This is a genomic window from Streptomyces griseochromogenes (genome assembly GCF_001542625.1).
In the GTDB taxonomy this organism is placed as follows: Bacteria; Actinomycetota; Actinomycetes; order Streptomycetales; family Streptomycetaceae; genus Streptomyces; species Streptomyces griseochromogenes.
In genome coordinates, this window is sequence record NZ_CP016279.1 from 2,623,660 (window position 1) to 2,680,566 (window position 56,907).

The following is a 56,907-nucleotide window of genomic DNA, read 5'->3' on the forward strand; positions in this document are numbered from 1 at the left end:
CAGCGCCACATCCGCGAACTGCGCCGCTCGCTCAGGCACCTGGAGCGCGAGGGCTTCCGCAAGGTGCACGTCCTGCGCGGCGTCGAGGCGATCGACGGCGCCACCGTCGTCACCGAGAAGCGCTTCAACGACCTGACCCACCTCACCGGCCCCTTCGACATCATCGGCGACATCCACGGCTGCGCCTCGGAACTGGAGTCGCTGCTGGGCAAGCTGGGCTACGCCGACGGCGTGCACCCCGAGGGCCGTACCGCCGTCTTCGTCGGCGACCTGGTCGACCGCGGCCCGGACTCCCCGGGCGTCCTGCGCCGCGTGATGTCCATGGTCGCCTCCGGGAACGCGCTGTGCGTGCCCGGCAACCACGAGAACAAGTACGGCCGATACCTCAAGGGCCGCAACGTCCAGCACACCCACGGGCTCGCCGAGACCATCGAACAGATGGAGGGCGAGAGCGAGGAGTTCAAGGCGGAGGTGCGCCGCTTCCTGGAGGGGCTGGTCAGCCACTACGTCCTGGACGGCGGCAAGCTGGTGGTCTGCCACGCCGGTCTGCCCGAGAAGTACCACGGCCGCACCTCCGGCCGGGTGCGCTCGCACGCCCTGTACGGCGACACCACCGGCGAGACCGACGAGTTCGGGCTGCCCGTGCGCTACCCGTGGGCCGAGGACTACCGGGGCCGCGCGGCCGTCGTCTACGGCCACACCCCGGTCCCCGAGGCCAGCTGGCTCAACAACACCATCTGCCTGGACACCGGTGCCGTCTTCGGCGGCAAGCTGACCGCGCTGCGCTGGCCGGAGCGCGAACTGGTCGACGTACCGGCCGAGCGGGTCTGGTACGAGCCGGCCAGGCCGCTGCACACCGAGGCGCCCGGCGGGCTCGACGGGCGGCCGCTGGCCCTGGCGGACGTGCACGGCCGCAGGGGCGTGGAGACCCGGCACGCGGGCCGGGTCGCGGTCCGCGAGGAGAACGCGGCCGCGGCCCTGGAGGTCATGAGCCGCTTCGCGATCGACCCGCGCCTGCTGCCGTATCTGCCGCCGACCATGGCACCGACGGCGACCTCGCAGGTCGAGGGCTACCTGGAGCACCCGGTGGAGGCCTTCGCGCAGTACGCCAAGGACGGGGTCGCGCGGGTCGTGTGCGAGGAGAAGCACATGGGCTCGCGGGCGGTGGCCCTGGTGTGCCGGGACGCGGACGCGGCCCGCGAGCAGTTCGGCGTGGACGGACCCACAGGGGCGCTGTACACCCGTACCGGCCGGCCGTTCCTGGACGACGAGACGATGACCGAGGAGATCCTCGGCCGCCTGCGCTCGGCCGTCGGGGACGCGGGCCTGTGGGAGGAACTCGACACCGACTGGCTCCTGCTGGACGCCGAGCTGATGCCCTGGTCGCTGAAGGCCTCGGGCCTGCTGCGCAGCCAGTACGCGGCCGTGGGCGCCGCCTCCGGCGCGGTGTTCCCCGGCGCGCTCGCCGCGCTGGAGGCCGCCGCGGCCCGCGGCACCGACGTGGGCGGCCTGCTGGAGCGGCAGCGTGCCCGCGCCGCCGACGCGGCCGCGTTCACCGACGCCTACCGCCGCTACTGCTGGAGCACCGACGGCCTGGAAGGGATCCGTCTGGCCCCCTTCCAGATCCTGGCGGCCCGCGGCCGCAGCCTGGCCGCGCTGCCGCACGACGAGCAACTGGCCCTGATCGACCGGCTGGTGGAGCACGACGGCACCGGACTGCTGCAGACCACCCGGCGCCTGTACGTCGACACCGGCGACCCCGAGTCCGTCCGGGCCGGCGTGGACTGGTGGCTGGAGATGACCGGCCGGGGCGGCGAGGGCATGGTCGTCAAGCCGGTCGGCGCGCTGGTCCGCAGCCCGGAGGGCCGGCTGGTGCAGCCCGGCATCAAGTGCCGGGGCCGCGAGTACCTGCGGATCATCTACGGTCCCGAATACACCCGGCCGGACAACCTCGCCAAGCTGCGGCAGCGGTTCCTGAACCACAAGCGGTCGCTGGCGATCCGCGAGTACGCCCTGGGCCTGGAGGCCCTGGACCGGCTCGCGGACGGGGAGCCGCTGTGGCGGGTGCACGAGGCGGTGTTCGGGGTCCTCGCCCTGGAGTCGGAGCCGGTGGACCCGCGCCTGTAGGCCGTCACAGAACACCCTTGTGTCACACACACATCTGTCCATATGGTGGACGGCTGTGCGGCACAAGGGTGTTCGCGCGCACGGAGACAGGGGTGGACATGGAGATCAGGAAGATCGTGGTCCGCGAGGAGCAGACCACCAGCCGCCGGCCGGCGATCCTGGAGAAGCGGCCGACCCGCTGAGCATGCGCGTTCACCTGGTCACGATGCCCTGGCATCCGCTCGACCTCCCGTCCCTGCAACTGGGCCTGCTGAACCGGATCGTGCGGCAGGCCCGCCCCGACGACCGGGTGAGCGAGTTCCACGGCTCCCTGCGCTGGGCGGAGTTCCTGCTGGAGCGCTCCGGGGGCCGGCTGCGGCCGGGCGACTGCGTGGAGGTCGGCGGCGACGGGATCTTCCACGGCCTCGGCGACTGGGTCTTCTCCGGCGTCCTGTACGACGATCCGGACTGGGGCCTGGCCCGGCTGCGGGACTACGCGGCCGACCGGGACGTCTTCGTCGACACCGCCGTCGCCATGCGCCCCTACGCCGCCGGCTTCATCGCGGCCTGCGCCACCGAGGTGCTCGCGGCCGAACCCGACGTGGTCGGGTTCACCACCACGTTCATGCAGAACGTGCCCTCCCTCGCGCTCGCCCGTGAACTCACGCGCCGAAAGCCCGGGTTGGCCGTGGTCTTCGGCGGCGGAAACTGCGAGGGCCCCATGGGTCACGCCCTGCACCGCAACCACCCCTTCGTGGACCATGTGGTGCGCGGCGAGGCCGAGTACGCCTTCCCAGCCCTGTTACGGCACCTGGACGAGGGCACCGCGCCGGTGGATGTGCCGGGCCTGTGCTGGTGGGACGGCCATATATCGCGGGCCAACACCGAGACCCGGCGGACCGTGGCGCCCGCCGACATCCCCTCGCCCGACTACGACCAGTGGCAGGCCGCCCTGGACGCCTCCCCGGTGCAGGAGTACGTCCACCCCAAGCTGGTGGTCGAGGGCGCCCGGGGCTGCTGGTGGGGCGAGAAGCACCACTGCACCTTCTGCGGGCTCAACGGCTCCGCGATGGCCTTCAGGGCCAAGCCGGGGGAGCGGCTGTGGGCGGAGATCGACCGGCTGGTCCGCCGCCATCGCCTCCTGGACGTGGTCACCGTCGACAACATCATCGACATAGCCTACTTCCGCGACTTCCTGCCCCGGGTCGTCGAGAGCGGCTGGGACCTGCGGCTGCACTACGAGGTCAAGTCCAACCTCACCCGCGGCCAGCTCCGGCTCCTCGGCGCGTCCGGCACCGTGCACATCCAGCCCGGCATCGAGAGCCTGGGCAGCCGGGTCCTCGACCTGATGGACAAGGGCGTCAGCGGCGCCCGCAACGTGCGCACCCTGCGGGAGTGCGAGAACCACGCCCTGACCTGCTCGTGGAACCTGCTGTACGGCTTCCCGGGCGAGACGGCGGACGACTACACGCCCGTCATCGACCAGTTCCCCGCCCTGGTCCACCTCCAGCCGCCGAGCGGCGCCCACCGCATCCAGCTGGAGCGCTTCAGCCCCCACTTCACCGACTCCTCCCTCGGGTTCGGCAAGCGCCGCCCGGCCGAGATGTACCAGCACGTCTACGACCTGCCCGAGGACGAACTCACCGACCTCGTCTACCTGTTCGACACCGAGGAGGCGGGCATCGCGGGCACCGTCGAGCGGCGGCTCAAGGAGGCCGTGGCCGCGTGGCGGGCCGGACACGCGGACTCCCGGCTGCTGTTCGAGGAGTCCGGCGAGGAACTTCTCGTGGTCGACCGGCGGCACGGCCACCCACCCGCCACGCACCGCTTCACCGGCTGGCAGGCGGCCGCCCTGCGCCTCCTGGAGGACGGCCGCAGCGCCCCCGCCCTGCACCGGCTGCTGGCACAGGCCGGCCACGAGGTGCCCACCGAGGCTCTCGACGCCTGGATCCGGCACGCCTTCTGCCTGGGCCTGCTGTTCCGCGACGGACTCACCTATGTCTCCCTCCCCACCTGGGGCGAGCCGGTCCGCCTGCCCGAGGGCGCGGGGGCGGCCGGATGAGCGGGCTGCCGACGGCCGTACCGCACCGGCTCACCGGTCGCCGGGTCGACGTGCCCGGGCCGCTGGACCTCGGCGGGCAGGGGCGCCGGACGGCGGAGGCGGTGCGGTTCCTGCGCGAGTGCGCGGGCCTCGGCCTGCGGGTGAGCTGGCGGGCGCAGGGGCGGCCTTCGTACGACCTGCGCGCGCTCCGGCATCTGCCGCCGCCGACCGAACTGCCGGGCTGCCATGAGGACTTGGCGTCCTGGCGGTCCGGTCACGGCTACGGCACGCTCTACCACCGGCGCGGCCCCGGCTTCGTGACGGTCATGGACCGCCGGGAACCGGGTGCGGCGGCCCGGCTCACCCTCGACCACCCGGACCTCCTGGCCGCCTTCGACCGGCTCCTGGACCCCACGCCCCTGGCCGCGCTGGACCCCACCGGACGGGAGGCCGCCGGCCTGCTGGCGGCCGAACGGCTGGCCCTGGTCAGCGGCGGCTGGGCGGTGGCCCTGCCCCCGCGCATCCGGCGCTGGCCGGTGCCCTGCACCGCGATCTGATCCCTCGCTCAGGCCAGCCGGAGCCGCTGTCCGCACACCCCGACCCGGACGCTCTGTCCCCAGGTGAGCTGGAGCGCGTCGCTCTCCATGCCGTCGCCGAAGGCGATCAGCCGGTCGGACTCCACGGTGAGCGTCAAGGAAGCCGAGGCCGCCAGTTCGCCGGCCACCAGGGTCGTACCCGTGGCCGGTGACGGCCAGGCCTCCCGGACGAACCACATCAGCCGGTCCTCGGTGGGGGAGGGCAGCGGGGGCCGGTCGCCCCGCTCCCGCCATACCGAGCGCAGCCAGCCGGTCGCGCCGGTGCTGGTCCCCACCAGCACCCCGGAGGAGGCCTGGGCCTCGACGGCACCCCCGTCGTCGTCGAGGCCCAGGCGGTAGCGGGCGGTCTGGTGGCCCGGTGCGCCGAGGTAGATCTCGTTGAGCGCCACCAGCCGCTGGGTGTCGTCGGCGACGGCCTCCACCATGGTGAGTTCGTCCGCGCTGCCGCCCGCCGCCGCGAGCAGCTTCGCCGCGTCCTGCGGGCGGTGCCGTACCAGCACACCCGGGTTGCGGCCCGGGTCGGTGTCGATGCCGATCACCGGCTGGCCCGTCAGGTACTTGGCGACGTTGGCCACCAGCCCGTCCTGGCCGACCACCACGACCACGTCCTCCGGCGCGAACAGGAAACGGTCCAGATCGGACCGCTCCGCCCGAGCCTGACGCCAGGTCGGCGGCAGGGCGGAGGTCACCTCCGCCAGGGCCCGGTGGGCGCGGCGGTGGCGTTCGGCGACCTCCTCGATGTCCCGGCCCCGGGAGGCGAGGAAGAAGGCGGCCTGGCCGTGGGTGCCGTGCCGGGCCACCAGCTCCTCGTACTCCGTGGTGCGATGGACCAGGACGGCACGTGGCGCGAGGCTCACCGGGCCGCCTCGGACGGTTCGCCGCCCAGCTTCGCGAGCAGCCCGGTCAGCACGTCCGGCGAGACGGTCACGCTGTCGATCCGCGGCAGGTTCTCCGCGAGCCGTGTGGCGGTGAGCGCCCGCAGGGTCACCGTCCCGTCGACCCCGGCCTCCGCGTGCACCCGCAGCCAGGCGGCCTGCGCCTGCGCCCGCGCCTCACCGACCTCGCGCGCGCCCTCGGCCTCCGCGCGGGCGGCCCGCACCGTCCGTGCCGCCTCGGCCTCGGCGAGCTTCGCCGTCCGCGCCGCCTCGGCCTCCGCGAGCTTGACCGACCGGGCGGCCTCCGCCTCCGCCAGCGTCACCGACCGCGCCGCCTCCGCCCGGGCGCGCACCGCGTCCGCGGCCGCCTGCTCCTCGGCCTCGCGGCGGGTGTTGGTACCCCGCTGCTCGACCAACTCCTCCTCGCGGCGGGCCAGTTCGATCCGGCTGGCCAGCTCGTTCTCGGCGATGGCCCGCTCCCGCTCGACCGCCACGGCCCGCCGTTCGTAGGTCGCCCGGTCGGCCTCCTGCTGGATCTGCTCGCGGGCCGGAGTGCGCAGCGCCCGCTCCACCTCCGGCTCGGGGCGCAGCGCCATCACGCGGACGGCCACCACCTCGATGCCGGTGGCCGGCAGCCGGGGTTCGGCGCCGAGGCCGGCCTCGACCCGCTCGCGCACCGCCGTCACCCCGTCCACCAGCGCCGCCGACATCGGCGTACGGGCCAGGACGTCCAGCGCGTGCTGCTGGGCCGTCTCGGTGAGCAGGGTGCCCAGCTGCTCCAGCGGGGTGCCCCGCCAGGCGCCGGTGTCCGGGTCGATCGAGAAGTCCAGGCGGGCGGCGGCGACGGCCGGGTCGGCGATCCGGTAGGTGACCGTCGCCTGCACCGACACGTCCTGGAAGTCGGAGGTGCGGGCGTGGAAGGTCATCGCCAGCTCCCGGTCGTCGGCCGGCACCTCGGACAGCGCGGCGGTCAGCGGGCGGAACCAGAAGCTGAGCCCGGGACCGTCGTGCAGCAGCCTGCCGGAGCGGTGGTGCCGGATGTGCGCCGTGGGCGCGCCGCGCAGATGGCGCCAGCCCAGGCGCCGGGTGATGTCGGCCATGAAACCCCTCGCTTTTCGTCATTACGACGATAAGCGCACGGCCCATTTCTCGTCAACGGGACGAAAACAGGAGGCGCCAGAAATGGCCGAGAAGCGCGTGAAGACGGGCAGGGATGGCCAGGATGGAGGCATGGCATACCACGTCGACTCCGAGGTCGGACGGCTGCGCCGGGTGATCCTGCACCGGCCCGACCTGGAGCTCAAAAGGCTCACCCCCAGCAACAAGGACGCCCTCCTCTTCGACGACGTGCTGTGGGTGCGCCGGGCGCGCGCCGAGCACGACGGGTTCGCCGACGTGCTGCGCGACCGCGGGGTCGCCGTCCACCTCTTCGGCGACCTGCTCACCGAGACCCTGGCGATTCCCGAGGCCCGCACCCTGGTCCTCGACCGGGTCTTCGACGAGAAGGAGTACGGCCCGCTCGCCACCGACCATCTGCGCGCCGCCTTCGATGGAATGGCCCCGGGGGAGCTGGCCGAGGCCCTGGTCGGCGGCATGACCAAGCGGGAGTACCTGGACGCCCACGCGGAGCCGGCCTCCGTCCGCTTCCATGTCATGGACCTGGACGACTTCCTGCTGCGTCCGCTGCCCAATCACCTCTTCACCCGTGACACCTCGGCGTGGATCTACGACGGCGTCTCCATCAATGCCATGCGCTGGCCCGCCCGGCAGCGCGAGACCGTGCACTTCGAGGCGATCTACCGGCATCACCCGCTGTTCCGTGACGAAACGTTCCGCATCTGGTCCCGCGGGCAGGCCGACTACCCCTCCACCATCGAGGGCGGCGACGTGCTGGTGATCGGCAACGGCGCCGTGCTCATCGGCATGAGCGAGCGCACTACCCCGCAGGCCGTGGAGATGCTGGCGTACAAGCTGTTCGCGGCCGGGTCGGCGCGCACCATCGTGGCGCTCGACATGCCCAAGAGCAGGGCGTTCATGCATCTCGACACCGTGATGACCATGGTCGACGGCGACACCTTCACCCAGTACGCCGGACTCGGCATGCTGCGCTCGTACACCATCGAGCCGGGTGTCGGCGAGCGCGAGCTGAAGGTCACCGATCATCCGCCGGAGCACATGCACCGCGCGATCGCCGCCGCCCTCGGGCTCGGCGAGATCCGGGTGCTGACCGCCACCCAGGACGTGCACGCCGCCGAGCGCGAGCAGTGGGACGACGGCTGCAACGTGCTCGCCGTCGAACCCGGTGTCGTCGTCGCCTACGAGCGCAACTCCACCACCAACACCCATCTGCGCAAGCAGGGCATCGAGGTGATCGAGATCCCGGGCAGCGAGCTCGGGCGGGGCAGGGGCGGCCCCCGCTGTATGAGCTGTCCCGTCGAGCGGGAAGCGGTGTGACCGAGGCGACCGCGGGCGCCTGTATAGAAATGCTAACCGTCGTATAGAATTCCAAGGTCCCTTCACCCGTACACCTGGAGCGCCCCCATGGCGACTGTCCCGACCGCCCTCGCCGGCCGCCACTTCCTCAAGGAGCTGGACTTCACCGAGGAGGAGTTCCGCGGCCTGGTCGAGCTGGCCGCCGAGCTGAAGGCCGCCAAGAAGGCCGGGACCGAGACCCAGCACCTGCGCGGCAGGAACATCGCGCTGATCTTCGAGAAGACCTCGACGCGCACCCGCTGCGCGTTCGAGGTCGCCGCCGCCGACCAGGGGGCCCACACCACCTACCTCGACCCGTCCGGCTCACAGATCGGGCACAAGGAGTCCGTGAAGGACACCGCCCGCGTCCTCGGCCGGATGTTCGACGGCATCGAGTACCGCGGGCACGGCCAGGGTGTCATCGAGGAGCTGGCCACCTACGCCGGGGTCCCCGTGTACAACGGCCTGACCGACGAGTGGCACCCCACCCAGATGCTCGCCGACGTGCTCACCATGACCGAGCACACCGACAAGCCCCTGGCCCGGGTCGCCTTCGCCTACCTCGGCGACGCCCGCTACAACATGGGCAACTCCTACCTGGTCACCGGCGCCCTGCTCGGCATGGACGTCCGGATCGTCGCGCCCCGGCTGCTGTGGCCGGACGAGACGATCATCCAGCTGGCCCGGCAGCTCGCCACCGCCTCCGGCGCCCGGGTCACGCTCACCGACGACGTGACGGAGGGCGTGCGCGGCGTCGACTTCATCGCCACCGACGTCTGGGTGTCCATGGGTGAGCCCAAGGAGGTCTGGGACGAGCGCATCGCCCTGCTCGGCCCGTACGCCGTGACCATGGACGTGCTCCGCGCCACCGGCAACGACCAGGTGAAGTTCCTGCACTGCCTGCCGGCCTTCCACGACCTCGGCACCGCCGTCGGCCGCGAGATCCACGAGCGGCACGGACTGACCGAGCTGGAGGTCACCGACGAGGTGTTCGAGTCCGAGCACTCCGTCGTCTTCGACGAGGCGGAGAACCGGATGCACACGATCAAGGCGGTCCTTGTGGCCACCCTCGCCGGAGCTGCGTCACACAGCCTTGGCTGACCGGCCTCACCAGGCCTTATCCTGTCCGGCGGCCCGGCACCACCCCGGCCGAGGCCACCGCCGCGACCCACCGATGGTCGCCCGCACCACCAGAAACGAGCACCACCCGCATGCCCGCTCCCCGCATCAAGTCCCCTGGCGCCCTGATAGCCGAATCCGGCGCGGACCGTGAGGGCCACGGTCTGAAGCGCACGATGGGACTCTTCCAGCTCATCTGCTTCGGCATCGGCGCCATCGTCGGCACCGGCATCTTCGTCGGACTCTCCGACTCCGTCGCCCAGGCCGGCCCGGCCGTCGTCGTCTCCTTCGTCCTCGCGGCGATCACCTGCGTCTTCACCGCCCTCTCCTTCGCCGAGCTGGGCGGCGCGATCCCGGTCTCCGGCTCCTCGTACTCCTTCGCCTACGCGGGCCTCGGCGAGTCCACCGCCTTCCTGGTCGGCTGGTGCCTGCTGCTGGAGTACGGCATCTCCATCTCCGCGGTCGCGGTCGGCTGGAGCCAGTACGTCAACGAACTCCTGCACAGCCTCACCGGCTGGCAGCTCCCAGCCGCGCTCTCCGCCGGTCCGGGCGACGGCGGGGTCGTCAACCTCCCCGCAGTGATCGTCATCGCGATGGCCTCCGTGCTGCTGGTGCGCGGGGTGCGCGAGAGCGCCCGGGCCACCGCCGTCATGGCGGCGGTGAAGCTCGTCATCCTCCTGGCCTTCTGCGCCATCGGCTACAGCGCCTTCAAGGACGGCAACCTCACCCCGTTCTCCCCGGCCGGCCTCGGCGGCATCGGCGCGGGCACCACCGCCGCGTTCTTCTCCTACATCGGCTTCGACGCGATCACCACGGCCGGCGAGGAGGCGAAGAACCCGCGCCGCGACATCCCGATCGCGATCCTCGTCTGCATGGGCCTGGTCACCCTGCTGTACTGCGCGGTCGCGCTCGCCGCGATCGGCGCCATCGGCGGCAAGCAGGTCGCCGGCCGCCCCGCCGCGCTCTCCTACGTCGTCAACGAGGTCACCGGCTCCACCGTCGGCGGCGGCGTCATCGCCTTCGGCGCGGTCGTCGCCATCGCCTCCGTCGTCCTCGCGGTGATGTACGGCCAGACCCGCATCCTGATGTCGATGTCCCGCGACGGCCTCATCCCGCGCGTCTTCGAAAAGGTCTCGCCGCGCACCTCCACGCCGGTGGCCGGAACCCTCATCGTCGCGGTCGTCTTCGCGGTCCCGGCGGCCTTCGCCTCCCTCGACGCCGTGATGAACCTGTGCACCATCGGCACGCTCGCCATCATGGCCGTCGTCAACATCACCGTGATCGCCCTGCGCCGCCGCGAACCGGGCCTCGCCCGCAGCTTCCGGGTGCCGCTCTACCCCGTCGGTCCGCTGCTCGGCGTCGGCTTCTGCCTGTACCTGATGTACGAGACCGGCTGGCAGACCTGGATCCAGTTCGCCGTGTTCCTCGCGGTGGGACTGCTGATCTACGTCGCCTACGGGCGCCGGCACTCCACGCTGGCCACGGAGGCCCCCGAGGTCACGACGGACGCCGCTGACCCGGAATTGCAGGCAGTCTGAACCACACCGCCTTGCCCGACGAGGTCGGGCGGTGACCACAGGACGAACTGAGGGCGCGGATCAGCAGCAGACCGCGCCCTCCCTCCTGCCAGGGGTCGGGCTGCTCGATCACCGGGCGCGTCAGATGGCCGGGCGGCGCCGGGTCCGGGTCGTGCACCTCGACCTGACAGCCGGTCGGCAGCAGCTCCACCACCAGCTCTATCGGGCCGAGCCCGGCGGTGTGCTCCACCGCGTTGGCGACCAGCTCGGCCGTCAGCAGCTCGGCGGTGTCGCTGCACGCCGTGTGCTCCACCTCGGCGAGTGCCGTCCGGACCAGGGCGCGCGCCGTGGGCACCGCGGCGGCGGTGTGGGGCAGCGCGATGCGCCAGGAAGGCGATTCGGTGGGGCGTTCGTACAAGGCGAGTCCGTTCATGGAGCAGGCTGTCCTGCTTTCAACCGTATGAATGGTACGGGCCCGGCCACAGAGGCCTTCGGCGGGCACCGCACGGGACCCTCGGCCCCGCTACCGGGCGGCTTACCCCGAAGAACGCCCCGCCTCGCGTGGCCGCCCCCACTGTTACCGCGCTGTGGACGATCGGTGACCTGCGTGACGGGACTCGGCCATGATGACAGAGTGCTGTCGCGCCCTCGTGACGACAGTCACAAACAAGTGATAGCGTCATGGGACAGCGCAACGTGAGGCACCGCCCCCCTAGGAGGCCGCACGTCATGAGTCCCTTCACCGGCTCCGCCGCCCGTACCGCCGAGTGGGAACACCTGCGGGTCGAGCTCGCCGACGGGGTCGCCACCGTCACCCTCGCCCGCCCCGACAAACTCAACGCCCTCACCTTCGGCGCCTACGCCGACCTGCGCGATCTGCTCGCCGAGCTCTCCCGCGAGCGGTCGGTCCGCGCCCTGGTGCTGGCCGGCGAGGGGCGCGGCTTCTGCTCGGGCGGCGACGTGGACGAGATCATCGGCGCCACCCTCGCCATGGACACCGCCCAGCTGCTCGACTTCAACCGGATGACCGGGCAGGTGGTACGGGCGATCCGGGAATGCCCGTTCCCGGTGATCGCCGCCGTGCACGGGGTGGCGGCCGGCGCGGGCGCCGTACTCGCCCTCGCCGCCGACTTCCGGGTCGCGGACCCCTCGGCCCGCTTCGCCTTCCTCTTCACCCGCGTCGGCCTGTCCGGCGGCGACATGGGCGCGGCCTACCTGTTGCCCCGGGTGGTCGGCCTCGGCCACGCCACCCGCCTGCTGATGCTCGGCGAGCCGGTACGCGCGCCCGAGGCCGAGCGGATCGGCCTGATCAGCGAACTGACCGAGGAGGGCGGCGCGCACGGGGCGGCCGCCGCCCTGGCCCGGCGCCTCGCCGACGGCCCCGCCCTCGCCCACGCCCAGACGAAGGCCCTGCTGACGGCCGAGCTGGACATGCCCCTGGCGGCATCGGTGGAACTGGACGCCTCGACCCAGGCCCTCCTGATGAACGGAGAGGACTACGCCGAGTTCCACGCGGCGTTCACGGAGAAGCGCCCGCCGAAATGGCAGGGACGGTGACCATGGCAGCCAACCCGAGCGACAAAGGGGCGCGGGGCCCTGCTGATGTGCGGCTCCGCCGCGGGGCGCGACCAGCCACAACGAACTCGCAGCCGCCGACGACGACCAGCAACTCCCTGCGCGTGGCGATCATCGGCGGAGGCCCCGGCGGCCTCTACGCCGCGGCGCTCCTGAAACGGCTCGACCCCGGCAGGGAAATCACCGTGTGGGAACGCAACGCCCCCGACGAGACCTTCGGCTTCGGAGTGGTCCTCTCCGACGAAACCCTCGGCGGCATCGAACACGCCGACCCCGTGGTCTACGCGGCCCTCCAGGAGGACTTCACCCGCTGGGACGACATCGACATCGTCCACCGGGGAACCCATCAGACCTCCGGCGGACACGGATTCGCGGCCCTCGGCAGACGCCGCCTCCTGGAGATCCTGCACGACCGCTGCCGCGCCCTCGGCGTAGAGCTCCGCTTCCGCACCGAGGCACCCGGCCCCGACCGGCTCTCGGCGACCCACGACCTCCTCATCGCCGCCGACGGAGTCAACAGCACCACCCGCGAGACCTACGCCCATGTGTTCCGCCCCCATGTGGCCACACACCGCTGCCGCTACATCTGGCTGGCCGCCGACTTCGCCTTCGACGCTTTCCGCTTCGAGATCGCCGAGACCGAGCACGGCGTGATGCAGCTGCACGGCTACCCTTACGCGGCCGACGCCTCCACCGTCATCGTCGAGATGCGCGAGGAGGTGTGGCGGGCGGCGGGATTCGACGAGGTCACCCCGCAGGAGTCCATCGAGCGCTGCGCCAAGATCTTCGCCGACGCCCTCGGCGGACGCCCCCTGCGGTCCAACAACTCCGCCTGGACCACCTTCCGTACGGTGGTCAACGACCGCTGGTCGCACGGCAATGTCGTCCTCCTCGGCGACGCCGCCCACACCGCCCACTTCTCCATCGGCTCCGGCACCAAGCTCGCCGTGGAGGACGCGCTGGCGCTGGCGGCGTGCCTGGAGGAGCGGCCCGACGTACCCACGGCACTGGCCGCCTACGAGGAGGAGCGCAAACCCGTCGTCGCCTCCACCCAGCGGGCCGCCCGGGCGAGCCTGGAATGGTTCGAGAACCTCCGCCTCCACCTCGACCAGCCGCCCCGCCAGTTCGCCTTCAACCTGCTCACCCGCAGCCGCCGGGTGACCCATGACAACCTGCGGCTGCGCGACGCCCGCTTCACCGAGGCCGTGGAGCGCGAGTTCGGCTGCCCGCCGGGCACGCCCCCGATGTTCACCCCGTTCCGGCTGCGCGGCCTGACCCTGCGCAACCGGGTCGTCGTGTCCCCGATGGACATGTACTCGGCCGTGGACGGCGTCCCCGGCGACTTCCACCTCGTCCACCTCGGCTCCCGTGCCCTCGGCGGGGCGGGTCTGGTGATGACCGAGATGGTGTGCGTGAGCGAGCGGGGCCGCATCACCCCCGGCTGCGCCGGCCTCTACACCGGCCGCCAGGCCGAGGCATGGAAGCGGATCACCGACTTCGTGCACGCCCAGGCTCCGGGCGCGGCGATCGGCGTGCAGCTCGGGCACTCCGGCCGCAAGGGCTCGACGAAGCTGATGTGGGAGGGCATGGACGAGCCGCTGGCCGACGGCAACTGGCCGCTGGTGGCCGCCTCCCCGCTGCCGTACAAGCCGGGCGGCCAGACCCCGCGCCAGCTCTCCCGCGCCCAGCTCACCGACATCCGCGAGCAGTTCGCGGCGGCCGCCTGGCGGGCCGCCCGGGCCGGCTTCGACCTGCTCGAACTGCACTGCGCCCACGGCTACTTGCTCTCCGGCTTCCTCTCCCCGCTGACCAACCGGCGCACCGACGCCTACGGCGGCTCGCTGGAGAAGCGGCTGAGGTTCCCGCTGGAGGTCTTCGACGCCGTGCGCGGGGTGTGGCCGGACGAGCGGCCCATGACCGTCCGGATCTCCGCCACCGACTGGACCGAGGGCGGCACCACGGCCGAGGACGCGGTGGAGATCGCCCGGGCCTTCGCCGCGCACGGAGCCGACGCGATCGACGTGTCCACCGGCCAGGTGGTGACCGAGGAACGGCCCGAGTTCGGCCGGTCGTACCAGACGCCGTTCGCCGACCGCATCCGCAACTCGGCCCGCGTCCCGGTGATCGCGGTCGGCGCGATCTCCTCCTGGGACGACGTCAACTCCCTGATCCTGGCCGGGCGCACCGACCTGTGCGCCCTCGCCCGCCCGCACCTGTACGACCCGCACTGGACCCTGCACGCGGCCGCCGAACAGGGCTACGAGGGTCCCGGTGTGGCCTGGCCCGCCCCCTACCGTGCAGGCAGCCGCCGCCCCCAGACCGGCCGCACCGACGCCCCGAAACCCCGCCTGACCCTCGGCGGCTGAGGCTCGTCTGCTGTACTCACGTGCGAGACGGCGAGACGACGGAGAGACCATGAGCACGCTGTACGACTACTTCTGGGCGGCCGACCGGGGCACGGCGGTCGACTGGGCGATCGGCCCGGACGGGGACTGGCTGCACGGAGGGTCGCTGGACGCGCTGTGTGCGGACCGGTTGGAGGTGAAGGGCCTGGACCCGAACGTCGTGCTGGGCAAGCTGGTCTCCTTCGCCGCGGGCATACCGTTCGGCAACGTCGTGGACCCGGAACTGGTCTGGCCCGACCCGGAGGAGTGGCCGTACGGCCGGCAGCCTCCGCCCGGCACGGCGTCTCCCTGGGACAGCGGCCTCATCCTCCAGGAGCTTCCCGAGAGCTGGCTGGAGACGCTCGCCGGGGTCGTCGACGACGCGGTGCCCATGCTCGCGCTCCAGTGGCTGGACATCGAGGAGGTCCGCTTCGCCGACTACCCGGACGCGGAGGACAGCGTCCGCACGTTCGTCGGAATGGCCCGCCGGGCCAAGGCGGCCGGTGCGCGGCTGTACTGCTCCTGCTGCGTGTGACCTCCCGGACCCGGGCCCTTCTCACACCCCCACGAAACCCGCCCCGGCGTCCCGCAGCCGCTCGTGCAGCGCGCGGAACACCTGCGCCGAGCGGACGCCGGGCCAGTCGGCGGGGAGGAGGGCGGTGGGCAGGCCGGGGTCGGCGTAGGGGAGGTGGCGCCAGGAGTCCAGGGCGAGGAGGTAGTCGCGGTAGGCCTCCTCGGGCGGGGTGTCCGTGCGGTGCTCCCAGGCGTGCAGGGCCGGGGCGTGCACGTCCAGGAAGCGCTCGTGTTCCTTGGCGATCGCGGTCAGGTCCCACCAGCGGGCGACGGCCTCGGCGGTGGGGGCGAAGCCGAGGTGCTCGCCGCGGAAGAAGTCGACGTACGGGTCCAGGCGCAGGCGGCGCAGGGTGTGCCGGGTCTCCTCGTACAGGCGGGCCGGGGCGATCCACACCCCGGGTGCCGCCGTGCCGAAGCCGAGGCCGGCCAGCCGGGAGCGCAGCACATGCCGCTTCTGCCGCTCCGACTCGGGGACGGAGAAGACCGCAAGCACCCAGCCCTCGTCCTCGGGGGGCGCCGTCGCGTAGATGCGGCGGTCGCCGTCCTCCAGCAACTGGCGTGCCTCGGGGGAGAGTTCGTAGCCGGCCGCACCGCCTTGCGTGCGGGCCGGCAGCAGCAGGCCGCGCCGTTTGAGCCGGGACACCGAGGAGCGTACGGACGGGGCGTCCACCCCGGCCGCGGCGAGGAGCCGGATCAGCTCGGCGACGGGCACCGGGCCGGGCATGAAGCGGCCGTACGCGCCGTAGAGCGTGACGATGAGGGACCTGGGGGCGTGCTGCTCGGACACGTTGATCATTTTAGGTCGTCGGTATCACTGCCGGTCACCATCGGTGCGCAGACGGAACCGCTGCAGCTTGCCGGTGGCCGTGCGGGGGAGGGCGTCGAGGAAGGCGAACTCGCGCGGGCATTTGTAGGGCGCCAGTTCGCCGGTGAGGAAGACGCGCAGGGCCTGGGGGTCGCGCGGCGCCCCGTCCCGCAGTACGACGTACGCCACCACCACCTGGCCGCGTGCCTCGTCGGGCCGTCCGATCACCGCCGTCTCGACCACGTCCGGGTGACGCAGCAGCGCGTCCTCGACCTCGGGCCCGGCGATGTTGTACCCGGAGGAGATGATCATGTCGTCGGCGCGGGCCACATAGCGGAAGTAGCCGTCGTTCTCGCGGACGTAGGTGTCGCCGGTGACGTTCCAGCCGTCGCGCACGTACTCCCGCTGCCGGGGGTCGGCGAGGTACCGGCAGCCGACCGGGCCGCGGACCGCGAGGAGGCCCGGCTCGCCGTCGGGCACCTCCTTTCCGTCCGCGTCCTGCACACGCGCCTGCCAGCCCGGCACCGGGACGCCCGTCGTGCCGGGCCTGATCCGCTCGTCGGCCGCGGAGATGAAGATGTGCAGCAGCTCGGTGGCGCCGATGCCGTTGATGATGCGTACGCCGGTGCGCTCGTGCCAGGCCCGCCAGGTGGCCGCGGGCAGGTTCTCGCCGGCCGACACACAGCGCCGCAGCGACGAGGTGTCGTACCCGGTCAGCCCGTCGAGCATCGCCCGGTAGGCGGTCGGCGCGGTGAACAGGACCGAGACCCCGTGCTCGGCGATCGCGGGCAGCAGCTGGCGGGGGCCGGCCTGTTCGAGGAGCAGGGCGCTGGCGCCGGCCCGCATCGGGAAGATCACCAGTCCGCCGAGGCCGAAGGTGAAGCCGAGCGGGGGGCTGCCGGTGAAGACGTCGTCCGCACGGGGCCGCAGCACATGTCCGGAGAAGGTGTCGGCTATGGCCAGCACGTCCCGGTGGAAGTGCATGCACCCTTTCGGGCGACCCGTGGTGCCGGAGGTGAACGCGATCAGGGCGATGTCGTCGGCCGCGGTGTCGACCGCCGGGAACGGGGTGCCGGGCGCCGGAAGGCTCAGCAGGTCGTCGGGGGTGTCACCGCCGTACGCCGTGATGCGCAGCCCGGGGATCCGCGCCTTCGCCAGGTCGTCCACGGACCTGATGTCGCACAGCGCGTGCCGGACCCGGGCGATCTCGCACACCGTGGCCAGCTCGTGCGGGCGCTGCTGGGCCAGCACGGTGACCGCGACCGCGCCCGCCTTCAGCACGGCGAGCCAGCAGGCGGCCAGCCACGGAGTGGTGGGGCCGCGCAGCAGGACCCGGTTGCCGGGTACGACGCCCAGCTCGGCGGTGAGGACGTGGGCGATGCGGTCGACACGGGCGCGCAGTTCGCCGTACGTCCAGACGGGGCCGGTGAGGGTGCGGAAGACCGGGCGGCCGGGGTCGGTGCGGCCGAGGAGCTCGGCGGCGCAGTTGAGCCGTTCCGGGTAGTTCAGCTCCGGCAGGTCGAAGCACAGCTGTGGCCACTCGTGCGGCGGGGGGAGATGGTCGCGCGCGAAGGTGTCGACATGGGCCGAGACATGCATGGTGGTTCGCCCCCTAGCCGTGACAAGCGTCGAGACGGGCGTCCTGAATGACCACGGGCGTCCTGGTGGGCTCGCGCATCGAGCGTATCGTGTTGGTGACGGCAGTCAACTGTGCGCGATAACCTCGGGGCGACGGGGTGGATCACCGCGATCCGCCTCGGAGGGCGACGGGGACGGGTCGCCGTGATCCGTCTCGGAGGGAGGACCGGCAGATGACCGCATTCTCGCTCGAACCTGAGCAGACCGCCTGGTGCGCCGAGCTGCGCTCGCTCGCGGCCGAACGGCTGCGCCCGCTCGCCGACAAGGGCGAGCCGGGCCGGGTCAACCGGCCGCTCCTCGCCGAACTGGGCCGCCTCGGGCTGCTCGCCCGGCTGTTCACCTCCGGCGCCCTCGACCTGTGCCTGATGCGCGAGTCCCTGGCCCGGGCCTGTACCGAGGCCGAGACCGCGCTCGCCCTCCAGGGCCTGGGCGCCCACCCGGTGCACGCGCACGGCAGCGCCGCCCAGCGAGAGCGCTGGCTGCCCCGGGTGGCCGACGGCGGCGCGGTGGCCGCGTTCGCGCTGAGCGAGCCGGGCGCGGGCTCGGACGCGGCGGCCCTCGCCCTCGCCGCTGAGCCGGACGGCACCGACGGCTGGCGGCTCACCGGCGCCAAGTGCTGGATCTCCAACGCCCCCGAAGCCGACTTCTACACCGTCTTCGCACGCACCACACCCGGCGCCGGAGCCCGCGGGGTGACCGCCTTCCTCGTCCCCGCCGACCGGCCCGGACTCACCGGCTCCACCCTGGAGATGATCTCGCCGCACCCCATCGGCGCCCTCGACTTCGACGCCGTACCCGTCACCCCGGACGACGTGCTCGGCGAGGTGGACCGTGGCTTCGCCGTCGCCATGGGCACCCTCAACCTCTTCAGGCCCAGCGTCGGGGCCTTCGCGGTCGGCATGGCCCAGGCGGCCCTCGACGCCACCGTGGAACACACCCGCGGCCGGGACGCCTTCGGCGGCAAGCTGATGGACCTGCAGTCCGTGGCCCACCAGGTCGCCGAGATGGCTCTGCGCACGGAGGCGGCCCGGCTGATGGTGTACGCGGCGGCGAGCGCGTACGACGCCGGCGCCGCCGGGGTGCCGGGCCGGGCCGCGATGGCCAAGCTGCTCGCCACCGAGACCGCGCAGTACGTCGTCGACAGCGCCGTCCAGCTGCACGGCGCCCGCGCCCTGCGCCGCGGCCACCTCCTCGAACACCTCTACCGAGAGGTCCGCGCGCCACGGATCTACGAGGGCGCGAGCGAGGTCCAACGAAGCATCATCGCCAAGGAGTTGTACGCCCTGACTCGCGACGAGGAGACCCGGTGACGACCGAGCGCGTCAACCCACCCGAACTGTCCCCGGCCACGGGCTTCACGCACGCCGTCGTCGCGGCCGGCTCCCGCGTGGTCTTCCTGGCGGGCCAGACCGCCCTCGACACCGACGGCAAGGTCACCGGCGCCACGCTCCCCGAGCAGTTCGAGAAGGCACTCACCAACCTGCTCACCGCCCTGAGGGCGGCCGGCGGCACCCCCGCCGACCTCGCCCGCGTCACCGTCTACGCCACCGACGTCGCCGCCTACCGCACCCACGCCCGCCAACTGGGCCGCATCTGGCAGCAGTTGGCGGGACGGGACTATCCGGCGATGGCGGTCGTGGAGGTCGTACGGCTGTGGGACGAGCAGGCGCTGGTGGAGCTGGACGGGTTCGCGGTGCTGCCGTAGCCGGTCTCAGGCCGCCACGGCGAGCCGCTCCGCCGGGACCCGGCGCGGCGGGACCACGCTGCCGTCCGGGTGCAGCTCCCCGGTGTCGTCGAACACGATCGAGCCGTCGCACAGCAGGGTCCAGCCCTGCTCGGGGTGGGCGGCCACGGGGTGCGGAGTGCCGGCGTCGGACGCGGCGCACGAGGTTCGGTAGGAGCACATGGCGCACCTCCACATCGGATGTGAGGGGGGCCGGCGGATTCGGCCGCCTCCCGGCATGCCTAGACCATCCTCCTGTCGTGAACGCCCCGGAACCGCCCGCGGTGAAGCGTGACAACATGCGGACAACTCCCGGACGGTTCCATGACGCGCCACCGATGGAGTGACGGTCACGCCCGGCGACTCGGCCACCCGGTACCAGTGGAAGCCAGCACCCCACGAAACCGGGAAGGTATCCCATGCCCCTGCGTCCCGCCCTGTCCGCCGTGTTCGGCGCCGCGGCCCTGCTGTGCGCCGCCGTCGGCCCGGCCGCCGCCGCACCGTCCGAGAGCGTGACCGTCGACCCGACCGGCGTCATCGCATCGGACGGCACCGTCACCCTCTCCGGCACCTACCGCTGCTCGGGGGCCACCGGACTGGCCTTCGTCAGCTCCTCGATCGCCCAGAGCGAGCCCGGTGTCACGCACGGCATCGGCGGCACCCTCGCCGAGTGCGACGGCGCCGAGCACCACTGGGAGAACTCCGGCAAGATCTCGCCGAACCCGTTCAAGGCCGGCAAGGCCCATGTGCAGGCCACGGTCACGGAACTGCGCCCCGGCGGCATCATGCTCCTGCCGGCCTTCCACGCCGTCCACGACAAGGACATCAAGCTCGTCGACAAGGACGCCGCGGTCGCGGACCCGGGGACGACCAAGGCCCCGGGCAAGGAGACGACCAAGATCCCGAACAGCGAGACGACCAAGGTCACGGACAAGGAAACGGTCAGGGTCACGGACAAGGACGTCAAGTCCTTGCGCAGGGAGTTCAAGTTCACCGACAAGGACCTCAAGCTCGCCAAGAAAACCGTCAGGCCCGTCGTGAAGTGAGCCGCCCGCACACCGGGCGGCCCGGCACACCGGTGCGTGCCGGGCCGCCCGGTGTGCGCCCGGGAGCCGTCAGGAACGCTGCCAGCTGTGCGGTGCGTGGAAGGCGTGCGGGCGCCAGGACGTGGTGCCGGGGGACGTGACCTCGGCGCCGGCCCCGGCCAGGGCGCCGCGGCTGAGCAGCAGCACCGCGATCGCGGCCAGCTCCTCGTCCGTGGCCTCGCCCTTCTCGACGCGGATGGGGGGAGTCAGGGATGTGGGGCACATGGGGACCTCCGTCGACTGCAGGGTTGTCGTGCCGGGTCACTGAGGGGGGTTGCCGTGCTTGCGGGCGGGCCGCTCGGCGTGCTTGGAGCGGAGCATCGCCAGCGCGGCGATGAGGGCGGACCGGGTCTCGGCCGGGTCGATGACGTCGTCCACGAGGCCCCGCTCGGCCGCGTAGTACGGGTGCATCAGCTCGGCCTTGTACTCCTTGACCAGCTCGGCACGCCTGGCCTCGGGGTCTTCGGCGTCGGCGATCTGGCGGCGGAAGATGACGTTGGCCGCGCCCTCCGCGCCCATCACGGCGATCTCGTTGGTGGGCCAGGCGTAGGTCAGGTCGGCGCCGATCGACTGGGAGTCCATGACGATGTAGGCGCCGCCGTAGGCCTTGCGCAGGATCAGGGAGATCCGGGGCACGGTCGCGTCGCAGTAGGCGTACAGCAGCTTCGCGCCGTGCCGGATGATTCCGCCGTGCTCCTGGCCGACGCCCGGCAGGAAGCCCGGCACATCGAGCAGGGTGACGATCGGGACGCTGAACGCGTCACACATCTGCACGAAGCGGGCCGCCTTCTCGGACGCCTCGATGTCCAGCACGCCGGCCAGCGTCTGGGGCTGGTTGGCGACGATCCCGACCACCTGGCCGTCCAGGCGGGCCAGCGCGCAGATGATGTTGCGCGCCCAGCGCTGGTGCACCTCCAGGTACTCGCCGTCGTCGACGATCTCCTCGACGACCCGGGCCATGTCGTAGGGCCGGTTGCCGTCGACGGGCACCAGATCGGCCAGTGCCTCGCAGCGGCGGTCGGCCGGGTCGTCGCAGGGCACCGCGGGCGGGTTCTCGCGGTTGTTGCCGGGGAGGAGGGACAGCAGATAGCGGACCTCCTCCAGACAGGTCTGCTCGTCGTCGTAGGCGAAGTGGCAGACACCGCTGGTCTCCGCGTGCACGTCCGCGCCGCCGAGGCCGTTCTGGGTGATCTCCTCGCCGGTGACCGCCTTGACGACGTCCGGGCCCGTGATGAACATCTGGGACGTCTCGCGGACCATGAAGACGAAGTCGGTGAGCGCGGGGCTGTAGGCCGCGCCGCCCGCGCACGGGCCGAGCATCACGCTGATCTGCGGGATGACCCCGGAGGCGGCCGTGTTGCGCCGGAAGATGCCGCCGTAGCCCGCGAGGGCGGTGACGCCCTCCTGGATGCGGGCGCCCGCGCCGTCGTTCAGGGAGACCAGCGGGGCACCGGCCGCGATGGCCATGTCCATGATCTTGTGGATCTTCGTGGCGTGAGCCTCGCCGAGGGCGCCGCCGAAGATGCGGAAGTCATGCGCGTAGACGAAGACCGTACGGCCCTCGACCGTGCCCCAGCCGGTGACGACACCGTCGGTGTACGGCTTCTTCGCCTCCAGCCCGAACCCGGTCGCCCGGTGCCGCCTGAGCGGCTCGACCTCGTGGAACGAGCCCTCGTCGAGGAGCAGGCCGATGCGTTCGCGCACGGTGAGCTTGCCCTTGGCCCGCTGGGCGGCGGTGGCTTTCGCACTCGGGCCGGCGAGCACGCGCTCGCGAATGCCGGCCAGTTCCTCGACGCGGGACCTCATGTCTCCCCCTGCTTGAGTGAAGTGACGGAACGTCGGTCGCCCGGCTGCCTCCCTGTGCCCGTCGAGCGTGACAAGGCGGGCTGACCGGCCGCTGACGGAGCGCTTACGCGAGAAGGCCCGGGGCCCGCTCAGGCCGGCTGCAGCCGCATGTCGCCGGTCAGTGCGGGGTCGTGGGAGAGGATCGCGTTCTCGATCCGGCGCAGGGCGGGGGAGGGCTGGATGCCGAGCTCGTCGTCCAGATGGCGGCGCATCCGGCGGAAGACGTCGAGGGCGTCGGCCTGCCGTCCCGAGCAGTACAGGGCGATCATCAGCTGCTCGCAGAAGTGTTCCCGCAGCGGGTGGTTGGTGTGTGCCTCGGCCAGCTCGGCGAGGACGGCGGCGTGCCGGCCGAGCCGCAGTTCGGCGTCGAAGCGCAGTTCCATGGCCCGCATCCGGTACTCCTCGTAGCGGGCGCCCGCCAGCTGGCACAGGGTCCCGGCCGTGAACCCGCCGAAGACCGGTCCGCGCCACATCGCCAGCGCCTCGCCGAGCAGCCCCGCGGTGCGGGCCGCGTCGTCCGGTCCGGCGGACTCGGCGAGCCGCACCGCCCGGATGAACTCGGCCGCGTCCAGCTCGCCCTCCCCCACGCTGAGCCGGTAGCCGGCGGGGTGCATGGTCAGCCGGGAGGCCGGCCGGTCCGGCTCCAGGTCGCGGAGCCTGCGGCGTAACCGGCTGACGTGGGCCTGGAGGGCGTTGGCCTGGCGGTCGGGGACGGCGTCCCCCCACATCTCCTCGGCCAGGCTCTCTCCGGACACCGGCTGCCCCTCGCTGACCAGCAGTGTCTGCACCAGGGTGCGCTGCAGATCGCCGGAGATGTCCGCCGGGCCGATGACGGTGAGTATCTGAAGTGCCCCGAGAATGCCGAATCTCAGCATGTCTTCCCCCTTGGTGGCAATTCCTTGGCGAAGATATTTCTGTCTGGGCTGGCGCTGCGATGAGAGACCGGGTGGCCGAACGCGCCGCGCCCCGGCGGGCGTCGCATCCTGGACGGCCCGCCGGGGCGGTTGCTCCGCCGGGACGGGGGGCGCCGGCGGTTCCTGGGAATCCGGGCCTGTGCCGTCTTCGGCGCAGTACCGGGTGTGCGCTTCTGTATTTCCGTGCGATGGCTCGGTGAATGCGAGTTCACCACGTACGGAATCCGGTCCGACGATGCTCCGGCTGTCGCTCCGCCGGTGGCGGAGAGGGCAGGATTCGAACCTGCGTGGGCCGTTACCGGCCCGACCTAGAGGCGTGCTCATGGTCCCCGATCAGCCACTCCGGGCACCTCTCCTGGCTCCCGGCCCGGGGTTTCCCGTGCCGTTCACTGGGACCACAGTGGCAGCGCCCGCTGACGGAATGCTGACACCGTTCTGACGCAGGCAATGAATTCCTTTCGGCCCTTTTCCAGGACATCAGGTCAGTGCTGTACTCCCTTCGATGTCCCTTCGATGGAAAACGCTCCCGAAAGGGGTACGGGAATGACCGCGACCACCACCGAAACCGTCACGGACAACCCGGTTCTCGACGCCATACGCAGCCACACGGCCAGCGAGAACCCGAGTTCGTTCCTGGCGCTCAACAGCGGAAACAGTACGTTCACCGTCCCGGGCGCGGACGGTGTCGTCGTCTACCGCCGCACCGGCCGTTTCGCCGTGCAGTTCGGCGGCCCCTTCGCCGCCGAGCAGGACTACGGCACCCTCCTCGACGCCTTCCGCGACCATGTCCGCGCCGAGGGACTCACCCTGGTCGGCGTCCAGCTGCAGCGCGCCGACGCCGAGCGCTACGCCCGGCTCGGCTTCACCGTCAACCAGGTCGGCGCCTCCTGGGCGGTGAGCCTCGCCGAGTTCACCCTGCGCGGCACCAAGTTCATGCAGCTGCGCAACAAGATCTCCCGCGCCCTGCGCAACGGCCTCCAGATCCAGGAGGCCGACGCGGCCGACGTGCAGGACGCCATCGCCACCATCGACCAGGCCTGGCTCGGCTCCAAGGGCGGCGCCCAGCAACTGGAGTTCCTCGTCGGCCAGATCGGCGGCGAGGCCCAGGCCCACCGCCGGCTCTTCGTCGGCACCATCGACGGCGCCCCGGTCGCGTACATCTCGTACTCGCCGGTCCACGGCACCCGGGCCGGTTGGATGCACGACCTCAGCCGCCGCATCCCCGAGGGCTCCCCGGGCCTGATGGAGGCCATCAACGCGCACGCCATCGAGGTGTTCCGCGCCGAGGGCGTCGAGTGGCTGCACTTCGGGTTCACGCCGTTCACCGGCCTGGACGCGCGCCACGAACTCGACGGCCACAGCCCCGCGTTCCAGTGGCTGATGCACGCCCTGTGGGCCGAGGGCGCGGCCCTGTACCCGGCGCAGACGCAGCTGTCGTACAAACAGAAGTGGGCCCCCGACCTGCTGATTCCCGAGTACGTCGCCTTCGACGGCGCACAGGCCTCGCTGCCCGGCTTCGCGCACGTCTTCCGTGCCTGCAAGGCATTCTGACCATCCGTCACCGACAGGAGTCGACGACATGAGCCAGTCCACCGAAGAACTCCAGCACGCCATGGTCGAGCAGCTGATGGCCGTCATCGGCGCACCCGACGACGAGGCGGTCGCCGAGGCCGCCGACGCGGTCGTGCGCGCCGTCGACGAGCGGCTGCGCGCCGGGGCGGCCGGCTGAGCCGCGGCGAGCGCCCCGAGGAAGAACGAGCACGTGGAAGGGGCACCGCACACCCGGTCAGACCGGTATCAGTGGCACATCAGCGTGCCACGGAACGCTGGACACACGTTCGCCCGGCGGTCCGGGCCCGGGAGTACCGCACTGTGCTCCCGTCGCCCCCGGACCTCCGGGCGGGCGCCCCGCCCGCGACGGTGACCGCACGCGGGAGCCTTGTCGACTCGCGGCGCCCGCAGGTCCGCGGGGCAGCGGCGCCGCCGCCCGATCCGGGCACTTCTCCCAAGGAGAGCAACGCATGCAGCGTCCGCACATACAAGAAGCCGGGGTTCTGGCCACCGGCGGAGGGGCCGGAGCCGGACAGCGCACCGGTGCCTCGGCGACCTTCGCCGAACTGCTCAAGCGGGTCAAGGCCGAAGGCCTCCTCGACCTCGACCCGCGATACTACGTGGGCAAGCTGGCCCTCAACACCACCCTGCTGCTGATCGGGTTCGCCGCCTTCTTCGAGCTGGGCGACTCCTGGTGGCAGCTCGTCACGGCCCTGTGGATGGGGCTGTGCGGCGGTCAGTCGGCGTTCATGTGGCACGACGCCGGCCACAAGGCGATGTTCCGCGGCAAGAAGGCCGCCTCCGCGGTCGGCTACGTCCACGCCAACCTGGTCAACGGGGTCAGCTACGGCTGGTGGGTCAACCACCACAACCGGCACCACAGCAACCCCAACCACCTGGACATGGACCCGGACATCGGCCGGCGCACCGCCATCTTCGACATCAAGCAGTACCCGAGCCGCAAGGGCACCCAGAAGTTCGTGGTGCGCTACCAGAGCGTGCTGTTCTTCGTGCTGCTGGTGCTCGAAGGCTTCAAGATGCTGAAGACGGCGGTCCTGTCGATCGTCCAGGGCAAGACCAAGCGGCCCGTGCTGGAGACGTTCCTGATCCTGGCGCGCGCCGCCGTCTACCTCGGCCTCGTCTTCACCGTCCTGTCCCCGGCGCTCGCGGTCGCCTTCATCGTCGTCCAGCACGCCGCCCTCGGCGTGTACTTCGGGATGATCTTCGCCCCGAACCACAAGGGCATGCAGATCCGCGACGGCGAGGAGGAGACCCTGGACTGGCTGGAGCGCCAGGTCCTGACCTCCCGCAACATCCGGCCCAACTGGCTGGTCGACTTCCTGTACGGCGGCCTCAACTACCAGGTCGAGCACCATCTGTTCCCGGCGATGCCGCAGAAGAACCTGGGCCGCGCCCGTGAGCTGACCATGCAGTACTGCGCCGAGCGCGGGGTGCCGTACCACGAGGTCGGATTCTGGGCCTCCTACCGCGAGGTCGCCTCCTATCTGCACGAGGTCAGCGCGCCCGTGCGGCGCGGTGACGTGGAGGAGCAGATCCGGCGCCGGGCCATGGAAACGGTCTGATCCCACCCCTCCCCGTCCCGATCCCCCCCCATGCCCCCACACACCCCACACCCCACATCCCCCACCCCCCGGCCCCCGGGCCCCACGCCCGGGTCCGTCGGTGGCCCGGGCGGTTCCTTCCCGGGAGCGGCGCACGAACAGTCCCCAGGAGTACCGGAGGAGCCAGCCCCATGTCCCAGACCACCGCGGCGGCGGGCGGAGTCACCGCTCCCGCCCCGATCGGGGTCCGCCTGGACCGCATGCCGATCACTCCCCTGCATCGCAGACTCACCGCGGTCATCGGCGTCGGCCTGTTCTTCGACACCTTCGAGAACAACCTGTCGGGCACCATCGGCAAGGTGCTGCAGAGCGACTTCGGCTTCGGCGCCACCTCGCTCAAACTCGTCCTGGCCTCCGTGTTCGTCGGCCAGTTCATCGGTTCCCTGACGCTCGGCCGGATCGCCGACCGGTTCGGCCGGCGCCGGGCCTTCCTGATCAACCTGGCCATCTACTCGGTCTTCTCGCTGCTCGGCGCCTTCTCTCCGAACGCCGGCTGGCTGATCGTGACCCGCTTCCTGGCCGGCGTCGGCATCGGCGCCGAACAGGCCCTGTCCGACTGCTATCTGGCCGACGTGCTGCCCGCGGACAAGCGCGGCCGGTTCATCGCCCGGGCCTACACCCTCGCCTTCTGCGGAGTACCCGCGGTGGGCTTCGCCGCGCTGTGGCTGGTGCCGCTGACCCCGCTGGGTGTGGCCGGCTGGCGCTGGCTGTTCGTGCTGGGCGCGCTCGGCTCGGCCGTGGTGTGGGGCCTGCGCCGGCAGCTGATCGAGTCCCCGCGCTGGCTGGCGGCGACCGGCCGCCCCGCCGAGGCCGAGCGACTGGTCTCCCGGATGGAGGCGGAGGCCGCGGGCCGCGGAGACGTTCCGCCAAGAGCGCCGCGCCATGCCGTCGATCGTCCGCAGGGCCGTCGTGGCTGGTCGAGCCCCGCCGCGGAGCCGCCTGTCGATGCTGCCTCGCGCCGCCTCGGGGCGCAGCCCCGGCTGCGTGATGTTCTTCGCCCCGGCCTGCTTCGCCGCACCCTGGTGCTCTGGGTCTTCTGTGTGCTCTCGGTCGTCGGCTACTACGGCTTCGGCACGCTCGCCCCGCAGATCGTCGCCGCCAAGGGCTACGGCATCGTCGCCGGCCTCGGCTTCACCGCCCTGTCCTTCCTCGGCTACCCGGTGGGCTCCGCGCTCGCCCTGCCCGTCGTGGACCGTGTCGAGCGGCGCACCCTGATCGCCCTGTCGGCGAGTGCCATGGTGGCGGCCGGACTCGGCTTCGCCTACGCGGACTCGGCAGCGCAGATCGTCGTCTGCGGGTTCGCGTACACGCTGTGCAGCAATGTCTTCTCCAGCGTCTCGCACGTCTACCTGTCCGAGCAGTACCCCACCGCGATCCGCGCCACCGCCTCCGGCGCGGCCTACTCGCTGTCCAAACTCAGCGCCGCCGCACTGCCGTTCGTCCTGCTGCCGGTCCTGGACGCACACGGCCCCGGCGCCCTGTTCGGCGTCATCGCCGCCTGCATGGCCGTCCTCGCCGTCACCGTGCTGACCCTCGGCGAGCGCACCACCGGCATCCCGGTCGAGTGAACCACCCTATTTTCCCGAGGAGTTGAGCATGGCCTACGTCATCGGACTGCCCTGCGTCGACATCAAGGACCGTTCCTGCATCGACGAGTGCCCCGTGGACTGCATCTACGAGGGCCGCCGCGCCCTGTACATCCATCCCGACGAATGCGTGGACTGCGGCGCCTGCGAACCGGTGTGCCCGGTCGACGCCATCTATTTCCAGGACGACCTGCCCGACGAGTGGGGCGACGACCACGCGGCCTCCAACGCCGCCTTCTTCGAGGGCCTCGGCGAGCCCGGCGGCGGCAGCTCCCTCGGCCCCCAGGACCACGACTCCCCGCTGGTCAGCGCGCTCCCGAAGAAGGTGTCGGCATGAGCGGCATCCTCGCCGGCAAGCGGATCCTGGTGACCGGGGTCGTCACGGACGCCTCCATCGCCTTCCATGTGGCCCGGATCGCCCAGGAGGAGGGCGCCGAGGTCCTGCTGACCGGCTTCGGGCGGCTCACCCTCATCGAGCGGTTCGCCTCGAGACTGCCCGAGCCCGCCCCGGTCATCGAGCTGGACGTCACCGACCAGGACCACCTGGACCGCCTCGCCGGGCGGATCGGCGAGCACGCCGACTCCCTCGACGGCATCGTGCACTCCATCGCCTACGGCCCGCAGGGTGCCTTCTCCTTCCTCGACGGCACCTGGGACGACGTGTCGACGGCCGTGCACGTCTCGGCGTACTCCCTGAAGTCGCTGACCACCGCCTGTCTGCCGCTGCTGGAGAAGCGCGGCGGCTCGGTCGTCGGGCTCACCTTCGACGCGGCCGTCGCCTGGCCGCACTACGACTGGATGGGCGTCGCCAAGGCCGCCCTGGAGTCCACCAGCCGCTATCTGGCCCGCGACCTGGGCGGCCGGGGCATCCGCTGCAACCTGGTCGCGGCCGGGCCGCTGCGCTCCATGGCCGCCAAGTCCATCCCCGGCTTCGCCGACCTGGCCGACGTCTGGACCACCGACCGGGCCCCGGCCGGCTGGGACCTCACCGACCCGGAACCGGCCGCGCGCGCGGTGGTCGCCCTGCTGTCGGACTTCTTCCCGCGCACCACGGGCGAGATCGTCCACGTGGACGGCGGGGTGCACATGACGGGCGCGTGAACGACGGCACGCGAAAGGGGCGGGAGCCGGACTCCCGCCCCTTTCCCGTGCGTTACTCGGTCTTCCCGCCCGGCAGGATCCGCCGGAACCCGGTGTACGGGACCAGCGCCTCGGGCAGCAGCACCGAACCGTCGCCCTGGACGCCCTGTTCCAGCAGCGCGGCCACCGTCCGGCCGATCGGGAGCGCCGAGCCGTTCAGGGTGGCCGCCGGAGTCTTGCGGCCGTCGGCCCGCTTGACCCGGATGTCGGCGCGCCGGGCCTGGAAGGTGCCGCAGTCGGACACCGAGGAGATCTCCCGGTAGGAGCCGCCACCGGGCAGCCACACCTCGATGTCGTACGTCATCCGGGCCGAGAAGCCCATGTCGCCGGCGGGCAACAGCACGGTACGGAAGGACAGTTCGAGCCGGCGCAGGCACTCCTCGGCGTGCGCGACCATCAGGTCCAGCTGCTCCTGGGCCGCCTCCGGGGAGCAGATCCGCACCAGCTCCACCTTCTCGAACTGGTGCAGCCTGAGCACGCCCCGGGTGTCCCGTCCGTACGCCCCCGCCTCCGCGCGGAAGCAGGGGGTGCGGGCGGTGAACGCGTACGGCAGGCTCCGCGCGTCCAGGAGCTGTCCGGCCACCAGGTTGGTCAGCGGCACCTCGGCCGTCGGGATCAGGAACAGCTCCCGGTCGCCGACCTGGGTGCGGAACAGGTCCTCCTCGAACTTGGGCAGCTGTCCGGTGCCGGTCATGGTGTCCCGGCCGACCAGGAACGGCACCGACTGCTCGGTGTAGCCGTGCTCGCGGGTGTGCAGGTCCAGGAAGAAGTCGCCAAGGGCCCGCTCCAGACGCGCCCCGGCGCCGTGCGCGACGCTGAACCGGGCGCCGGACAGCCGGGCCGCCGCGGGGGAGTCCAGGATGCCGAGCGCCTCGCCGATCTCCGCGTGATGCCGTGCCCCGTCCGCCGGACGCGGGGCCGGACCCCCGCGCCGTATCTCCACCGCCTCCTTCTCCGAGTCACCGTCCGGTACGACGTCCAGCGGCAGGTTGGGGATGCCGAGCAGCAGATCGGTCAGCTCACCGGCGGCCGAGCGGGCGGCGGCCTCCGCCTGCTGCACCTCGGCGCGCAGCGCCCGGGCGGCCTCCTTCTCCGCCTCGGTGGGAGGCCCGGAGCGGCGGGCCTTGGCCGTGCGGTTCAGTTCGGTACGCAGCCGCGTGACCTCCCCTTGCGTGGCCGCACGGGCGCGCAGCGCGGCCGTCAGCGTGTCCAGGTCCAGGTGGTGGCGGCGGCGGGCCAGGCGCCGTACGGCGTCCGGGCCGGCTTCGATCAGCTGCTGGGCGTCATGCATGGCGGTCTCCTGACAGGGCGGGGGCGGCGGGCGGCAGATCCGGTACGGCGGTGTGCCGGACACCGAGCAGGCGGTAGCGCACCGGCTGGGCCGAGCGCAGCCGGGCGGCGTACAGCAGGCCGCCCAGGGCGACCAGCGGCAGCAGCCAGGGCAGGGCGGCGATCACCCGGGACGGGGAGCCGGTGAGCATGTCGAAGTTGCCGACCACCAGCCAGACGGAGGCGGCCAGGCCCGCGAAGCCCAGCAGCGGGGCCACGGTGTCCCGCCACCAGTGCCCCCGCCCCTCGCCGCGCAGCCGCAGCCCGAGCACGGACAGCGCGGCCAGCGCCTGCAGGGCGACGATGCCCAGGGTGCCGAGGCCGAGCATGCTGGTGGTCAGATCGGCGTACGGGTCGAGACCGGCTACGGCGAAACCGGCCACGACGACCGCGGTCAGCGCGCTCTGCGCGAGGCTCGCCCGGTGCGGGGAGCGGTGCCGGGGGTGCTCGGCGGCCAGCGCCCCGGGCAGCAGGCCGTCCGCGGCCAGCACCTGGGCGTAGCGGTTGGCCGCGCTGTGCAGGGCCAGCGTCGCGGCGAACAGGCTGGTGCAGAGCAGGATCTGCAGGCCCGTGCTGCCCGCCTTGCCGAGGAAGTCGTCGCCGAGGACGAAGAACAGGTCGCCCATCTGCTTGCCCGCGACCTCGCGCACCCGGTCGCTGCCGACCGCGCCCACCGCCAGCCAGCTGGTCAGGGCGTAGAAGCCGGCGATCAGGACGACGGCCGCGTAGGTGGCGCGGGGCACACTGCGCCGCGGGTCCTTCGCCTCCTTGCCGTACAGGGCGGCCGACTCGAAGCCGATGAAGGACACGAACGCGAACATCAGCGAGACGCCGGCGCCGTGCCCGGCCGCGACGTGCGGGGAGAAGGAGGCGGTGGGCAGGGCGTGCACGCCGTGCCGGGCGAGGATCGCCACGTCCAGGGCGGCCAGCACACCGATCTCGCCGAGCATCAGCAGGGCCAGCACCCGGGCACTGAGCGCGATCTCCCGGTACCCGAGCACGGCCGTCAGCACCAGCCCGACGGCAGCGCACCACTCCCAGGACACCGTCAGCCCGTGGGCGGCGAGCACCAGTTGGGTGAAGTAGCCGAGCGCGCCCGCGAGGCCGATGGTCGCGCAGTTGTAGGAGAGCAGGGCCACATACCCGGCCGCCACCGCCGGCGGCCGGCCGAGTCCGTCGGCCACGGAGGCGTAGAAGCCGCCGGAGCCTCCGGTACGGCGGGCACTGACCGCGTACCCCACCGAGAAGCACAGCAGGGTGACCCCGGCGAACAGGAAGGCCGCGGGCACACCGGCTCCGTCACCGAAGGCGAAGGCGAGGGGGACCGTGCCGACCATGGCGGAGAGCGGGGCCGCGGCGGCGACGATCAGGAAGAGGATGTGCCCGGTACCGAGCCGGCCGGACGGGGGAGGGGAACCGCTGGTGGACATGGGGACTCCAGAGCAGGGAGGGGACGTACGGGGAACAGCCGCCCGCGGAGACTTCTCGGCGGACGGCTGTGTGAGCGCCCCGGAAGGGGCTCGGGCCTGCATCGATGTGCGGCTCCGCCGCGCGGGCGCGACCAGCCACAGCCGGCCCGCAGACGAACGACTTGCACTACGCCGGGGCAATCGCCAGCGCCGTGTTCTGCCCACCGAATCCCAGCGAGTTGCTCAACGCCAGATCGATGGGCATCTCGGTCAGCGTCTGGGCCAACTTCACCTCGATCCGAGGATCAGGCATGACCAGGTTGGCCACGGGCGGAATGACTTCATGCTCGACACTCAGCACGGCGAACGCGGCCTCGACCGCACCCGCCGCTCCGAGCAGATGACCAGTGACTCCCTTCGTGGAGGTGACCACCGGTTCCCCGCGCAGGGTCCGCTGGATCATCCGCGCCTCGGACAAATCGTTGAGCGGCGTCGACGTACCATGCGCGTTGACGTGCTGGACGTCGTCCGGGTCGGCACCCGCATCGGCCAGCGCCGCGCGCACCGCGGCCTCGATGCCCGCACCGTCGGGATGCGGCGACGTCACATGGTGCGCGTCAGCCGTCGCGCCGTACCCGATGATCCGCCCGTGGACGTGCGCGCCCCGGGCCCGGGCGTCCGCGACCCGCTCCATCACGAGGATCCCGGAGCCCTCACCGGCGACGAAGCCGTCCCGGTCCACGTCGAAGGGACGGGACGCGGACGCGGGGTCGTCGTGGCGCTTGGACAGCGCGCCCATCTGCGCGAACCCGGCCATGACCAGCGGGGTGATCATGGCCTCGCTGCCGCCGGCCAGCACGATGTCGCACCGGCCGAGCGCCAGCAGGTCGCGGGCCGTCCCGATGGCGGTCGCGCCCGACGCGCAGGCCGTCGCCACCACCAGGTTGGGTCCGGTCGCCCCGAACTCGATGGCCGTCTGACCGGCCAGCATGTTCGGCAGCTGCATGGGCAGCAGCAGCGGCGACACCCGGTCGGCGCCCTGCTCGCGCAGCACATGGTGCTGGTCCTCGACCGTGCCGGGACCGCCGTCGGCGCAGCCCAGCACCACACCGACCCGCGCGCCGTCCCAGGTCTGCGGGTCGAGGCCCGCGTCGGCCACCGCCTCGTGCGCGGCGACCAGCGCGAACTGAACGAAGCGGTCCAGACGGTGCGCGCGTCGCGCACTGAGCAGGGTCTCGGGGTCGAAGCCGGGCACCCGGCAGGAAATCCGTACGAGGTTGTCCGCCAGCATCGGATCGAGGGCGGCGGCCGGCCTGCCGTCGCAGACCGCCGCCCAGCTCGGCCCGACCCCGATCCCACCCGGGGTGACCAGACCGAGCCCGGTGACGGCGATGTCCATGCCGGCCATCAGACCTTCGCGCTCCGCTCCTCCATGAGCCGGACCATGTCGGCCACGGTCTCGGCCTCCAGGAGGTCGTCGTCGCTGATGTCCAGATCCAGCTCGGACTTCAGCAGCAGCGACAGCTCCACCACGGCCAGCGAGTCAAGCTCGATGTCCTCCCTGGTGGCCTCCGGGGTGATGGCCTCGGGCGACACCTTGAGCTTGTTGGACAGTATTTCCTTGAGCTGCTCCAGCATCTCGGTTCCTTTCGAAGGTGTACGCGCCCCGCGTACCGCTGAATCGATATGAGTGACTGACGGTCGGTCAAATGGTCTGCAGCTCCGGCCAGACGACCGTGGCCGCGCCCCACGAAAGGCCTCCGCCGAACGCGGTGAGCAGCACCCGGTGGCCCGCGGCGAGCCGTCCCTCGGCGGTGGCCTCGGCGAGCAGCAGCGGAATCGAGGCGGCGCCGGTGTTGCCGACCCGCGCGATATTGCTCAGCTGCCGCTCGGCGGGGATGCCGAGCCGGTCCGAGACGGCGTCCAGGATCCGGGCGTTGGCCTGGTGGGCCACGAACCGGTCGACGTCCTCCAGCCGCCAGCCGGTCCGTTCGGCGGCCTCGGTGGACGCGGCGGTCATCCGCTCCACCGCGTGCCGGTACGTCTCCCGGCCGATCATCCGGAAGTAGTGCTCCTCCGGAGCGGCCGGGCGGTCGGTGGACCGCTGCCGGGAGCCGCCGGCCGGCACCTCGATCAGATGGCTCAGCTCGCCGTCGCTGCCGAGCACCAGCGGGCCGATCGCCCCGGGTTCTCCGGCCGAGCCGGCGCGCAGCACCACCGCGCCCGCGCCGTCCGCGAAGATCACCGCGGTGGTGCGGTCCCCGGGGTTGATGATCGTGGTGAAGGCGTCCGCCGCGATCAAGAGCACCCGGTCCGCGACCTGGGCCGCGATGAGTCCGGCCGCCGAGGCCAGGCCGTACAGGAACCCGGAGCAGACGGCCGCCACGTCGAAGGCGGGCACCGTCCCGAGCCCCAGTCGCGTGGCGACCTGCGGTGCGGTCGCCGGGCAGGGCTGGTCCGGGGTGGTGGTGGCCAGCACCACTGCCCCGACCTGTTCGTCGCCCGACGACTTCAGCGCCCTCAGGCCCGCCTCCACCGCCAGGTCGCCGGTGGAGGTGCCCGGGGAGATGAAGTACCGCTCGCCGATCCCGGTGCGCGACCGGATCCAGGCGTCGGAGGTGTCGAGGCGGGCGGCCAGGTCGTCGTTGGTCACCACGTTGGGCGGGACGTACGACCCGATGCCGGTGACGACCGCCGCCCGCCCGGTACTCATACGCCCGCCTCCGAGGCGAGGACCTCGACGGGCAGGCCCATGTACGCCATGCGGACCTCGGCCATCTCGTCGGTCCACCGCTCGGCCATGTCGTAGCGTTGCTCGGCGGTGGTGTCGAGCAGCCGCACGCCGGGCCAGATCTCGTAGTCGCCGATCAGATCGGCGTGCTGGAACATGCCCTCCTGGAAGAGCTCCTCGCGGTGGATGACGAACTCCCGGTCCGGGATCTCGTCCCACAGCTTCACGCCCGAGCGCAGGATCTCCAGCAGCCGCGGCTTGTACTCCGGGTGCTCGATCACGTGGTCGCGCAGGATGGTGCTGGCCACGGTGAGGTGACGGATCTCGTCGATCGCGGTGCCGCGCGAGATCTCGCCGGTCGCGGGGGAGAGCGGGGTCCACTTGCGCTCGCTCAGCTCGGCCGCCGGGGCGAGCACGCCCTCGATGATGATGGCGAACACGGCGACCCCGCCGGCGAAGTCGGCCTGGTCCCGGACGATGTCCAGGGTGAAGTCCACCACCGGGTCCAGGACCCGCCTGCGGTAGTCCCTGGCCATCTCCTCGATGTCCTTCAGCAGCGTGTTCTCGGGCACGCCCAGCTCCACCAGGTGCCGGCGGAAGACCCGGGCGTGCCGGGCCTCGTCGATCAGCTGGGTGGCGTAGAACTCCATCTGCGGGATGCCGGGCGCGATGGACACGTAGTGGCCGAGCAGCCGGGTGGCCAGCTCTTCCGCCAGGGCCCGGAAGCCGAACTCCAGCACCAGTGCCCGGCGCAGCGGGCCGGGCGCCTTCAGGAAGCCGGGCGTGCGGGCGTTCTCGTGGTGGCCGGTCACCCCGCGGTCGCGCAGCGTGCCCTGGGCCACCGAGGTGATCCAGTAGGCGAGGTCGCACTCTTCGGGGCCGAGGGTGAGTTCCTTCGCGCCGTCCAGCAGACCGGGCGCCTTGTCCCAGTCCGCTTCGGGTGCCACAGGTGCGGTCATGATGCGGCGGCCTCCTTCGCCGGGCGCAGGGAGCCGGCGAACAGCCCGCCGGCGTAACTGAACAGGGGGAGCCCGTCGTCGGCCGTGGCGCGCACGACGTGGCCGAGCAGCAGCTCGCTGTCGCCCGCCGCGTGCGCGGAGTGGAACCGGCAGACGTAGTGGGCGAGCGCGCCCGCGATCAGCGGGGCGTGCGCGTACCGGTCCGTCGTCCAGGCCAGGCCCGCGAAGGCCGCGTCGCCGTCGGGACGGGAACTGTCCGCGAACCGCCGGGCCACGTCGGCCTGGTCGCCGCCGAGCACATTGATCGCGAACCGTCCCTCGGCGGCGGCCAGCCGGGCGAAGGACGAGCCCGCCCGCAGCACCACACCGACCAGCAGGGGCGCGCGCGAGACCAGGGTGACCGTGCTCGCGGTCGTGCCGTGCATCCGCTCCTCGGGGCCGGTGGTCAGCACCGACACCGGGGAGGCGAGGTGGTACAGAGCCCGGCGGCGCTCGGCCGGGTCCTGCCGGACCACCCGGACGTCGGTCGCGGTGGTCATCGCACGGCCTCCGTCTCCCGTACCACCGGCCGCGCCGGAACGTGCCCGACGGGCACCGGGTCCATCGCGTGACCCACGGGCCCCGGGTGGGGCAGGCCCAGGTCGTCGAGGAGGCGCAGATAGCCCTCCTGGCGCACCGGCTCGAAGGGCAGCGCGAAGGACTTCATGAAGTTGCCGAACAGGCCGCGGTCGCCGAACAGATGGAACGGCAGCACCAGCAGCGCCCACTCGGGCTTGACCAGCCAGCACCACAGCGCGGCCACCGCGCCCTGCGTGATGAGACTGTGCATGACGTTGTAGAGGACGTAGTACGCCTTGGGGATCGGCCGGCCGCCGCTCCTGCGGAACGCGATCGCGCCCGGGATGTAGCCGATCAGGTCGATGTACAGGAACAGCCCGAGCGCCGGCAGCCAGCGGATGTCGCCGAAGTGGTAGACGATCAGGCCGGTGGTGACGGCGAGGCCCACCAGGTACTCGGCACGGTGCAGCGAGTAGGTGCGCGGTGTCTCGAACGGGTTCGCCTGGTCCATGGTCAGCTCCTCGGCGGATTCCTAGGCGCCGACCGCGGCGGGCTCGGTGAGTTCGATGCCGCCCCGGATGCGCACGGCCGGATACAGCCCGGTCAGCGCCCAGGCGACGGTCTCCTTGATGACCCGCTCGGCGATCGGGTCGAGGATGCCCTCCAGGCTCGGGATGCCGAAGTCGAAGTCGGCGTCGAAGCGGACGGCGACGTCGGCGCCGTCCTGCTGGACCGACCAGGTCCCGGAGAAGGAGTCGAAGTCGCCGTCGGACTGCTCGAAGCGGATCTCGCCGCTGTCCGGCAGCACCACGTCGTCCTCGGTCCAGCGCAGCAGGCCGCTGCGGAAGTGCAGCTCCCAGCTGGAGGAGGCCTTCGGGTCGGGGTAGGAGGCGTGCACGGTGGTCGCGTTGACGTGGGGCGCCAGGTCCGGGTACTTCTCCCAGCGCCGTACGGCGTGCAGGACCGTTTCGGCCTGCTCCGCGGGTATCAGGGCATCGAGTTCGACGTGCCGCACGATCAGTTACCGCCTTCCGGCATCTTGGCCGCGCCCTTGATCAGGTCGCGGGTGGCCAGGTCGAAGGAGTCGACGAGGAAGTCCACGTCGGTGTCGTCCAGCACGGCGGGCGGGGTGAACCGCACCACCGAGCTGCCGTTCATGGAGTGGTTGGCGACCACGCCGTGGTTGAACAGCTCGATCAGCAGCTCGCCGGCCAGACCGGCCTCCACGAGCTCCACGCCGATGAGCAGGCCCCGGCCGCGCACGTCCACCACCAGCTCGGGGATGTTGCGGTGGGCCACCTCCGCGATCCGCGGGAGCAGCCGGGAGCCGAGGTCCATGGCCCGGGTGACCAGGCGCTCCTCCTTGACGGCCCGGATCGCGCCCTGCACCGCGGCCATCAGCACCGGCTGCCCGGAGAAGGTGGCGGTGTGGACGTAGGGGTCCTTGTCGAAGGGGCGGAACGCCTTGCGGGTGGCGACGGCCGCCGACACCGGCATCACCCCGCCGCCGAGCGCCTTGCCGGTGAGCAGCACGTCCGGGACGACGCCCTCGATGTCGGCGCCCCACCACTCGCCGAGCCGGCCGAAGCCGGACTGCACCTCGTCGAGGATCAGGAAGCCGTCGTACTCGCGGACCATCTCCTCGACCCGCTTGAGGTAGCCCTTGGGCGGGACGATCACGCCGCCCTCGCCCTGGACCGGCTCCAGGATCACGCACACCTCGCCCGGGTGCGCCCTCAGCTCGGCCTCCAGGGCGTCGGCGTCGCCGTACGGCAGATGCTGGAAGTCGGGGACGAGCGGGCGGAACGGCGCCTGGTAGACGTCCTTCGCGGTCGCCGACAGGGCGCCCAGCGTCTTGCCGTGGTAGCCGCCCCGCATCGAGATCGTCCGCTTGTAGCCGCCCGCACGGGCCAGCTTCAGACCCGTCTCCACCGCCTCCGCGCCGGACAGCGCGAAGTGCACGCGGTCGAGACCGGCCGGCAGCACCGACACCAGTGCCTCGGCGGCGCGGGCCACCGTCGGCTCCAGCAGGATGCGGGTCGCGGTGGGGTGGGTGCGCAGCTGGCGCTCCACCTCCTCCATCACGATCGGGTGCCGGGCGCCCATGATGAACACGCCGTAGCCGCCGGCGTTCAGGAAGCGCTCACCGTCGCTGGTGGTGAGCCAGGCGCCCTCGGACGCCACCTCCATATGGCTGCCGAACAACTCGGCCAGCGTGGCCCGGCCCTTGCTGAGGTGGGCCCGGTACAGATGGAGAATCTCCGCCTCGTCGACGACGGCCGATGTCGCCGGAGACTCTTGAATGACGGTCACGTGTCGCTCACTCCAAAGGGGTTGGGTGGGGGAAGCGCCCCGAAGGGGCGCGGGGCTCTGCCGTTACGCGGCTCCGCCGCGCGGCCGCGACCGGCCGCGTTCGGCCCGCAGCCGCCCGCTCGGCTCTTCCGGCCGGGCTCTACGCCAGAACCAGCGGCCCCCCGCCGAAGTACGCGAGAAGCGGCTCCGAGGCGGCGATACGGGACGGCGGATGGAATGCCAGCGCACGCGTAGCGGCGGCGGCTTGCGCACTCGCCGAGTTGCTGATGAACTCCAGCCCGCCGAGCAGCTCCAACGCCCGCCCGACGATGTCCGGCAGCGCGTTCTGCACCGCGTACCGGGCCACCAGCACCCGGGCCACCGACTCCTCGTCGCCGGGCTCCGCGCCGGTGCCGCGGGCCACGCCCTCCAGCAGGGCGAGGGCGGCCTCCATGTCGACGGCGAGCGCGGCCCGCTCCTCGGCCCCGCCGCGCTTGCGCTCCAGCACCTGCTCCACCAGCGCGGCGGCGGCGCCCGCGTACCCGGCGGAGATCAGCATCTCGAACCACACGAACCCGGCCGACTGCAGGTCGTCCAGGCGCGTCGGATCGTCGGCGCCGGCCCGTACGACCATCTCCGCCGGGACGAACACGTCCTCCAGACGCACCTCGTCGCTCTCCGCGCCGGCCAGCAGGTCGTTGCCCCAGAAGTCGTGCACGGACATGCCGGGCGCGTCGGCGGGCACCAGCGCGAGCGCCAGCTCAGGCTCGCCGCCCTCCTCGCCGTGGATGGCGATCGACGCGGTGAGCAGGCTCATCGAACGGGACAGGCTGCACGGCTTCTTCGAGCCGGACAGCAGGAACCCGCCCTCCACCGGGCGCGCGGTCACGGCCGGCTTCAGGATGTTCTGGGCGGTACGGCCCTCGGCCCAGCCGGAGGCCATCACCTGCTGCTCGGGCACGATCCGGTGCAGCAGATCGGTCTGCGCGTCACTGAGCCGGCCCGACTTGACCGCCAGCGAGTACAGCATCGCGGCGGTGAAGTGGTGCATGGACACGGCCGCGACCAGCGACGGCGAGAGCGCGCCGAGAGCCAGCTGGACCCGCAGCGCCTCGAGCGGGGCGGCGCCGTGACCACCGTAGGTCTCGGGTATGAGCAGGCCGACCCCGCCGTGGATGCGGAAGAGGTCGATCACGGGGCTGCCGGGCCGCTCCCGCTCGGCGTACGGAATCTGGTCCAGCTCCTTGAGCAGTCCGGGGTGGAACCGCTCGCAGACGGTCCGGGCAGCATCGAGGGAACGCACGGGAAACCTCCGGAAGACGTCGAAACGGGCTGTCAGGCGCCGAAGACCGCGTCGTACGGGCTCACGTCGCGGGCGATGCTGACTCCCTGCACGTGGGAGGTCTTGAGCATCGGGTAGTTGGCCTCACCGAACGCGCCGCCGGTGCGGCCGGTGCCGCCGTGGCTCGGCAGGTAGGGCAGGAAGCCGATGTGGGAGTCGTTGACCTTCAGCAGACCGCCGTTGACGGTGCGGCGCACGAACGTCTCGATGACATGGTCCGAGCGCGACCACAGGGAGTTGCGCAGCCCGTAGTCGTTGCTGTTGACGAACTGCAGGAAGGCCTCGAGCAGGGCGTCGTCGTTGTCGCGTTCGGCGACCACGATCGGGACCAGCGGGAAGAACGTCTCCTCCCGGACCACGTCGTAGGTCCGAGCCCGGTCCAGGCCGTCCACTCGCACCACCGTCGGCTGCAGGAAGACACCCGTCTCGGAGACGGTGCCGTCGACCTCGGTGCGGTTGCCGCCGGTGACCAGCTCGGCGCCGTTGTCCAGCGCCTGGCGCAGCAGCCGGAAGAACCGCTCGCTGCGCCTGACCGGCGACAGCAGCACGTCCTCCTCCTCGGGCAGACCCGGCTTGATGCCCTTGACCTGCTCCTTCACCTCGGCGATCAGCGCCTCGGCGATCTCCGGGTGCACCAGGACGTAGTTGGGCACCATGCAGATCTGCCCGGAGCCGTAGAAGGCCTCCGTGATGGCCTCGGCCGCCCACTTCACGTCGGCGTCCTTCCACACCACGATGCCGTCGTTGCCGGCGAGTTCGAGGATCGGCTTCTTGCCGTGCGCCACGCAGCTCTGCTCGAAGCGCAGGCCCTCCTGGCTGCCGCCGATGTAGAAGATGTCGTTGATCAGCGGGTCGGCGATCCAGCGGTCCATGGTCTGCTTCGGGTTGGAGCACACCGCGTTGAGCACCCCGGCCGGCGCGTCGGCCTCCTCCAGCAGCGGGGCGACGATGTCGCGCAGCAGCCACATGGTGGACAACGCGATGCTGCGCGGCGCCCGCACCACCACGGCGTTGCCCGCCATGAGGGCCAGCACGCACAGAGCGGCACTGGGCAGCGGGGCGTTCTGCGGCGGGTTGAAGGCGACCACACCGTCCGGCTGGCGGTGCAGGATCAGCTTGCGGCCGTTGTACTCCTTCTCGACCCGCATCTGCTTCAGGTACCAGCGCAAAGAGCCGGGTGCGTAGATCTGCAGCAGGCAGCTCAGCTCCCAGCGGGCCAGCTTCACCGGGTGGGACTCGGCGACCAGCATCCGCAGGAACTCGTCCTGGTGCTTGATGAGTTCCTCACGGAAGCGGGTGCCCAGCTGCATCCGCCGCTCCAGCGGTACGGCCGCCCAGTCGGGGGCGGCCGCGGCGGCCGCCTGGGTGGCCAGGTCGATGGCGGAGTCGTCCGCGATCGCGCAGCGCCCGACGACGTAGGGGTGCTTGGCCGCCTCGGACTCGGGGTCCTGTTCGAGGGAGCGCTTCAGGCTCACGCTGGTGAACACGTCTTCCAGCAGGGATCGCCCACTGACGGTGTAGACCCACCCGTCCCCGGCGACGTCCTTGCCCGCGATGTAGAGGTCGTAACTCTTCAATCCGGAAGGTGCCTCAGCACTCTCCTCCTGCGCGGCTTCGCGAAGCATCTTCAGCCTTTCGGATATGGCGTGTGGATTTCTTGAAGCAATGCGAGCCTGGCAGCGGAATCTGACCCCGCGCTGACGCCTGACTGACCGGCCTGATCCGGCCAACCCGGCGGCCTTCGGCCGTCAGCGGTGCGTCAGCCGGCGCTGCTTGCATGACCACATGCCACCTGTCGACAGCACGATCGAGCGACTGCGCGACCTGCCGCGCAGCGAACTCGCGGAGGAAATCGAGACAATCGTCCTGGAGAAATTCAAGGTCGTTCTCCTCATGGACGATTCCGAGGATCTTCCGCTCGACGTCAGCTATTTCGATCTCGGCCTCACCTCGCTGCGGCTGACCGAGATACGGCAGAGCCTGGAACAGCTCCTGGACCTGTCGATCAACGTCAACGTGCTCTTCAACGAGCCGACGATCACCCACCTCGTGGACCACCTGACCCAGGCCATCCAGGAAAGCTGAGGAGTCGCTCCATGCCGCGTACGGAATCAGAGCAGGCGCCCGAGCCGGTCGCGATCGTCGGAATCGGTCTGCGGTTCCCCGGCGGCAGCGGCTCGCCCGACGAGTTCGACGCCTTCCTGCGGGAGGGCCGCAGCGGAATCGGCCCGATACCCCGGGACCGCTGGGACGTCGAGGCGTTCACGCCCGAGGGACCCGACGACAAGGGCAAGATCCGCGCCTCGGGCGGCGGATTCCTGGACCGTATCGATCTGTTCGACGCGGGCTTCTTCAACATCTCGCCGAAGGAAGCCCGTTACATGGACCCCCAGCAGCGGCTGCTCCTGGAGACCGCCTGGCAGGCCCTGGAACACGCCGGTATCGACCCGGCGCCGCTGCGCCGCGGCAACGGCGGCGTGTACATCGGCGCCAGCTCCATCGACTACGCCCTGGAGCTGGACTCGCTGCCGTACGAGGAGATGGACGGCCACCTGGCCTCGGGTATCACCATGTTCCCGCTGTCGGGCCGGCTCTCCTACTTCCTCGGCTGGCGCGGCCCGAGCATGAGCGTCGACACCGCCTGCTCGTCCTCCCTGGTCGCCCTGCACCTGGCCGTGCAGGCGCTGCGCGCGGGCGAGAGCGACATCGCGCTGTGCGGCGGCGTCAACGCCCTGCACCACCCCCGCATCCCGGTGATGTTCTCCAACGCCCAGATGCTGGCCCCGGACGGACAGTGCAAGACCTTCGACGAGGCCGCCGACGGCTACGCGCGCGCCGAGGGCTGCGGCATCATCGTCCTCAAGCGGCTGTCCGACGCCGAGCGCGACGGCGACCGGATCCTCGCCCTGGTGCGCGGCACCGCCGTCGGCCAGGACGGCGACAGCGCCGGCCTGACCGTGCCCAACGGCCCCGCCCAGGAGAAGGTGATCCGCAGCGCACTGGCCGCCGCCCGCCTCGCGCCCGAGGACATCCAGTACGTCGAGGCGCACGGCACCGGTACCCCGCTCGGCGACCCCATCGAGTTCGGCGCCATCGGCGACGTGTTCGTCGACTCCCACACCAAGGACCGGCCGGTGCTGGTCGGATCGGTCAAGACCAACCTGGGCCACATGGAGCCCGCCTCCGGCATCGTCGGTGTCATCAAGACGGTGCTCCAGCTGCGCTCGGCCACGGTCTATCCGCACATCAACCTCCACACGCCCTCCGGGCGCATCCCCTGGGACCTCTACCCGGTGCGGGTGCCCACGGCCTGCGAGCCGTGGGAGGCCGAGGTCAGGCGGGCGGTCGTCAACAGCTTCGGGTTCGCCGGGACCATCGGCGCGGTGGTGCTGGAGCAGGCGCCCGAACAGCCTGCCGCGCCGCAGACCACCGGAGCCGCGCCGCTGTTCACCCTGTCCGCGAAGAACGCCACCGCCCTGCGTGAACTCGTCGACGGATACCGCCGGTTGCTGGAGGAGCGGCCCGAGCTCCCGGTGGCCGCGCTGTGCCACAGCGCCAACACCACCCGCGCCCACCACCCCTACCGCATCGCCGCGCCCGTCGCCGACCGCGCCGCGCTGGCCAAGCTGCTGGAGAGGGCCGCCGGGCAGGAGCACGAGGGGCCCTCGGGCATCCGCAAGACCGCGTTCATGTTCACCGGCCAGGGCTCCCAGTACGCCGGCATGGGCGCCGCCCTCTACGAGGCGTTCCCCGTCTTCCGCGCCCGGGTCGACGAGTGCGACCGGCTGTTCGCCGGACACCTCGGCCGCTCCGTGCGCGAGCTGCTGCTCGGCACCGCGGCCGACCCCGAGGCCATCGACCGCACCGAGTACACCCAGCCCGCCCTGTTCACCCTGGAGTACGCCCTCGCCCAGCAGTGGATGGCCTGGGGCGTGCGCCCGAACGTGCTCATCGGGCACAGCATCGGCGAGGTCGTCGCCGCCGCCGTCGCCGGACTGTTCAGCCTGCCCGACGCCGTCACGCTGGTCGCGGCCCGCGCCCGGCTGATGCAGTCGGTGCGCAGTGAGGGCGGCATGGCCGCGATCACCGCACCGGTCGAGGAGGTCGCCCCGCTCCTGGAGGGCCACGCCGACCTGGCGCTGGCCGGGGTCAACGCCGTCGACCAGACGGTGATCTCGGGCGCCACCGCCGCCCTCGACGAGGTCGTCGCCCACTTCACCGAGCAGGGCGTCCGCGTCGAGAGCCTGAAGGTCTCGCACGCCTTCCACTCGCCCCTGATGGCCGAGGTCTACGACGACTTCCGCGCCGCCCTCGACGGCATCACCTTCCACGAGCCGAAGATCAGCCTCATCTCCAACGTCACCGGACGCCTCGCCCGGTTCCGCGAGATCGGCACCCCGGACTACTGGGTGCGGCACATCGGCGAACCCGTCCGCTTCCTCGACGGCATCAGGGCCGTCGCCAAGCGCGGCCGGCACGCCCTGATCGAGGTCGGCCCGCAGGCCGGGCTCACCGCGCTCGCCCGGCGCAGCGTCACGGTCGAGGACCATCTGTGGCTGGCCAGCCTGCGCCGCCGCGACACCACCACCGCGACCACCCTCACCGCGCTCGCCGGCTACTACGCGGACGGCCTCACCGTCTCCTGGGACGGCTACCACGCCGGCCACCCCGCCCCCGCCCGGGTGGACCTGCCGACCTACGCCTTCCAGCGCAAGCGCTACTGGCTGCCCACCGCCACCCCCCGCAGGGCCGCCGCGAACGGCAGCCCACGGCACCTGCTGCTCGGCATCGAGGAGCGGTTCGCCAGCGGGGTACGGGAGTTCAACGCGGAGTTCACCACCGAGGAGCTCGGCGCGCTCGCCGACCACTCCGACGGCGGCCGTACCGTCCTGCCGGCCGGCGCCTACGTCGACCTGCTGCTCGCCGCCCAGGACGCGGCCTGGGGCCACACCCGCTCCGCCGTGCGCGACCTGAGGCTGCTCGCCCCGCTGGAGCTGCCCGCCGAGACCATGACCGCGCTGACCACCCGCTGGCGGCCGCGTCACGGCGGCGGCGCCGAGGTGGAGGTGTTCACCGTCGTCGGAGGCGAGGAGAACCTGCACGCCACCGCGGTCGTCGCCGCCGAACGCGAACCCCTCGTCCCCGTCTCGGAGCTGGCCGAGCTGGACGCCACCCTCGCCCCGGCCGGGCAGCAGATCGACGACGAGGACATCTACACCGACCTCGCTTCCGTCGGCCGCCCGCAGGGCCCCCGGATGCGGCTGCTGCTGCGCGCCGCCCGGCACGGCGACGGCCTGGTCACCGGCGAGCTGACCGGCCGCGACGCCACCGCCGTCGAGCACGTCCCGGCCGAACTGCTGGAGGCCGCGGTCCAGGCCCTGGTCGTCCTCGACCCCGAGGGCCCGGTGTTCGTGCCGCGCGAGATCGCCTCCGTACGGCACTTCCGCAAGCCGCGCGGCGAGAACCTGCGCGTCCTCGCCCGCATCCGCGGCGAGCAGGACCGGCGCCTGGCCGACGTCCTGCTGCTGGAGAACGGCGACCCGGTCGCCGAACTGCTCGGCGTCCGCATGGCCCGCCCCGAGGGCCGCGTCGGCCGCCGCCAGTTCCTGCACCGCCCCGACTGGGTGCGCCGGGCCCTGCCCGCCAAGGAGCACGCGCCGTCCCGGCACATCGTCCTGCTCGACCCCTCCGCCGTCCGCGCCGCCGAACTCGCCGCCGAACCCGGCCTGAAAGTCACCTGGCTGCCCGATCTCACCGACCTCAAGGCCGCCCTGGAGGACCCCACCGTCACCGACGTCTGCCGGATCTGGCGGCAGCTGCCGGCGCCGATGTCGGCCGGCCGGCTGCGCGCCGAGTGCGAGGTCAACTACCACGAACTCCTCACTCTCATCGGCGCGTTGGACGCCTGCGGCACCCCCCGGCCGCCCCGGCTGTGGCTGGTCACCGAGGGTGCCCAGTGGCTGCCCGGCGACCCGGCCGGCGACGGCGGGCACCTCGGCGCCGCCACCCTGTGGGGCTTCGGCCGGGTGCTGCTGACCGAGTACCCGCAGTACCGCGCGACGCTCGTGGACCTCGCACCGGGCAGCGGCCTCGCCCCGCTCGCGGACGAATGGCGCAGCGAGCCGCCCGGCGAGTACCAGGTCGCCCACCGCCCCGGCCGCCGCTATGTGCGCCGGCTGCTCGCCGGTGACTCCACGCTCACCTGGACCGGGGGATTCGAACTGCGCGCCCCCTTCTCCGGGGACCTCTCCGACCTGGCCCTGGCATCGGTCACCGACCGGGCGCCCGCGGCCGAGGAGGTCCAGGTCCGCGTGCACACCGTCGGCCTGACCGCCGAGGACGCCCGCACCGCCCTCGACACCGGCCGCGCCGAGCGAGCGGAGGAGGACGCGACCGAGGAGGAACCCCCGCCGCTGCTGGGCCAGTTGGCCCGCGGCACGGTCCTCGCCGCCGCCGACGGCACCGGCTTCGCAGCCGGCGACGAGGTCCTCGTCCGGCACGACGGCACCTTCCGCTCCACGCTCACCGTGCCCGCGGTGGCCGTCGTCCACGCCACCGGCTCCGACGACACCGCGCCCCGCTTCCGCCTCGACGAGACCGGCGAGGCCCTGCGCACCGCCCTGTCCGACCCGGCGGGACGGACCTGGGTGACCCTGCCCGAGGACCCGGCCGAGGAGCGGCCCGACCCCGTCGACGAGGGCCCGGCCGGACTCCGCCCCGACCGCACCTACCTGGTCACCGGCGGTCTCGGCGGCCTCGGCCTGGTCACCGCCCGCAAGCTGGCCGCCCTCGGCGCCCGGCACCTGACCCTGGTCAGCCGCAGCGGCCGCGCCACCGAGGAGGCCTCACCGCTCCTCGCCGACCTCGCCGCCGACGCAGAGATCGACGTCGTACGCGCCGACATCTCCCGTGCGGAGGACGTCCAGCGCCTGGTACGGCACCTGGCGGCCGGACCGTACCCGCTCGGCGGGATCGTGCACGCGGCCGGCTCCTACGACAAGAAGCTGATCTCCGAGCTGACCTGGGAGTCCATCGACGCCCAGCTGGCGGCGAAGGCCTACGGCGGCTGGCTGCTGCACGAGGCGGCCGAGGAGTCCTTCCCCGAGCTGGAGTTCTTCGTCACCTACTCCTCCATCGCCTCCGTCCTCGGCGGCGCCACCCAGGGCCACTACGCCGCCGCCAGCGCCGCCCTCGACGCACTCGCCGAGTGGCGCGGCCGGCGCGGGGTGCCGGGGCTCTCGGTGAACTGGGGCGCCTGGGCCCGGGTCGGCATGTCGGCCCGCCTGGAGGAGCACCTCAGCCAGGAGATCGAACGCAGCGGCGTCCGCTTCTTCTCCCCGACCCGGGCCCTGGACACCCTGGCCCGGCTGTGGGGCCGGCCACGCACCCAGCGGATCGTCGGCGAGTTCGACTGGGACCGCTATGTGTCGGGCAGCGCCACCGGCGACCTGTTCTACGACCGGCTCGCCCGGCAGACCCCCGACGACGACGGCACCGGGATCGACCTCACGGCGCTCGCCGCGCTGCCCGAGGCCGAACGCCTGGCCACCGTCACCGGTGTGGTCCGCGACAAGGTCGCCGCCGTCCTGCACCTGGAGGAGGGCGACGAGCTGGACGTGTCCACCGAGTTCGTGTCGCTCGGCCTGGACTCCCTGATGGCTCAGCAGGTCAAGGCCGCGCTGGAGCAGACCTTCCGGCTGGCCCTGCCGGCCTCCCTCACCCACGACCACCCCACGGTCCGCGCACTGGCCCGGTTCGTCGACGGGCTGCTCGGCCCGGTACCGGCGGCGTGACAGCCCCAAGGGACGGGAAACCACGATGACCGACATACCCAGGGAGCGCTGGACGCTCCACCACTCCTCCCGGGCCCACGCCGGAAGCCGCCCGGAGCACCCGGCAATCATCTGCGAGGGCCGCGTCACCACCTACGACAAGCTCCACCGCGACAGCAACCGCGCCGCCCACGCCCTGCGCACCAGCGGGGTCCGGCGCGGCGACCGGGTCGCCTACCTGGGCCGCGAGTCCGCCAACTACTACCTGGTGATGATCGCCTGCGCCAAGGCCGGCGCGGTCCTGGTGCCGGTCAACTGGCGGCTCACCCCGAGCGAGGTCGACCACATCCTGCGCGACTCCGGCGCCGCCCTGATCTTCGTCGACGACGAGTTCTGGGACACCGTCGCCACCGTCCGCCACCAACTGCGCGGACTGCGCAAGGTGATCCGGGTCGACGGCACCGACGCCGACGGCGAACCCTCCCGCGGCGCGGGCCTGCTCGCCTGGGCGGCCGACCAGCCCGACACCGACCTCACGCCGGGCACCGGCCCGGACGACGCGGTCATCCAGATCTACACCAGCGGCACCACCGGCCTGCCCAAGGGCGCGGTCCTCGCCCACCGCAGCTTCTTCACCCTGCCCCACGCGAGTCACGAGCAGGGCGTGGACTGGATCGACTGGCTGCCCGAGGACGTCGGCCTGATCTCCCTGCCGGGCTTCGGCGTGGCCGGCATCGGCTGGTTCCTGCACACGTTCAACGCGGGCGGCACGAACGTGATCATGCCGCAGTTCGACCCGCAGGAAGCGGTGCGCCTCATCCGTACCCACCGGGTCACCACCACCTTCGCCGCCCCGGCCATGCTCCAGGCGATGGCGGCCGAACGCGGCGCCGGACCCGAGGCGTTCGCCTCCCTGCGCAAGATCGCCTACGGCGCCGCCCCCATGTCCGAAACCCTGCTCAAGCAGTGCCTGGAGACCTACCGCTGCGCGTTCGCGCAGATCTACGCCAGCACCGAGACCGGCAGCGTGGCCGTCTGTCTGCCGCCCGAGGTCCACCACCCCGGCAGCACCGTGCTCACCTCGGTCGGCAGGCCCTGCCCCGGCAACGAGATCAAGGTGATCGGCTCCGACGGCGAGACCGTCCCGGCCGGCACCATCGGCCAGATCTGCGTCCGCACACCCTCCCGGATGCTCGGCTACTGGAACCTGCCCGAGGCCACCGCCCGCACGCTGGTGGGGGAGTGGCTGCACATGGGCGACGCCGGCTACCTCGACGAGGACGGCTACCTCCACCTGTGCGACCGCATCAACGACACCATCATCGTCGCCGGGCAGAACATCTACCCCGCCGAGGTCGAGAAGGCACTGGCCGCACACCCGGCGGTCGCCGACGCGGCGGTGGTCGGACTCCCCGACGAGCGCTGGGGCGAGAGCGTGCACGCGGTGGTGGTCCTGCGTCCGGGCGCGAGCGCCACCCCCCGCGAACTCCTGCTGTCCCTGCGGGGCCGGATCGCCGACTACAAGATCCCGGGCACGTACCACTTCACCGACTCCCTGCCCCGCAACCCGTCGGGCAAGATCCTGCGCCGCGCGGTGCGACAGCAACTGACGGCCCCGGCCAGGGACGCACTCTCGGGAACGATCGTCTGACGTCCCCTCCACCAGCTGAAAGGAACCGCATGCCTTCCGACTCCGGGGACATTCCAGGGGCGCGGGGAACCGCGCGACAAGCCACGACGCACCCGCACCCCGCAGACGACGCGAACCCCCCTGTCCAGATCGGCATCCTCCTCCCCACCCGAGAACAAGCCATCAACGGCACCTACGCGGCAGCCCCCCTGCTCGACTTCGCCAAAGCCGCGGAAGCGCTCGGCTTCGATTCCCTCTGGGCCGGAGACTCCCTCACCGCCCGCCCCCGCCTCGACCCCCTGGTCGTACTCTCGGCCGCGGCCGCCGCCACGACCCGCATCACGGTCGGCACCGCCGCCCTCACGCCGGCCCTGCGCCACCCCCTCATCGGCGCCAACATGATCGCGAGCCTCAGCCACGTCGCCGCCGGCCGGCTGGTCCTCGGCCTCGGTTCCGGCTTCCCCATGGCCGAGACCGAGGAGGAGTTCGCCTCGGTCGGCGCCTCCTTCCAGGGCCGCGTGGGGCGCCTCGACGAGATCACCGCACTGTGGCGCACGGCCTGGCGTTCCGGCGACGAGGGCGAACCCACCGAGTTCGAGGGCAGGTTCTGGCAGGCGGAGCACCTGGACCGGCTTCCGTCCCCCGCGGTCCCCGGCGGCCCGCCCCTGTGGCTGGCCGGCAGTGACACACCGAAGGTCCTCGCCCGCGCGGCGACCCGCTACGACGGCTGGCTGCCCTTCCTCCCGGACGTCGACGCCTACGCCCGGGCCCGCCGCCGCATCGCGGAACTCGCCCAGGAGGCGGGCCGGACGGTGACGCCCGCGCTGTACGCCACGATCACCGTGAACAGCGACGAGGCGGCCGCCAGGGCCGAACTGGAGCACTACATCAGCCACTACTACGGCCGCTCCCTGGACCAGATGCGGACCATCCAGGCCTACGCCTGGGGCAGCGCCGAGAAGTGCGCCGAATGGCTCGGCGGATATGTCCGCGCCGGTGCCCGGCACCTGGTCGTGCGCATCGGATCCCTCGACCCCGAGCCGCAGTTGAAGGAGATCGCCGAGGTGCTGCTGCCCGCGGTACGCGCCCTCGGCCCGTCCACCACCGTAGGGAGTACCCCGTCGTGACCACCGCCATCGGCACCGTCGGCAGCCAGATGTCCACCGAGGGACACTGGTTCCACCCCGTGGAGCCCTCCCCGGACGCCTCGATCCGGCTGTTCCTGCTGCCCCACGCGGGCAGCGGCGCCATCATCTACCGCGACTGGGAGAGCCTGCTGCCCCCGGACATCGCCCCGCAGGCGGTGACCCTGCCCGGCCGGCACAACCGCCGCGAGGAGCAGACCTACGAGAACTTCTGGCCCCTGCTCGACGCCCTGCACGAGGCGGTCCTGGGCGACCTGGACGAGCGGCCGTTCGCGTTCTTCGGCCACTGCCTCGGCGCCCAGCTGGCGTTCCGGCTGGCGATCCGGATGGAGGAGGAGGGCGGCCCGGCCCCGGTGATGGTCGGCATGTCCGGCTGGTCGCCGGTGGGCTTCTTCCAGCCGACGGAGGAACAGAGCCGGATGCCGGAGCCCGAACTGATCGAGTGGATCAAGAAGTTGGGCTCGTTCCCGGCCGAGGTCTACGACAACCCCGAGATGCTCGCGCTCGTCGTGCCCGCACTCCGCTCCGACCTCAGGGTCGCCGGGGACTACGACGACGACGGCGCCGGCGTCAGCTGCCCGCTCGCCTCCTACGGCGGCCGCAGCGACCCGCTCCAGGAGGCCCCGGACGCCATGTCCCACTGGGCCGGGCGCACCCCCGCCTACCTGGGCCACAACGAGTACGAGGGCGGCCACTTCTACATCGACACCCACGCCCGTGCCGTCACCGCGCACTTCGCGCACCGGCTGCAGCGGACCGTGGCCGCCGCCGCGAGCTGAGCCGCGAGGCGGCGTCAGCGCCGTGTCAGCGGGGCGCGGGACAGTGCTCGAAGGACTGTCGTACCGAGCGCGGTCCCGTGCCTTGCACGCGCGTCGCGGACACCTTCGGCACGCCCCCCACCAGCACGGAAAACGACCTAGGAGGGTCGTCCATGACCACCGAAGCGGAACTGACCGGCAGCGCGGCCTCGGCCGCACCGCCACCGGACATCGAGGAGGCCGAAGGCAAGCCCGCCTGGGGTGCGCTCCTGGTGGTGCTGGCCGGCTTGTTCATCGCCAACATCGACTTCTTCATCGTCAACGTCGCCATCCCCTCGCTGCAGCGGAACATGCACGCGACCAGCGCCGAGATCCAGCTGGTGGCCGCGACCTTCAACATCGGCCTGTCCGCCATGCTCATCACCGGCGGACGGCTCGGCGACCTCTACGGCCGCCGGAAGGTGTTCTCCATCGGCCTGGGGCTGTTCACGCTCGCCTCGCTGGCCTGCGGCATCGCCCCGAACATGGGTGAGCTGATCGCGGCACGGGCGGTGCAGGGTGCCGCTGCCGCCCTGGTCATCCCGCAGGTCCTCGGCATCCTGACCACGGCCTACCAGGGCAAGGCCCGGGCCGTCGCGTTCAACGCCTACGGCATCACCATGGGCGCCTCGGCCGTGTTCGGCCAGCTGATCGGCGGCCTGCTGATCAAGGCCGACGTGTTCGGCTGGGACTGGCGGACCATCTTCCTGATCAACGCCCCGATCGGTGCCGTCGTCCTGCTGCTCAGCCCGAAGACGGTGCCCGAGTCCCGGGCCGAGGGCCACACCGGTCTCGACTGGACCGGCGTGATCCTGGTGACCGCGGGTCTGTCGGCCGTCGTGCTGCCGCTGGTCGAGGGCCGCGAGCAGGGCTGGCCGACCTGGACCTGGGAGTGCCTGATGGCCTCCGTACCGCTGCTGGCCGCGTTCTGGTACACCCAGCGCCGCAAGGCGGCTCGCAACAGGTCGCCGCTGGTCCACCCGAGCCTGTTCGAGGACCGCGCGTTCGGCGTGGGCGTGGTCTCCCTGATGGTGTTCTTCGCCGCGATGGCCTCCTTCTTCCTGGTCCTCGCGCTGTACCTGCAGGAGGGCCGCGGCCTGAGCGCGCTCCAGTCCGGTCTGCTGTTCATCCCGCTCGGCCTCGGCTTCTTCATCGGCTCCGCGCAGGCGCCCAAGGCAGCGGCCAAGCTCGGCAAGCAGGTCCTGACCGTCGGCGCGGTGCTGCAGGCGGCCGGCAACATCGCCCTGGCCGCGACCGCGTGGCAGCTGGACAGCAGCGGCGCTGTGGGCTGGTGCATTCCGGCCATGGTGCTCGCCGGATTCGGCATGGGCTTCGTGGTCGCCCCGCTCGCCTCGCTGGTGCTGGAAGGCGTGGCTCCGCAGCACGCGGCCGCCGCGTCCGGGGTCTTCTCCACCGCCCAGGAGATGGGCAACGCCATCGGTATCGCGGTGATCGGCGTGGTCTTCTTCGGCGTCGCCGGCCACCACGGCAGTGCCCACACCTACGCCCACGCCTTCGGTTCCAGCCTGCTGGTGCAGGCGGGGATCTGCGTCCTGGTGGCAGCACTGGTCCAGTTGCTGCCGCGCAAGGCGGAGACGTCCTGAGGTTTTCGAGGAGGGTTCAGGTTGCCTAGGGGCGCGGGGCGAGACATCCTCCGGCTCTGCCGGGTGGGCGCGTCGAGCCGCCGGGCGTCCGCACCCGCCGACGAGCCCTGCACACACGGCGATTAGGGCAAAGACCAACCGACGGGCACGTGGAAGAAGATCCTCCGCGTGCCCGTCAGTCATGCATCAGAACCGAGTCAGCAACATCCTCCACGATGGCCGAAACAACCCGCCCCGATTCAGCCGACCCAACGGAGGAAACCATGGCTGACTCCTGCGAGCCCCTTCCAGCGTGGCCCATGCCCCGCAGCTGCCCCTACGCACCCCCGGACGCCTACGAGGGCCTGCGCAAGGATCCGCCGCTGAAGGTGCGCATACGCGGCGGCGAGGCCTGGCTGGTCACCCGGCACGCGGACGTCCGTCAGGTGCTCAACGACAACCGGTTCAGCTCCGACGACCAGCAGCCCGGCTTCCCGATCCGCATCCAGCTGCCGCCCGAGCCCGGTGTGATGTCCTTCAGCCGTATGGACGACCCCGAGCACGGCCGGCTGCGCCGCATGGCGATGACCGAGTTCACCGCCCGCCGCACCCGCGCCCTGCGCCCCGAGGTCGAACTCCTCGTGGAGCAGCTGCTGGACGAGCTGGCCGCGGGCCCCAACCCGGTCGACCTGGTGAAGAGTTTCGCGCTGCGGCTGCCCTCGCTGGTGATCGCCCGCATGCTCGGGGTGCCGGAGGACGACGAAGCGGACTTCGCCGAGCAGAGCCAGGTGATCCTCTCCCAGGACGCCAGTCCCGAGGAGACGTACGGGGCGTTCGTCGAGATGTCGCAGTTCCTGGACCGGCTCGCCGCGCAGCGCACCGCCGATCCCCAGGACGACCTGATCAGCCGGCTGGCCACCCGGTACGTGGCCGCCGGTGAACTGACCCACCAGGAACTCGTCGCCATGGCTCGGTTCTTCCTGGTCGCCGGGCACGAGACGACGGCCCATCAGATCAGTCTCAGCGTCCTCAGTCTGTTGCGCGACCCGGACCAGCTGTCCGAACTGCGGGCCGACCCGGCCCTGTTCAAGCCGGCGGTCGAGGAACTCCTGCGCTACTGGTCCATCTCGCAGGACAACCAGGTGCGGGCCGCGGCGGCCGACGTGGAGCTGGGCGGGGCGCGGATCCGCAAGGGCGACGGCGTGATCGTGGCGATTCCCGGCGCCAACCACGACGAGTCGGTCTACCCCGACCCCGACCGCCTCGACATCCGTCGCAACGCCTCCGGCCACCTCGCCTTCGGCTTCGGCGCGCACCTGTGTCCCGGCGCCTCACTGGCCCGCATGGAGCTGGAGGTGTGCCTGAGCGGCCTCTTCGCTCGCTTCCCCACCCTCCGCCTGGCCGTCCCGTCCGAGGATGTCCGCTTCCGCCAGAACACGATCGTGTACGGCCTGGAGGACCTCCCCGTCACCTGGTGACGGCCGCATCTCCCGGGTGAGCAGGGGGGGCCGTGCCCCCACCGCGGCCCCGCCCCGGCTTCGCCCTGCCCTTCTAGTGGCCCCCCACCTCGCCCCCATGTGCAGGCATGGCGGTGGGCACACCGACTCACCTCGCCCCCCATATGCAGGCATGAGGTGAGCACACCCATCCGCTCGGTGTGCTCACCTCATGCGTTCCCGTCAGGTGGTCAGGAGACGGCGTGGCTCAGCCAGAAGTCCAGCAACGCGCGGTCGCCCAGCACCGTCATGCGCGGGTTCTCGGGCCGCAGCCGCCCCTTGACCACCAGCAGCAGATCCGAGGGAGTGGCGACCACGGTGGCTTCGGCCGGGTCGGATTCCGCGGTGCTCCGGGTGACCCGCACCCCGTCGGGAGCGCAGGTGATCAGCCAGTTCGAGGCGCCGTCGGCGGACGGCTCGGCCGACCGGAAGCTCAGCGTCTCGCCGCCACGGGGCACCTGCGAGAACAGCGGGGAGAGGAACGGCCGGGCGGCGGGTGCCCCGAAGGCGCTCACACAGAAGTCCACGCAGTCCAGGGCGACATCGTTGTCCAACTCGAACGGCAGGCCGGCCATCAGGTACACGTCGGCCCGGTGCACGGCGGTCTCGAACACCGCCCAGCGTGGCCAGAACTCCTTGTTCTGCTTTCCGTGCGGTGCCCAGATCGGCACCTCGGGGCCCACCCCGTCGATCGCATGCACCAGCCGGTCCGCGCCCTCGGTGAGGAACCGGGTGCGCAGTGCGGGGTCGGTGACGCGGCGCTCCGGGGCGGCATCCTGTGCCCCGAGTTCGGCCACCCGCTCGGTCCAGCTCTTGTCGTCGCCGGAGGCGGCCCCCTGGTCACCGGGCAGGATGAGCTCGGTGCTCCGGGCGGTCAGGATCGTCGTCGCCCAGTCGTGGCCCTGGCGGACATGGCGCACCAGGTCGCCCAGTGTCCACCCCGGGCACGTCGTGACCGGCTCGGACAGGGGGATCCCACGACTGGCGTCGGCGAGACGGGCCGCCTCCCGGCGTAACTCGGACGTGTAGCGGCTGCTGGTCAGGTTCGGGTCGGTCATGTCGGTCTCACCCCGTAGATGGTCGGTACACATGTCGGTGCGCGCGGCCGCGAGCCGATGCCGTCGGCGCACGGCGTCCATTCGATCTCAGTGCGCTGATCGCTCGCTGACGCGCTTCCCGTCGCCGCCAGGGCCTCTCGTGGTGTCAGCCATATGTCAGTGCCGGGTCAGCCGGCCTTGGCAGAGTCGTCCGTGTCGCACGCTCCTCCTCGCTCGAACCGGTCGGACCCGGTTGTGCGGACTCGCCCGAGTGAGGGGGCCCATCTCGTTGCCGCCCCGGTCCGCCGCCGGTACGTCCGACGTGAGGAGAACGCCCGTCATGGCAGACACCGCAGCGCCCGGACCCACCCGGGCCCTGATCCTGGCCAACCCGGCCTCCGGCAGTCACAGTCCCGAACTGGTGCGTGAGGTCAGGGAGTTGTGCGAGTCCTGTCTGGAGCGCGTCGAGGTCCACCCGACCACGGCACCGGGCGATGCGACGGTCGCCGTGCGCCGGGTGCTGGAGCGCGCGCAGACCGCGCCGGACCTGATCGTCGCCATCGGCGGCGACGGTACGGTCCGGGAGGCCGTCCAGGGGCTCGTCCCCGCCGGCGGCCGGGCGACCCTGGCCGTGGTGCCCGGCGGCACCGGCAACTCCGGCTACAAGATGCTGTGGGGCGACCGCCCCTGGAGCGAGTCCCTGAAGGCGATCCTGACCGACTACGGCATCGGCGGCAGCGCCCGACTGCGCCGCCTGGACCTGGCCCGCCTCGCCGAGACCCGCAACTACGTCTATCTGGGCGCCTGTTCGGGAGTGATCGCCGACGCACTGATCACCGCCCGGGACCTGCCGCTGACCGGCCGGGAGCGTTATGCCCGCGCCTTCGCGGACACGGCCGCCCGGTACACGCCGTACCCGGGGCGGGTCATCGTCGACGGCCGCGTCGTGCACGAGGGCCCCACGGTCCTCGCCAACGTCGGCGGCGGCCGCTACCGCGGCGGCCGGTTCCTCGTGCTGCCCGACTCGCTGCTGGACGACGGACTGCTCGACGTCTGTGTGATCGGCGGCCAGGTCGCGGCGGCCGATGTGCCCGGCCTGACGCTGAACGCCGCGCACATGGACCACCCGGCGACCGTGTACGCCCGCGGCCGCACGATCACCGTCGAGCGCACCGACGGCCGGCGGCTGCCGCTGGAACACGACGGCGAGTACCAGCACGGCATCGGCGCCGCGGCCACCTTCGAGGTGCTCCCCGGAGCCCTCCCGGTCTGGGCGCCGGTCACCCCCTGAAGCCCGGACGAAGCCACCTGTCAGAAGAACAAGTCAAGCACGTCATTTAAGGAGATCGCCCGCATGAGCGACCTGACCACCACCGTCTCCCGCTACCTCGACATCTGGAACGAGGCGGACGCCGACAAGCGTGCCGCGGCCATCGCCGAGCTGTTCACCGCCGACGCCCCGTACATCGACCCGCTCGCGGCGGTCGAGGGCCACGAGGGCTTCGGCGCCGTGGTGGCGGGCGCCCGTGACCAGTTCAAGGGTCTCACCTTCGAACTGCACGGCACGATCGACGCCCACCACGACCAGGCCCGCTTCCAGTGGGGCCTGGTGACCGAGCCGGGCACCGAGCCGATCGCCATCGGCTTCGACGTCGTCGTC

Annotated in this window: 49 protein-coding genes and 1 tRNA gene (2 of these 50 cut by a window edge); 27 read left to right on the top strand and 23 right to left on the bottom strand. The window is 72.0% G+C overall.

The genetic code is table 11. The features are described from left to right. From AVL59_RS11165 to AVL59_RS11175, 3 genes are all read left to right on the top strand, one after another. Nucleotides 1-2,127, top strand: the 3' portion of a protein-coding gene (locus tag AVL59_RS11165) for a polynucleotide kinase-phosphatase (protein WP_067302240.1). 417 nt of this gene lie to the left of the window's left edge; the window shows 2,127 of its 2,544 coding nt (coding positions 418-2,544); its start codon lies beyond the left edge, outside the window; it ends in the stop codon at nt 2,125-2,127. A gap of 184 nt (nt 2,128-2,311) precedes the next feature. Then, nucleotides 2,312-4,168, top strand: a complete 1,857-nt coding sequence (locus AVL59_RS11170) for a RiPP maturation radical SAM C-methyltransferase (RefSeq protein WP_067302243.1) — start codon at nt 2,312-2,314, stop codon at nt 4,166-4,168. Then, nucleotides 4,165-4,704, top strand: a complete 540-nt coding sequence (locus AVL59_RS11175; protein ID WP_067302245.1) for a DUF5825 family protein — start codon at nt 4,165-4,167, stop codon at nt 4,702-4,704. Before AVL59_RS11170 ends, AVL59_RS11175 begins: the two co-directional genes overlap by 4 nt. Nucleotides 4,705-4,712: 8 nt before the next feature. Here AVL59_RS11175 and AVL59_RS11180 read toward each other — a convergent pair whose 3' ends face one another. Continuing rightward, the gene (locus AVL59_RS11180; RefSeq protein ID WP_067302247.1) at nt 4,713-5,600 is read right to left on the bottom strand and encodes an NAD(+)/NADH kinase; all 888 of its coding nucleotides are present in this window, start codon (nt 5,598-5,600) and stop codon (nt 4,713-4,715) included. Further along, the gene (locus tag AVL59_RS11185; RefSeq protein WP_067302250.1) at nt 5,597-6,718 is read right to left on the bottom strand and encodes an SPFH domain-containing protein; all 1,122 of its coding nucleotides are present in this window, start codon (nt 6,716-6,718) and stop codon (nt 5,597-5,599) included. The genes AVL59_RS11180 and AVL59_RS11185 overlap by 4 nt, the downstream gene beginning before the upstream one ends. 130 nt (nt 6,719-6,848) lie before the next feature. On the opposite strand from AVL59_RS11185, the gene AVL59_RS11190 reads away from it, so the two are divergent. The 3 genes from AVL59_RS11190 to AVL59_RS11200 all read left to right on the top strand — a co-directional run bounded on the left by AVL59_RS11190 (nt 6,849) and on the right by AVL59_RS11200 (nt 10,747). Beyond that, nucleotides 6,849-8,072 carry an arginine deiminase gene (locus AVL59_RS11190; RefSeq protein ID WP_067317147.1) on the top strand — a complete coding sequence of 408 codons (1,224 nt, stop codon included), beginning with the start codon at nt 6,849-6,851 and terminating at the stop codon, nt 8,070-8,072. Nucleotides 8,073-8,159: 87 nt separating this feature from the next. After that, on the top strand, nt 8,160-9,191 hold the full coding sequence (gene argF, locus AVL59_RS11195; RefSeq protein WP_067302253.1) for an ornithine carbamoyltransferase: 1,032 nt from the start codon (nt 8,160-8,162) through the stop codon (nt 9,189-9,191). Nucleotides 9,192-9,301: 110 nt separating this feature from the next. After that, nucleotides 9,302-10,747 (top strand): amino acid permease, encoded by a 1,446-nt coding sequence (locus AVL59_RS11200; RefSeq protein WP_067302256.1) that lies wholly within the window; start codon nt 9,302-9,304, stop codon nt 10,745-10,747. Here the strand turns inward: AVL59_RS11200 and AVL59_RS11205 are convergent. Continuing rightward, a complete protein-coding gene (locus AVL59_RS11205) occupies nt 10,707-11,159 on the bottom strand; it encodes an ATP-binding protein (protein WP_067302259.1) in 453 nt (150 codons plus the stop codon). The genes AVL59_RS11200 and AVL59_RS11205 overlap by 41 nt on opposite strands. A 296-nt stretch (nt 11,160-11,455) precedes the next feature. Here AVL59_RS11205 and AVL59_RS11210 point away from each other — a divergent pair, with 296 nt between their 5' ends. The 3 genes from AVL59_RS11210 to AVL59_RS11220 are packed head-to-tail and all read left to right on the top strand — an operon-like array spanning nt 11,456 to nt 15,220. Continuing rightward, nucleotides 11,456-12,283, top strand: coding sequence for an enoyl-CoA hydratase family protein (locus AVL59_RS11210; RefSeq protein ID WP_067302262.1), 828 nt, complete (start codon nt 11,456-11,458; stop codon nt 12,281-12,283). 2 nt (nt 12,284-12,285) lie between these two features. Continuing rightward, nucleotides 12,286-14,667 carry a bifunctional salicylyl-CoA 5-hydroxylase/oxidoreductase gene (locus AVL59_RS11215; RefSeq protein WP_099053040.1) on the top strand — a complete coding sequence of 794 codons (2,382 nt, stop codon included), beginning with the start codon at nt 12,286-12,288 and terminating at the stop codon, nt 14,665-14,667. A 49-nt stretch (nt 14,668-14,716) separates the two neighbouring features. Continuing rightward, entirely contained in the window at nt 14,717-15,220 is a 504-nt protein-coding gene (locus AVL59_RS11220; RefSeq protein ID WP_067302264.1) for a hypothetical protein, read from the top strand. A 21-nt stretch (nt 15,221-15,241) separates the two neighbouring features. Here the strand turns inward: AVL59_RS11220 and AVL59_RS11225 are convergent, their stop codons facing one another. Further along, nucleotides 15,242-16,054, bottom strand: coding sequence for a PaaX family transcriptional regulator (locus AVL59_RS11225; RefSeq protein WP_067302266.1), 813 nt, complete (start codon nt 16,052-16,054; stop codon nt 15,242-15,244). Nucleotides 16,055-16,069: 15 nt separating this feature from the next. Next, nucleotides 16,070-17,662, bottom strand: a complete 1,593-nt coding sequence (locus AVL59_RS11230; protein WP_067302269.1) for an AMP-binding protein — start codon at nt 17,660-17,662, stop codon at nt 16,070-16,072. Between the two features lie 212 nt (nt 17,663-17,874). On the opposite strand from AVL59_RS11230, the gene AVL59_RS11235 reads away from it, so the two are divergent. Then, nucleotides 17,875-19,011, top strand: a complete 1,137-nt coding sequence (locus tag AVL59_RS11235; protein ID WP_067302272.1) for an acyl-CoA dehydrogenase family protein — start codon at nt 17,875-17,877, stop codon at nt 19,009-19,011. Then, complete coding sequence (locus tag AVL59_RS11240) at nt 19,008-19,406, top strand: RidA family protein (protein ID WP_067302275.1); 399 nt, start codon at nt 19,008-19,010, stop codon at nt 19,404-19,406. Before AVL59_RS11235 ends, AVL59_RS11240 begins: the two co-directional genes overlap by 4 nt. 6 nt (nt 19,407-19,412) lie before the next feature. Here the strand turns inward: AVL59_RS11240 and AVL59_RS11245 are convergent, their stop codons facing one another. After that, the gene (locus tag AVL59_RS11245; protein WP_067302278.1) at nt 19,413-19,607 is read right to left on the bottom strand and encodes a DUF5999 family protein; all 195 of its coding nucleotides are present in this window, start codon (nt 19,605-19,607) and stop codon (nt 19,413-19,415) included. 236 nt (nt 19,608-19,843) lie between these two features. On the opposite strand from AVL59_RS11245, the gene AVL59_RS11250 reads away from it, so the two are divergent. Then, nucleotides 19,844-20,470: a DUF6299 family protein gene (locus AVL59_RS11250; RefSeq protein WP_067302281.1), complete on the top strand. Its 627-nt coding sequence runs from the start codon at nt 19,844-19,846 to the stop codon at nt 20,468-20,470. A gap of 69 nt (nt 20,471-20,539) precedes the next feature. On the opposite strand, the gene AVL59_RS11255 is transcribed toward AVL59_RS11250, so the two are convergent. From AVL59_RS11255 to AVL59_RS52055, 4 genes are all read right to left on the bottom strand, one after another. Further along, nucleotides 20,540-20,734 carry an acyl-CoA carboxylase subunit epsilon gene (locus AVL59_RS11255; RefSeq protein ID WP_067302284.1) on the bottom strand — a complete coding sequence of 65 codons (195 nt, stop codon included), beginning with the start codon at nt 20,732-20,734 and terminating at the stop codon, nt 20,540-20,542. Between the two features lie 36 nt (nt 20,735-20,770). Then, nucleotides 20,771-22,315: an acyl-CoA carboxylase subunit beta gene (locus AVL59_RS11260; protein WP_067302287.1), complete on the bottom strand. Its 1,545-nt coding sequence runs from the start codon at nt 22,313-22,315 to the stop codon at nt 20,771-20,773. 128 nt (nt 22,316-22,443) lie between these two features. Then, nucleotides 22,444-23,229: an AfsR/SARP family transcriptional regulator gene (locus AVL59_RS11265; RefSeq protein ID WP_067302290.1), complete on the bottom strand. Its 786-nt coding sequence runs from the start codon at nt 23,227-23,229 to the stop codon at nt 22,444-22,446. A gap of 298 nt (nt 23,230-23,527) precedes the next feature. Then, a tRNA-OTHER gene (locus AVL59_RS52055) sits at nt 23,528-23,624 on the bottom strand. A 187-nt stretch (nt 23,625-23,811) separates the two neighbouring features. Here AVL59_RS52055 and AVL59_RS11270 point away from each other — a divergent pair. The 6 genes from AVL59_RS11270 (at nt 23,812) to fabI (ending at nt 29,128) form a co-directional block, all read left to right on the top strand. After that, nucleotides 23,812-24,819 carry a DUF2156 domain-containing protein gene (locus tag AVL59_RS11270; protein WP_067302292.1) on the top strand — a complete coding sequence of 336 codons (1,008 nt, stop codon included), beginning with the start codon at nt 23,812-23,814 and terminating at the stop codon, nt 24,817-24,819. Between the two features lie 28 nt (nt 24,820-24,847). Next, nucleotides 24,848-24,997 (top strand): hypothetical protein, encoded by a 150-nt coding sequence (locus AVL59_RS53205; RefSeq protein WP_167549297.1) that lies wholly within the window; start codon nt 24,848-24,850, stop codon nt 24,995-24,997. Between the two features lie 292 nt (nt 24,998-25,289). Next, the gene (locus AVL59_RS11275) at nt 25,290-26,402 is read left to right on the top strand and encodes a fatty acid desaturase family protein (protein ID WP_067302295.1); all 1,113 of its coding nucleotides are present in this window, start codon (nt 25,290-25,292) and stop codon (nt 26,400-26,402) included. 170 nt (nt 26,403-26,572) lie between these two features. Next, a complete protein-coding gene (locus tag AVL59_RS11280; protein WP_067302297.1) occupies nt 26,573-28,009 on the top strand; it encodes an MFS transporter in 1,437 nt (478 codons plus the stop codon). Between the two features lie 28 nt (nt 28,010-28,037). After that, complete coding sequence (gene fdxA, locus AVL59_RS11285; RefSeq protein WP_067302300.1) at nt 28,038-28,364, top strand: ferredoxin; 327 nt, start codon at nt 28,038-28,040, stop codon at nt 28,362-28,364. Continuing rightward, a complete protein-coding gene (gene fabI, locus AVL59_RS11290) occupies nt 28,361-29,128 on the top strand; it encodes an enoyl-ACP reductase FabI (RefSeq protein WP_067302301.1) in 768 nt (255 codons plus the stop codon). Before fdxA ends, fabI begins: the two co-directional genes overlap by 4 nt. Nucleotides 29,129-29,180: 52 nt before the next feature. On the opposite strand, the gene serS is transcribed toward fabI, so the two are convergent. The 12 genes from serS to AVL59_RS11350 form a co-directional block, all read right to left on the bottom strand. Next, a complete protein-coding gene (serS, locus tag AVL59_RS11295; protein ID WP_067302304.1) occupies nt 29,181-30,458 on the bottom strand; it encodes a serine--tRNA ligase in 1,278 nt (425 codons plus the stop codon). Then, on the bottom strand, nt 30,451-31,926 hold the full coding sequence (locus AVL59_RS11300) for an APC family permease (protein WP_067302306.1): 1,476 nt from the start codon (nt 31,924-31,926) through the stop codon (nt 30,451-30,453). The genes serS and AVL59_RS11300 overlap by 8 nt, the downstream gene beginning before the upstream one ends. Nucleotides 31,927-32,092: 166 nt before the next feature. After that, the gene (locus AVL59_RS11305) at nt 32,093-33,313 is read right to left on the bottom strand and encodes a beta-ketoacyl-[acyl-carrier-protein] synthase family protein (RefSeq protein ID WP_067302309.1); all 1,221 of its coding nucleotides are present in this window, start codon (nt 33,311-33,313) and stop codon (nt 32,093-32,095) included. Continuing rightward, nucleotides 33,313-33,543, bottom strand: a complete 231-nt coding sequence (locus AVL59_RS11310) for a phosphopantetheine-binding protein (protein ID WP_046422004.1) — start codon at nt 33,541-33,543, stop codon at nt 33,313-33,315. Before AVL59_RS11310 ends, AVL59_RS11305 begins: the two co-directional genes overlap by 1 nt. A gap of 67 nt (nt 33,544-33,610) precedes the next feature. Next, the gene (locus AVL59_RS11315; protein WP_067302312.1) at nt 33,611-34,618 is read right to left on the bottom strand and encodes a beta-ketoacyl-ACP synthase III; all 1,008 of its coding nucleotides are present in this window, start codon (nt 34,616-34,618) and stop codon (nt 33,611-33,613) included. Then, on the bottom strand, nt 34,615-35,595 hold the full coding sequence (locus AVL59_RS11320) for a ferritin family protein (protein WP_067302315.1): 981 nt from the start codon (nt 35,593-35,595) through the stop codon (nt 34,615-34,617). The genes AVL59_RS11315 and AVL59_RS11320 overlap by 4 nt, the downstream gene beginning before the upstream one ends. Then, nucleotides 35,592-36,134 carry a flavin reductase family protein gene (locus tag AVL59_RS11325; RefSeq protein ID WP_067302318.1) on the bottom strand — a complete coding sequence of 181 codons (543 nt, stop codon included), beginning with the start codon at nt 36,132-36,134 and terminating at the stop codon, nt 35,592-35,594. Before AVL59_RS11325 ends, AVL59_RS11320 begins: the two co-directional genes overlap by 4 nt. Beyond that, entirely contained in the window at nt 36,131-36,664 is a 534-nt protein-coding gene (locus tag AVL59_RS11330) for a hypothetical protein (protein ID WP_067302321.1), read from the bottom strand. Before AVL59_RS11330 ends, AVL59_RS11325 begins: the two co-directional genes overlap by 4 nt. A gap of 21 nt (nt 36,665-36,685) precedes the next feature. Beyond that, nucleotides 36,686-37,168, bottom strand: a complete 483-nt coding sequence (locus tag AVL59_RS11335; protein ID WP_067302323.1) for a type II toxin-antitoxin system RatA family toxin — start codon at nt 37,166-37,168, stop codon at nt 36,686-36,688. A 2-nt stretch (nt 37,169-37,170) separates the two neighbouring features. Beyond that, nucleotides 37,171-38,466: an aspartate aminotransferase family protein gene (locus AVL59_RS11340; RefSeq protein ID WP_067302325.1), complete on the bottom strand. Its 1,296-nt coding sequence runs from the start codon at nt 38,464-38,466 to the stop codon at nt 37,171-37,173. 139 nt (nt 38,467-38,605) lie between these two features. Beyond that, entirely contained in the window at nt 38,606-39,748 is a 1,143-nt protein-coding gene (locus AVL59_RS11345; RefSeq protein ID WP_067302327.1) for an acyl-CoA dehydrogenase family protein, read from the bottom strand. Between the two features lie 32 nt (nt 39,749-39,780). Next, entirely contained in the window at nt 39,781-41,412 is a 1,632-nt protein-coding gene (locus AVL59_RS11350; RefSeq protein WP_067302330.1) for an aldehyde dehydrogenase family protein, read from the bottom strand. A gap of 160 nt (nt 41,413-41,572) precedes the next feature. Between AVL59_RS11350 and AVL59_RS11355 the strand changes: the two genes are divergently transcribed. The 7 genes from AVL59_RS11355 to AVL59_RS11385 all read left to right on the top strand — a co-directional run bounded on the left by AVL59_RS11355 (nt 41,573) and on the right by AVL59_RS11385 (nt 54,192). Then, nucleotides 41,573-41,872 (top strand): acyl carrier protein, encoded by a 300-nt coding sequence (locus AVL59_RS11355; RefSeq protein ID WP_067302332.1) that lies wholly within the window; start codon nt 41,573-41,575, stop codon nt 41,870-41,872. A gap of 11 nt (nt 41,873-41,883) precedes the next feature. Next, nucleotides 41,884-47,580, top strand: coding sequence for a type I polyketide synthase (locus tag AVL59_RS11360; RefSeq protein WP_067302334.1), 5,697 nt, complete (start codon nt 41,884-41,886; stop codon nt 47,578-47,580). Between the two features lie 25 nt (nt 47,581-47,605). After that, entirely contained in the window at nt 47,606-49,210 is a 1,605-nt protein-coding gene (locus tag AVL59_RS11365; RefSeq protein WP_067302336.1) for a fatty acid--CoA ligase, read from the top strand. Between the two features lie 29 nt (nt 49,211-49,239). After that, a complete protein-coding gene (locus AVL59_RS11370) occupies nt 49,240-50,316 on the top strand; it encodes an LLM class flavin-dependent oxidoreductase (RefSeq protein ID WP_079146641.1) in 1,077 nt (358 codons plus the stop codon). A 29-nt stretch (nt 50,317-50,345) separates the two neighbouring features. Beyond that, on the top strand, nt 50,346-51,113 hold the full coding sequence (locus AVL59_RS11375) for a thioesterase II family protein (RefSeq protein WP_067317151.1): 768 nt from the start codon (nt 50,346-50,348) through the stop codon (nt 51,111-51,113). 152 nt (nt 51,114-51,265) lie between these two features. Next, nucleotides 51,266-52,735 (top strand): MFS transporter, encoded by a 1,470-nt coding sequence (locus tag AVL59_RS11380; RefSeq protein WP_079146642.1) that lies wholly within the window; start codon nt 51,266-51,268, stop codon nt 52,733-52,735. A gap of 299 nt (nt 52,736-53,034) precedes the next feature. Next, nucleotides 53,035-54,192, top strand: coding sequence for a cytochrome P450 (locus AVL59_RS11385; protein WP_237281480.1), 1,158 nt, complete (start codon nt 53,035-53,037; stop codon nt 54,190-54,192). Between the two features lie 209 nt (nt 54,193-54,401). Here AVL59_RS11385 and AVL59_RS11390 read toward each other — a convergent pair whose 3' ends face one another. Then, a complete protein-coding gene (locus AVL59_RS11390; RefSeq protein WP_159399894.1) occupies nt 54,402-55,268 on the bottom strand; it encodes a maleylpyruvate isomerase N-terminal domain-containing protein in 867 nt (288 codons plus the stop codon). A 319-nt stretch (nt 55,269-55,587) separates the two neighbouring features. On the opposite strand from AVL59_RS11390, the gene AVL59_RS11395 reads away from it, so the two are divergent. Together AVL59_RS11395 and AVL59_RS11400 are read left to right on the top strand one after the other, a co-directional pair. After that, nucleotides 55,588-56,538, top strand: a complete 951-nt coding sequence (locus AVL59_RS11395; protein WP_067302345.1) for a diacylglycerol/lipid kinase family protein — start codon at nt 55,588-55,590, stop codon at nt 56,536-56,538. Between the two features lie 63 nt (nt 56,539-56,601). Then, nucleotides 56,602-56,907 carry the 5' portion of a nuclear transport factor 2 family protein gene (locus AVL59_RS11400; protein WP_067302348.1) on the top strand. Its footprint extends 63 nt past the window's final position, so 306 of the gene's 369 nt are visible here — the first part of the coding sequence; it begins with the start codon at nt 56,602-56,604; the stop codon falls past the right edge of the window.

Coding starts and splice junctions, on each gene's coding strand:
- AVL59_RS11170 (WP_067302243.1), top strand. CDS start 2,312: ATGCGCGTTCACCTGGTCACGATGCCCTGGCATCCGCTCGACCTCCCG.
- AVL59_RS11230 (WP_067302269.1), bottom strand. CDS start 17,662: ATGCATGTCTCGGCCCATGTCGACACCTTCGCGCGCGACCATCTCCCC.
- AVL59_RS11330 (WP_067302321.1), bottom strand. CDS start 36,664: ATGGACCAGGCGAACCCGTTCGAGACACCGCGCACCTACTCGCTGCAC.
- AVL59_RS11320 (WP_067302315.1), bottom strand. CDS start 35,595: ATGACCGCACCTGTGGCACCCGAAGCGGACTGGGACAAGGCGCCCGGT.
- AVL59_RS11250 (WP_067302281.1), top strand. CDS start 19,844: ATGCCCCTGCGTCCCGCCCTGTCCGCCGTGTTCGGCGCCGCGGCCCTG.
- AVL59_RS11265 (WP_067302290.1), bottom strand. CDS start 23,229: ATGCTGAGATTCGGCATTCTCGGGGCACTTCAGATACTCACCGTCATC.
- AVL59_RS11175 (WP_067302245.1), top strand. CDS start 4,165: ATGAGCGGGCTGCCGACGGCCGTACCGCACCGGCTCACCGGTCGCCGG.
- AVL59_RS11360 (WP_067302334.1), top strand. CDS start 41,884: ATGCCGCGTACGGAATCAGAGCAGGCGCCCGAGCCGGTCGCGATCGTC.
- AVL59_RS11350 (WP_067302330.1), bottom strand. CDS start 41,412: ATGCTTCGCGAAGCCGCGCAGGAGGAGAGTGCTGAGGCACCTTCCGGA.
- argF (WP_067302253.1), top strand. CDS start 8,160: ATGGCGACTGTCCCGACCGCCCTCGCCGGCCGCCACTTCCTCAAGGAG.
- AVL59_RS11190 (WP_067317147.1), top strand. CDS start 6,849: ATGGCATACCACGTCGACTCCGAGGTCGGACGGCTGCGCCGGGTGATC.
- AVL59_RS11325 (WP_067302318.1), bottom strand. CDS start 36,134: ATGACCACCGCGACCGACGTCCGGGTGGTCCGGCAGGACCCGGCCGAG.
- AVL59_RS11225 (WP_067302266.1), bottom strand. CDS start 16,054: ATGATCAACGTGTCCGAGCAGCACGCCCCCAGGTCCCTCATCGTCACG.
- AVL59_RS11365 (WP_067302336.1), top strand. CDS start 47,606: ATGACCGACATACCCAGGGAGCGCTGGACGCTCCACCACTCCTCCCGG.
- AVL59_RS11215 (WP_099053040.1), top strand. CDS start 12,286: ATGGCAGCCAACCCGAGCGACAAAGGGGCGCGGGGCCCTGCTGATGTG.
- AVL59_RS11355 (WP_067302332.1), top strand. CDS start 41,573: ATGCCACCTGTCGACAGCACGATCGAGCGACTGCGCGACCTGCCGCGC.
- AVL59_RS11380 (WP_079146642.1), top strand. CDS start 51,266: ATGACCACCGAAGCGGAACTGACCGGCAGCGCGGCCTCGGCCGCACCG.
- AVL59_RS11280 (WP_067302297.1), top strand. CDS start 26,573: ATGTCCCAGACCACCGCGGCGGCGGGCGGAGTCACCGCTCCCGCCCCG.
- AVL59_RS11385 (WP_237281480.1), top strand. CDS start 53,035: ATGCCCCGCAGCTGCCCCTACGCACCCCCGGACGCCTACGAGGGCCTG.
- AVL59_RS53205 (WP_167549297.1), top strand. CDS start 24,848: ATGAGCCAGTCCACCGAAGAACTCCAGCACGCCATGGTCGAGCAGCTG.
- AVL59_RS11395 (WP_067302345.1), top strand. CDS start 55,588: ATGGCAGACACCGCAGCGCCCGGACCCACCCGGGCCCTGATCCTGGCC.
- AVL59_RS11245 (WP_067302278.1), bottom strand. CDS start 19,607: ATGTGCTCCTACCGAACCTCGTGCGCCGCGTCCGACGCCGGCACTCCG.
- AVL59_RS11210 (WP_067302262.1), top strand. CDS start 11,456: ATGAGTCCCTTCACCGGCTCCGCCGCCCGTACCGCCGAGTGGGAACAC.
- fabI (WP_067302301.1), top strand. CDS start 28,361: ATGAGCGGCATCCTCGCCGGCAAGCGGATCCTGGTGACCGGGGTCGTC.
- AVL59_RS11200 (WP_067302256.1), top strand. CDS start 9,302: ATGCCCGCTCCCCGCATCAAGTCCCCTGGCGCCCTGATAGCCGAATCC.
- AVL59_RS11275 (WP_067302295.1), top strand. CDS start 25,290: ATGCAGCGTCCGCACATACAAGAAGCCGGGGTTCTGGCCACCGGCGGA.
- AVL59_RS11300 (WP_067302306.1), bottom strand. CDS start 31,926: ATGTCCACCAGCGGTTCCCCTCCCCCGTCCGGCCGGCTCGGTACCGGG.
- AVL59_RS11185 (WP_067302250.1), bottom strand. CDS start 6,718: ATGGCCGACATCACCCGGCGCCTGGGCTGGCGCCATCTGCGCGGCGCG.
- AVL59_RS11370 (WP_079146641.1), top strand. CDS start 49,240: ATGCCTTCCGACTCCGGGGACATTCCAGGGGCGCGGGGAACCGCGCGA.
- AVL59_RS11390 (WP_159399894.1), bottom strand. CDS start 55,268: ATGACCGACCCGAACCTGACCAGCAGCCGCTACACGTCCGAGTTACGC.
- AVL59_RS11255 (WP_067302284.1), bottom strand. CDS start 20,734: ATGTGCCCCACATCCCTGACTCCCCCCATCCGCGTCGAGAAGGGCGAG.
- AVL59_RS11260 (WP_067302287.1), bottom strand. CDS start 22,315: ATGAGGTCCCGCGTCGAGGAACTGGCCGGCATTCGCGAGCGCGTGCTC.
- AVL59_RS11235 (WP_067302272.1), top strand. CDS start 17,875: ATGACCGCATTCTCGCTCGAACCTGAGCAGACCGCCTGGTGCGCCGAG.
- AVL59_RS11310 (WP_046422004.1), bottom strand. CDS start 33,543: ATGCTGGAGCAGCTCAAGGAAATACTGTCCAACAAGCTCAAGGTGTCG.
- AVL59_RS11315 (WP_067302312.1), bottom strand. CDS start 34,618: ATGAGTACCGGGCGGGCGGCGGTCGTCACCGGCATCGGGTCGTACGTC.
- AVL59_RS11270 (WP_067302292.1), top strand. CDS start 23,812: ATGACCGCGACCACCACCGAAACCGTCACGGACAACCCGGTTCTCGAC.
- fdxA (WP_067302300.1), top strand. CDS start 28,038: ATGGCCTACGTCATCGGACTGCCCTGCGTCGACATCAAGGACCGTTCC.
- AVL59_RS11305 (WP_067302309.1), bottom strand. CDS start 33,313: ATGGCCGGCATGGACATCGCCGTCACCGGGCTCGGTCTGGTCACCCCG.
- AVL59_RS11220 (WP_067302264.1), top strand. CDS start 14,717: ATGAGCACGCTGTACGACTACTTCTGGGCGGCCGACCGGGGCACGGCG.
- AVL59_RS11375 (WP_067317151.1), top strand. CDS start 50,346: ATGTCCACCGAGGGACACTGGTTCCACCCCGTGGAGCCCTCCCCGGAC.
- AVL59_RS11205 (WP_067302259.1), bottom strand. CDS start 11,159: ATGAACGGACTCGCCTTGTACGAACGCCCCACCGAATCGCCTTCCTGG.
- serS (WP_067302304.1), bottom strand. CDS start 30,458: ATGCATGACGCCCAGCAGCTGATCGAAGCCGGCCCGGACGCCGTACGG.